Source organism: Sphingomonas yunnanensis (assembly GCF_019898765.1).
Lineage (GTDB): Bacteria > Pseudomonadota > Alphaproteobacteria > Sphingomonadales > Sphingomonadaceae > Sphingomonas > Sphingomonas yunnanensis.
The window spans coordinates 114,425-172,095 of sequence record NZ_JAIOKB010000008.1 but is presented as its reverse complement, the minus strand read 5'-3'; the positions used below and the strand labels follow the sequence as shown (position 1 = coordinate 172,095).

General features: G+C 70.6%; 41 protein-coding genes and 1 pseudogene (2 of these 42 running past the window's edge). 26 read left to right on the top strand and 16 right to left on the bottom strand.

Annotated features, from left to right (window positions below; all coding sequences use genetic code 11):
- The 3 genes from K7957_RS18170 to K7957_RS18160 all read left to right on the top strand — a co-directional run.
- Nucleotides 1–2,355 carry the 3' portion of a TonB-dependent receptor gene (locus tag K7957_RS18170; protein WP_223013951.1) on the top strand. It extends 447 nt beyond the left edge of the window, so 2,355 of the gene's 2,802 nt are visible here — the last part of the coding sequence; the start codon falls outside the window, past its left edge; its stop codon occupies nucleotides 2,353–2,355.
- A 191-nt stretch (nucleotides 2,356–2,546) separates the two neighbouring features.
- Entirely contained in the window at nucleotides 2,547–2,888 is a 342-nt protein-coding gene (locus K7957_RS20615) for an SWIB/MDM2 domain-containing protein (RefSeq protein WP_223013949.1), read from the top strand.
- A 118-nt stretch (nucleotides 2,889–3,006) separates the two neighbouring features.
- Entirely contained in the window at nucleotides 3,007–4,416 is a 1,410-nt protein-coding gene (locus K7957_RS18160; RefSeq protein ID WP_223013947.1) for a M20/M25/M40 family metallo-hydrolase, read from the top strand.
- Nucleotides 4,417–4,725: 309 nt separating this feature from the next.
- On the opposite strand, the gene K7957_RS18155 is transcribed toward K7957_RS18160, so the two are convergent.
- The gene (locus K7957_RS18155) at nucleotides 4,726–5,301 is read right to left on the bottom strand and encodes a TetR family transcriptional regulator C-terminal domain-containing protein (RefSeq protein ID WP_223013946.1); all 576 of its coding nucleotides are present in this window, start codon (nucleotides 5,299–5,301) and stop codon (nucleotides 4,726–4,728) included.
- Nucleotides 5,302–5,348: 47 nt separating this feature from the next.
- Here K7957_RS18155 and K7957_RS18150 point away from each other — a divergent pair, with 47 nt between their 5' ends.
- A complete protein-coding gene (locus K7957_RS18150; RefSeq protein ID WP_223013945.1) occupies nucleotides 5,349–6,524 on the top strand; it encodes an aromatic ring-hydroxylating oxygenase subunit alpha in 1,176 nt (391 codons plus the stop codon).
- Nucleotides 6,525–6,721: 197 nt separating this feature from the next.
- Nucleotides 6,722–8,350: a phytoene desaturase family protein gene (locus K7957_RS18145; RefSeq protein WP_223013943.1), complete on the top strand. Its 1,629-nt coding sequence runs from the start codon at nucleotides 6,722–6,724 to the stop codon at nucleotides 8,348–8,350.
- On the opposite strand, the gene K7957_RS18140 is transcribed toward K7957_RS18145, so the two are convergent.
- Nucleotides 8,322–9,632, bottom strand: a complete 1,311-nt coding sequence (locus tag K7957_RS18140) for an amino acid permease (RefSeq protein ID WP_223013941.1) — start codon at nucleotides 9,630–9,632, stop codon at nucleotides 8,322–8,324. The two genes, K7957_RS18145 and K7957_RS18140, sit on opposite strands and share 29 nt — an antisense overlap.
- Here K7957_RS18140 and K7957_RS18135 point away from each other — a divergent pair.
- Nucleotides 9,631–11,229 carry a tetratricopeptide repeat-containing sulfotransferase family protein gene (locus tag K7957_RS18135; RefSeq protein ID WP_223013939.1) on the top strand — a complete coding sequence of 533 codons (1,599 nt, stop codon included), beginning with the start codon at nucleotides 9,631–9,633 and terminating at the stop codon, nucleotides 11,227–11,229. The two genes, K7957_RS18140 and K7957_RS18135, sit on opposite strands and share 2 nt — an antisense overlap.
- A 138-nt stretch (nucleotides 11,230–11,367) precedes the next feature.
- On the opposite strand, the gene K7957_RS18130 is transcribed toward K7957_RS18135, so the two are convergent.
- Nucleotides 11,368–11,856 carry a GAF domain-containing protein gene (locus tag K7957_RS18130; RefSeq protein ID WP_223013937.1) on the bottom strand — a complete coding sequence of 163 codons (489 nt, stop codon included), beginning with the start codon at nucleotides 11,854–11,856 and terminating at the stop codon, nucleotides 11,368–11,370.
- Nucleotides 11,857–11,991: 135 nt separating this feature from the next.
- On the opposite strand from K7957_RS18130, the gene K7957_RS18125 reads away from it, so the two are divergent.
- Entirely contained in the window at nucleotides 11,992–14,481 is a 2,490-nt protein-coding gene (locus K7957_RS18125; RefSeq protein WP_223013935.1) for a hybrid sensor histidine kinase/response regulator, read from the top strand.
- A 134-nt stretch (nucleotides 14,482–14,615) separates the two neighbouring features.
- Here K7957_RS18125 and K7957_RS18120 read toward each other — a convergent pair whose 3' ends face one another.
- On the bottom strand, nucleotides 14,616–14,960 hold the full coding sequence (locus K7957_RS18120) for a hypothetical protein (protein ID WP_223013933.1): 345 nt from the start codon (nucleotides 14,958–14,960) through the stop codon (nucleotides 14,616–14,618).
- A gap of 238 nt (nucleotides 14,961–15,198) precedes the next feature.
- Here K7957_RS18120 and K7957_RS18115 point away from each other — a divergent pair, with 238 nt between their 5' ends.
- Both K7957_RS18115 and K7957_RS18110 read left to right on the top strand, forming a co-directional pair.
- Nucleotides 15,199–15,570, top strand: coding sequence for a hypothetical protein (locus K7957_RS18115; RefSeq protein WP_223013931.1), 372 nt, complete (start codon nucleotides 15,199–15,201; stop codon nucleotides 15,568–15,570).
- 89 nt (nucleotides 15,571–15,659) lie between these two features.
- Entirely contained in the window at nucleotides 15,660–16,352 is a 693-nt protein-coding gene (locus tag K7957_RS18110) for an HAD family hydrolase (protein WP_223013929.1), read from the top strand.
- Between the two features lie 167 nt (nucleotides 16,353–16,519).
- Here the strand turns inward: K7957_RS18110 and K7957_RS18105 are convergent, their stop codons facing one another.
- Nucleotides 16,520–18,844, bottom strand: coding sequence for a TonB-dependent receptor (locus tag K7957_RS18105; protein WP_223013927.1), 2,325 nt, complete (start codon nucleotides 18,842–18,844; stop codon nucleotides 16,520–16,522).
- Between the two features lie 371 nt (nucleotides 18,845–19,215).
- Here K7957_RS18105 and K7957_RS18100 point away from each other — a divergent pair, with 371 nt between their 5' ends.
- The 4 genes and pseudogenes from K7957_RS18100 (at nucleotide 19,216) to K7957_RS18085 (ending at nucleotide 24,101) form a co-directional block, all read left to right on the top strand.
- Nucleotides 19,216–19,608 carry a hypothetical protein gene (locus K7957_RS18100; RefSeq protein ID WP_223013925.1) on the top strand — a complete coding sequence of 131 codons (393 nt, stop codon included), beginning with the start codon at nucleotides 19,216–19,218 and terminating at the stop codon, nucleotides 19,606–19,608.
- Nucleotides 19,609–19,628: 20 nt separating this feature from the next.
- Nucleotides 19,629–20,948: a cystathionine gamma-synthase family protein gene (locus K7957_RS18095; RefSeq protein ID WP_223013923.1), complete on the top strand. Its 1,320-nt coding sequence runs from the start codon at nucleotides 19,629–19,631 to the stop codon at nucleotides 20,946–20,948.
- A pseudogene (locus K7957_RS18090) lies at nucleotides 20,945–21,379 on the top strand (winged helix-turn-helix domain-containing protein). Before K7957_RS18095 ends, K7957_RS18090 begins: the two are co-directional and overlap by 4 nt.
- A gap of 166 nt (nucleotides 21,380–21,545) precedes the next feature.
- On the top strand, nucleotides 21,546–24,101 hold the full coding sequence (locus K7957_RS18085; RefSeq protein WP_223013921.1) for a TonB-dependent receptor: 2,556 nt from the start codon (nucleotides 21,546–21,548) through the stop codon (nucleotides 24,099–24,101).
- A gap of 233 nt (nucleotides 24,102–24,334) precedes the next feature.
- Here K7957_RS18085 and K7957_RS18080 read toward each other — a convergent pair whose 3' ends face one another.
- From K7957_RS18080 to K7957_RS18060, 5 genes are all read right to left on the bottom strand, one after another.
- Nucleotides 24,335–25,663, bottom strand: a complete 1,329-nt coding sequence (locus tag K7957_RS18080) for a HAMP domain-containing sensor histidine kinase (RefSeq protein WP_223013919.1) — start codon at nucleotides 25,661–25,663, stop codon at nucleotides 24,335–24,337.
- Between the two features lies 1 nt (nucleotide 25,664).
- Nucleotides 25,665–26,345: a response regulator transcription factor gene (locus K7957_RS18075; protein ID WP_223013917.1), complete on the bottom strand. Its 681-nt coding sequence runs from the start codon at nucleotides 26,343–26,345 to the stop codon at nucleotides 25,665–25,667.
- Nucleotides 26,346–26,628: 283 nt separating this feature from the next.
- Nucleotides 26,629–27,798 (bottom strand): glutathionylspermidine synthase family protein, encoded by a 1,170-nt coding sequence (locus tag K7957_RS18070; protein WP_343228464.1) that lies wholly within the window; start codon nucleotides 27,796–27,798, stop codon nucleotides 26,629–26,631.
- A gap of 14 nt (nucleotides 27,799–27,812) precedes the next feature.
- Nucleotides 27,813–28,553, bottom strand: a complete 741-nt coding sequence (locus tag K7957_RS18065) for a PspA/IM30 family protein (protein ID WP_223013915.1) — start codon at nucleotides 28,551–28,553, stop codon at nucleotides 27,813–27,815.
- Between the two features lie 28 nt (nucleotides 28,554–28,581).
- On the bottom strand, nucleotides 28,582–29,010 hold the full coding sequence (locus K7957_RS18060) for a YjfI family protein (RefSeq protein ID WP_223013913.1): 429 nt from the start codon (nucleotides 29,008–29,010) through the stop codon (nucleotides 28,582–28,584).
- Between the two features lie 87 nt (nucleotides 29,011–29,097).
- Between K7957_RS18060 and K7957_RS18055 the strand changes: the two genes are divergently transcribed.
- From K7957_RS18055 to K7957_RS18030, 6 genes are all read left to right on the top strand, one after another.
- Complete coding sequence (locus K7957_RS18055; RefSeq protein ID WP_223013911.1) at nucleotides 29,098–29,739, top strand: DUF2491 family protein; 642 nt, start codon at nucleotides 29,098–29,100, stop codon at nucleotides 29,737–29,739.
- 165 nt (nucleotides 29,740–29,904) lie between these two features.
- Nucleotides 29,905–30,321, top strand: a complete 417-nt coding sequence (locus tag K7957_RS18050) for a DUF350 domain-containing protein (protein ID WP_343228463.1) — start codon at nucleotides 29,905–29,907, stop codon at nucleotides 30,319–30,321.
- 7 nt (nucleotides 30,322–30,328) lie between these two features.
- A complete protein-coding gene (locus K7957_RS18045) occupies nucleotides 30,329–30,973 on the top strand; it encodes a DUF1190 domain-containing protein (RefSeq protein WP_223013909.1) in 645 nt (214 codons plus the stop codon).
- A gap of 256 nt (nucleotides 30,974–31,229) precedes the next feature.
- The gene (pncB, locus tag K7957_RS18040) at nucleotides 31,230–32,537 is read left to right on the top strand and encodes a nicotinate phosphoribosyltransferase (protein ID WP_223013907.1); all 1,308 of its coding nucleotides are present in this window, start codon (nucleotides 31,230–31,232) and stop codon (nucleotides 32,535–32,537) included.
- A 62-nt stretch (nucleotides 32,538–32,599) separates the two neighbouring features.
- Complete coding sequence (locus K7957_RS18035; RefSeq protein ID WP_223013905.1) at nucleotides 32,600–33,379, top strand: metallophosphoesterase family protein; 780 nt, start codon at nucleotides 32,600–32,602, stop codon at nucleotides 33,377–33,379.
- 499 nt (nucleotides 33,380–33,878) lie between these two features.
- Nucleotides 33,879–37,226 carry a trifunctional glycoside hydrolase family 18/polysaccharide deacetylase/glycosyltransferase family 2 protein gene (locus K7957_RS18030; protein WP_223013902.1) on the top strand — a complete coding sequence of 1,116 codons (3,348 nt, stop codon included), beginning with the start codon at nucleotides 33,879–33,881 and terminating at the stop codon, nucleotides 37,224–37,226.
- Nucleotides 37,227–37,290: 64 nt separating this feature from the next.
- On the opposite strand, the gene K7957_RS18025 is transcribed toward K7957_RS18030, so the two are convergent.
- From K7957_RS18025 to K7957_RS18005, 5 genes are all read right to left on the bottom strand, one after another.
- Nucleotides 37,291–38,469, bottom strand: coding sequence for a Gfo/Idh/MocA family protein (locus K7957_RS18025; RefSeq protein ID WP_223013900.1), 1,179 nt, complete (start codon nucleotides 38,467–38,469; stop codon nucleotides 37,291–37,293).
- A gap of 28 nt (nucleotides 38,470–38,497) precedes the next feature.
- On the bottom strand, nucleotides 38,498–39,760 hold the full coding sequence (locus tag K7957_RS18020; RefSeq protein ID WP_223013898.1) for a Gfo/Idh/MocA family protein: 1,263 nt from the start codon (nucleotides 39,758–39,760) through the stop codon (nucleotides 38,498–38,500).
- A complete protein-coding gene (locus tag K7957_RS18015) occupies nucleotides 39,757–40,881 on the bottom strand; it encodes an FAD:protein FMN transferase (protein ID WP_246617261.1) in 1,125 nt (374 codons plus the stop codon). The genes K7957_RS18020 and K7957_RS18015 overlap by 4 nt, the downstream gene beginning before the upstream one ends.
- Before the next feature lie 10 nt (nucleotides 40,882–40,891).
- On the bottom strand, nucleotides 40,892–42,208 hold the full coding sequence (locus K7957_RS18010; protein ID WP_223013894.1) for a Gfo/Idh/MocA family protein: 1,317 nt from the start codon (nucleotides 42,206–42,208) through the stop codon (nucleotides 40,892–40,894).
- A gap of 156 nt (nucleotides 42,209–42,364) precedes the next feature.
- Complete coding sequence (locus K7957_RS18005; RefSeq protein ID WP_343228462.1) at nucleotides 42,365–43,771, bottom strand: 3-keto-disaccharide hydrolase; 1,407 nt, start codon at nucleotides 43,769–43,771, stop codon at nucleotides 42,365–42,367.
- 237 nt (nucleotides 43,772–44,008) lie between these two features.
- Between K7957_RS18005 and K7957_RS18000 the strand changes: the two genes are divergently transcribed.
- The 6 genes from K7957_RS18000 to K7957_RS17975 all read left to right on the top strand — a co-directional run bounded on the left by K7957_RS18000 (nucleotide 44,009) and on the right by K7957_RS17975 (nucleotide 53,514).
- On the top strand, nucleotides 44,009–44,743 hold the full coding sequence (locus K7957_RS18000; protein ID WP_223013892.1) for a FadR/GntR family transcriptional regulator: 735 nt from the start codon (nucleotides 44,009–44,011) through the stop codon (nucleotides 44,741–44,743).
- A 302-nt stretch (nucleotides 44,744–45,045) separates the two neighbouring features.
- Nucleotides 45,046–48,117, top strand: a complete 3,072-nt coding sequence (locus K7957_RS17995; protein ID WP_343228461.1) for a TonB-dependent receptor — start codon at nucleotides 45,046–45,048, stop codon at nucleotides 48,115–48,117.
- Nucleotides 48,118–48,187: 70 nt separating this feature from the next.
- Nucleotides 48,188–49,384 carry a mannonate dehydratase gene (gene uxuA / locus K7957_RS17990; RefSeq protein ID WP_223013890.1) on the top strand — a complete coding sequence of 399 codons (1,197 nt, stop codon included), beginning with the start codon at nucleotides 48,188–48,190 and terminating at the stop codon, nucleotides 49,382–49,384.
- Nucleotides 49,381–50,793: a glucuronate isomerase gene (gene uxaC / locus K7957_RS17985; RefSeq protein WP_223013888.1), complete on the top strand. Its 1,413-nt coding sequence runs from the start codon at nucleotides 49,381–49,383 to the stop codon at nucleotides 50,791–50,793. Before uxuA ends, uxaC begins: the two co-directional genes overlap by 4 nt.
- A complete protein-coding gene (locus K7957_RS17980) occupies nucleotides 50,790–52,184 on the top strand; it encodes a mannitol dehydrogenase family protein (protein WP_343228460.1) in 1,395 nt (464 codons plus the stop codon). Before uxaC ends, K7957_RS17980 begins: the two co-directional genes overlap by 4 nt.
- Before the next feature lie 88 nt (nucleotides 52,185–52,272).
- On the top strand, nucleotides 52,273–53,514 hold the full coding sequence (locus K7957_RS17975; protein WP_343228459.1) for an MFS transporter: 1,242 nt from the start codon (nucleotides 52,273–52,275) through the stop codon (nucleotides 53,512–53,514).
- Nucleotides 53,515–53,672: 158 nt separating this feature from the next.
- On the opposite strand, the gene K7957_RS17970 is transcribed toward K7957_RS17975, so the two are convergent.
- Nucleotides 53,673–55,883 (bottom strand): penicillin acylase family protein, encoded by a 2,211-nt coding sequence (locus K7957_RS17970; protein ID WP_425517218.1) that lies wholly within the window; start codon nucleotides 55,881–55,883, stop codon nucleotides 53,673–53,675.
- A gap of 176 nt (nucleotides 55,884–56,059) precedes the next feature.
- Between K7957_RS17970 and K7957_RS17965 the strand changes: the two genes are divergently transcribed.
- Nucleotides 56,060–57,671 carry the 5' portion of an ATP-binding protein gene (locus tag K7957_RS17965; RefSeq protein WP_223013886.1) on the top strand. Its footprint extends 341 nt past the window's final position, so 1,612 of the gene's 1,953 nt are visible here — the first part of the coding sequence; the start codon lies at nucleotides 56,060–56,062; its stop codon lies off the right edge, out of view.

Sequence of the window (57,671 nt, the reverse complement as noted above, 5' to 3'; positions counted from 1 at the left end):
CGCGAGATCTTCACCGCCGAGGGGCGCGGCTTCGCCTTCCAGGACCTGCCCGCCGAGGCGGTGGCGCGGGTCGACGTGTTCAAGTCGAACACCGCCAATCTGATCGAGGGCGGCGTCGCGGGCACGATCGACCTGCGGCTCAACAAGGCGTTCAGCTATACCGAGCCGACGATCGCGCTGAGCGGCAAGCTCAATTATCCGTCGAACGCCGAGAAGCTGGGGCCGCAGGTCAGCTTCCTCGCGACCGACCGCTGGGACACCGGGATCGGCGAGATCGGCGCGCTGATCAACGTCTCCTGGTACGACATGCCGTACAACCGGCCGAGCAACTACGTCGCCGACCGTCGCTCGGGGAACGGCGGACCCGCGGGTGCCGACGGGCTGATCCTGCCGATCTCGACCGGCGGCCTCAACGAATATGGCCGCTACCAGCGCCCCCAGGCCAATGCCTCGCTGCAATGGCAGGCGAGCCCCGCGCTCGAGGTCTATGTCGACGGTCTCTACTCGGCCTATCGCAGCAAGTTCACCACCGGCTTCTACGAATATCGGCTGAGCACCGCGCGCAGCGTCACCGGCGTCGACCGGTCGGACGATTGTTTCACCGCGGCGGTCGCGCCCAACCGCGGCAATCCGGATCCCACCACCGATGCGGCCACGATCACCCAGCAGAACCTCTGCTCGTTCAACAGCGCGACCTTCAACGATCTCGAGGCCTTCACCTCGACACAGGCGCATGACAATCGCACCGATACCTGGCTCGCCGCGGGCGGCTTCCGCTTCGACCAGGGGCCGGCCGAGGCCAATCTCGACGTCAGCTACGAGCGCTCGATCACCAACAACGCCAATTTCATCGTCGACATCGGCAAGCGCGTGCCGAGCGTCACGCTGGGGCTGACCGATCCGAGCCAGACCGCCGCGATCACCGCGCCCAACAACCCGATGGCGGACCCGGCGGGCTTCACCTTCATCAACGCGCTGTTCCAGGACTATTCGCGCGCCAGCGGCGGGCTGCTCGCCGCCAAGGCGGACGCCAGCTATGACGTCGGCACGATCCTCAAGACGATCGAGCTGGGCGGCCGCTACGCCGATCGCACCGCCAACTTCCAGCAGGTCCAGCTCGGCATGAGTCCGCCGGGCGGCTCGTTCGCCACGCCGATCACCGCGACCGAGCTGCCGCTCGAGCGCGCGCCGGGTATCCCGCAGATCAACAGCGGCGCGCCGTTCGTGCTGCCGTCCACCGACTATCTGCTGTCCGGCGCGGGACAGCAGTCGCTGCGCGCCTTCTTCGGCGCCCCCGACGGGCAGCCGCCGTTCGACCCGACGCGCCGCTTCGACGTCGCGGAGAAGAGCTACGCCGCCTACGCCCAGGCGGGCTATGAGGTGCCGTTCGGCACCGGTCCGGTGGTGCTCGACGGTCGCCTCGGCGTCCGTCTCAGCAAGACCGACCGCGAGATCAGCGGCACCGGGCTGGTCAGCGGCACGCCGGTGACGACCACGTCCAGCACCAGTGACACCGACTGGCTGCCCAACGCGAGCGCGCGGCTCCAGCTCGGCGGCGGGCTCCAGTTCCGCGCCACCTATGCCAAGACGCTGGCGCGCCCGGGGTTCGGCTCGCTCAACCCGGGGCTGAACTATATCGTCTCGACCAACCCCAACATCCTCAACAGCGGCTCGGGCGGCAACCCGCAGCTGCGCCCGCAGAAGTCGGACAGCTACGACGCGACGATCGAATATTACTGGAAGGACGGCTATATCGCGCTCGCGGGCTATTACCGCGACATCAGCGACCGCGTGATCACCGCCAGCACCGCCGAGCTGATCGACGGCATCACCTACAACATCTCGCGCCCGCGCAACGTCGGCACCGCCAAGCTGAAGGGGATCGAGGCCAGCGCGCAGACCTTCTTCTCCTTCCTGCCCGGCGCCTTGGCTGGACTGGGCGGATTCGGCAATTTCACGCTGGCGGACTCGGAGGTGGGCGGCGACGACCCGCTGTCGGGCTACCCGCTCCAGGGCGTCTCCAAGTATAATTTTAACGCCGGCCTGCTCTACGATCGCGGCGGCCTCTCGGCGCGCGTGGTCTACACCTACCGCTCGCGCTATTTCGACGAGGACCGGTCCGGCACACAGGACGTGCGTCCGGTCGGCTCGGCCGCCTGGCTCAACTATGTCCGCCCCAACGGCCGGCTCGACTTCAGCCTGGGCTATGACGTGACCAGGAACGTGACCGTCACGGTCGAGGGTAGCAACATCCTGCGCTCGCGCTATCGCAGCTATTTCAACGAGGATTATCTGTGGCGCGACACGCGCACCGACGACAGCCTCTATGCGGTGAGCGTGCGCACGCGCTTCTGAGCGACACCGCAGCGGCGCCGGCACGCCGCTGCCGCGGCGGCATACCGGCCGATTATCGCGTCGAGTCGTTCGGAAGGCGGCGGGGACGCATCGTTTCACTTGCAGCGGCGTTCGCTCCGTGGGCAGAGTGGGATGGCAGAGCATCGGACGATGCGACCTGGGGACCATTTCTGCGGAAAGAGGAGAGTGTGATGGCACGATCAGCGGAGAAGCGCGGCAAGGACGAGACCGCCGCGGCCGAGAAGAAGGTCAAGTCGACCGGCAAGGCCGCCGGCGGCGCGCGCGGTGGCATCACCGCCCCGGTCACCCCGTCGCCCGAGCTGGCCGAGATCGTCGGCAAGAGCGACCTGCCGCGCAGCGAGGTCGTCAGCAAGGTCTGGGAGTATATCAAGAAGCACAACCTTCAGGATGAGAAGGACAAGCGCCAGATCAACGCGGACGACAAGCTGGAGAAGATCTTCGGCAAGAAGTCGGCCAGCATGTTCGAGATGAACAAGCACCTCAGCGCGCACCTGAGCGCCAAGAAGGCCTGAGCTGGCTGAGCGCCGGGCCGCGCGTCGTGCACGCGATATGGCCCGGCGCCGATATCCCGCTTGCGTCCGCGGGGCCGCGCGATACGCTTTGTCCTCCAGTGACAAAGGGGCATCGTGCATGGCGATCGGGCGCAATCTCTTCCTTCTCTGCGCGGCGCTCGCGCTGACCGCGACGCCTGGTCTGGCGCAGACCCCGCCGGCCGGTCCCGTCGCGATCGGGTCCGACGCGCAGGCGCTCGATATCGCCGAGCGCGCGATCGCCTTCCGCAGCGTCGCCGGGCAGGGCAACCAGACCCGGCAGCTCGCTGCCTATCTCAAGTCGGTGCTCGTCGCCGGCGGTTTCGCCGACCCGGACGTGACGATCACCCCGGTGGACGACACCGCCTATCTGGTCGCGCGCTGGCGCGGCAGCGACCCGTCGGCCAAGCCGCTGGTGGTGTCCGGCCATATCGACGTGGTCGAGGCCAAGCCCGCCGACTGGCAGCGCGACCCCTTCACGCCCGTGGTCGAGAACGGCTATCTCTACGGTCGCGGCGCCACCGACATGAAGCTGGACGCCGCGGTGGCGATGACCGCGCTGCTGCGGATGAAGCGCGCGGGTTACACGCCGCGCCGCGACATCGTGCTCGAGTTCTCGGGCGACGAGGAGACGCGGATGAAGACCAGCGCGCTCATCGCCGAGCAGCTCAAGAACGCCGAGCTGGTGATCAACATCGACGGCGGGGGCGGACGCTTCGCCGAGGATGGCAGGCCGCAGTTCTTCACCTGGAACGGCGCCGAGAAGACCTATGCCGATTTCGAGCTGACCGTCACCAACCCGGGTGGGCACAGCTCCGCGCCGCGGCCGCAGAACGCGATCAACCAGCTCTCCGCTGCCCTGGTGCGGATCGGGCAGTATCGCTTCACGCCGCAGCTGTCCGACGTGACGCGCACCTTCTTCCGCGAGGCGGCCAAGCAGAAGACCGGTGAGCTCGCCGCCGCGATGCGCGCTTTCGCGGACAATCCGAAGGACGAGAAGGCGATCGCGGTGCTCGCCGCGGACCCCGCCTATGTCGGGCAGATCGGCACGACGTGCGTGTCGACGATGATCTCGGGCGGGCACGCGCTCAACGCGCTGCCGCAGCGCGCGACCGCCAACATCAACTGCCGCATCTTCCCCGGCGTGAAGCCCGCCGACGTGATGGCCACGCTCCAGCAGGTCGCGGCCGAGCCGGCGCTGACGATCCGCGACGTGAGCGAGGGATCGGTCGCCAACGACGCGTCGCCGATGCGCCCAGACTTCGTCGCGGCGGTGACCAAGGCGGTGGGCAAGGCGTGGCCCCGCGTGCCGGTGTTCCCGAGCATGTCGGCAGGGGCGAGCGACAGCATGTGGTTCCGCTACCACCACGTGCCCAGCTACGGCGCGAGCCCGACCTTCATCAAGGAATCGGACGATTTCAGCCACGGCCTCAACGAGCGCACCGAGGTGCGCAACATCGCGCCGGGGATTCGCTATTACGTGTCGCTGTTCGGCGATCTGGCGAGGTAAAGGGAGTGGGCGCGAGCGGACGACTTGGCGGTTAAGGATCGCGGGCGACCGCTCCCCGTGCCCCGGCGAAGGCCGGGGCCTTCTGGGGGACTGACGCGGAGTATCGCGCTTGCTTTCCCAACTGTGCCCCGACCTTCGCCGGGATACAGGGTCGGGTTGTGCGAACCGCCGACACGACCGGCGTATCGCGGGCGGTGGCGAGATGAGGATAGCGCCGTCTTCTCGCATACGCGGGAACCCCGGGGCGGAGCACGTCACCGCTGAGCCACCCTGATCTCCCGCGTTCGCGGGAGCAGGGTGGCCGCTCCCTCATACCGCCGCCACATACCCCGCCACCACCGCGCGCGCGTCGGCCGCGGTGAAGACTCCCGGTGACAGGCACAGCTCCAGCCACAGCCCGTCGACCAGCGCGGTGAGTCCGACAGCCGCCAGATGTCGCCGCTCCGCCGCCACGCCCACCTCGCCCAGCAGCACCTCCAGCCGCGCGCGATAGCCCGCGTAATGGTGCGCATGGCTCGCCTGCATCGCCGCCCCGCCCTGCGCCAGGCTCCAGAAGGCGATCCAGGTCGCGAGCAGCGCGGGGTCGGCGATCGGCGGCGCGAAGCTGGCGTCGAGATAGGCCGCCAGCCGTTCGCGCGGCGACTCACCGGCCGTCGTCACCGCGGCCTCCAGCGCCTCGCCGACCCGCGCGGCGACATGGTCGTAGGTCGCCTCGACGAGCCGCTCGACCCCGCCGAAATGGTGCGTCACCAGCCCCGGCGACACGCCCGCGGCCGCCGCGATCACGCGTACCGACGCGCCGGCCGCGCCGCGCGTCGCCAGCACGCGCGCGGTCGCCGCGATCAGCTCGGCGCGGCGCGCCTCGGGCGCGGCGCGCTTGCTCATGCCCCGCCCTTGTTATACGCTCGTGCAACAACCACGCGGGGGCCTCCATGCATCGCTCGATCGATCTGCCGTACGCCGATCCCGACGCGGATTGGAGCCTTCCCGGCTGGCTGTACACCGACCCGGAATATTTCGAGCTCGAGTGCGCGCGCGTGATCCGCCCGTCGTGGCAGATCGTCTGCCATGAGAGCGACCTGGCCGAGCCGGGCGCGTGGCGGACGCTCTCCTATCTCGGCGAGCAGCTCGTCGTCGTCCGCGGCGGTGACGGTGTGATCCGCGGCTTCCACAACGTCTGCCGCCACCGCGCGATGCGGTTGGTGGAGGGGGCGAGCGGCTGCGCCAGGAAGCTCGTCTGCCCCTATCATGCCTGGGTGTACGAGCTCGACGGGCGCCTGTCGGGCGTGCCGATGAAGAGCGACTATCCCGCGCTCCGGCTCGAGGATAACGGGCTCGCCGCGGTCGAGGTGGAGACGTGGCGCGGGTTCGTCTTCGTGCGGCTGGAGGACGACGGCGGCCCGAGCGTCGCGACGATGATGGCGCCCTATGACGCCGAGGTGGCGCCGTATCGCTTCGAGGAGATGCGCCGCCTCTCCGACGTGCGCGAGCGCGAGCGGCGCGTGAACTGGAAGAACGTCGGCGACAACTATTCCGACAACCTCCACATCCCGGTCGCGCACGACGGGCTGACGCGATTGTTCGGCAAGAGCTACGCGATCGAGGCCGCGGGCTGGGTCGACCGCATGTCGGGCGAGCTGGTCGACCGAGTGTCGAGCGACTGGTGGGAGCGCTTCTACCAGACGCATCTGCCGCGCGTGGACCATCTGCCTGAGGCCAACCAGCGGTGCTGGCTCTACTACAAGCTGTGGCCCAACATGGCATTCGACATCTACGCCGACCAGATCGACTTCATGCAGTGGCTGCCGCTGACGCCGACCACCAGCCTGCTGCGCGAGATGAGCTTCGCGCTGCCCGACGAACGCCGCGAGATGAAGCTGGTGCGCTACGCCAACTGGCGGATCAACCGCACCGTCAACGCCGAGGATACCTGGCTGATCGAGCGCGTGCAGGAGGGCATGGCGTCGTCGAGCTACACCGCCGGGCCGATCGGCGCGAGCGAGGTGTGCCTGCGCAGCTTCGCCGCCAAGATCCGCGAGCGCATCCCCGAGGCGCGCCAGCACCGCGCCCCGCCGCCGGGCTGGTCGCGGCGGGTGCGCGGGGTGTGAGGGGGTGCGGTAGGTTGAACCGAGCATCCTTCACCCCACCACTGCCGTCATCCTGAACTCGTTACAGGATCCACCGCGCCGCGAGAGCCGAAGCACCTGAGTGTGCGGGACGGTGGACCCCGAAACAAGTTCGGGGTGACGCCAGTGGGGGAAGACGGCGGCGCGAACACGTCCGAGGACATGACTAAGGGGGCACCATGACGCAGCGGTACGACGCGATCATCATCGGCGGGGGCCACAACGGCCTGGTCTGCGCTTTCTACCTCGCGCGCGCCGGGCTGAAGGTGCGCGTGCTCGAACGCCGCCACGTCGTCGGGGGCGCGGCGGTGACCGAGGAGTTCCACCCCGGCTTCCGCAACTCCACCGCCAGCTACACCGTCAGCCTGCTGCGCCCCAAGGTGATCGCGGACATGAAGCTGCACGATCGCGGCTATCGCATCATCGAGCGCACGATCAGCAACTTCTTCCCGTTCCCGGACACCTATCTCACGCTCGGTGGCGGGACGCAGCGCACCCAGGCGCAGTTCGCGCGCTTCAGCCAGCGCGACGCCGACTCCTATCCCGCCTATGACGCCGCGCTGGAGCGCGTCGCGCAGGTGCTGCGCGACCTCGCGCTCGAGATCCCGCCCAACGCGGGCGGCGGGCTGCTCGAGCTGGTCAGCGCGGCGCGCCAGGCCTGGCCGCTCGCCAAGCTCGACATCGCCGCGCAGCGCGACCTGCTCGACGTCTTCACCAAATCGGCCCGCGACTTCCTCGACGGCTGGTACGAGGACGATCACGTCAAGACCGCCTTCGCCTTCGACGCCGTGGTGGGCAATTACGCCGGCGTGTCGACGCCGGGCTCGGCCTATGTGCTGCTCCACCACGTCTTCGGCGAGGTGAACGGCAAGTACGGCGCCTGGGGTCACTCGGTCGGCGGCATGGGCGCGATCACCCAGGCTATGGCGGCGGCGTGCCTCGCCGAGGGCGTCGAGATCAGCGTTGAGGCGCCGGTCGCGCGCGTGCTGGTCGACGGCGGCCGTGCGGCGGGCGTGGTGCTGGAGAGCGGCGAAGAGATCGTCGCGCCGATCGTCGCCGCCAATGTCGGCCCGGCGATGCTATACCGCCAGATGGTCGCGGGCCACGAGCTGCCCGAGGATTTCCGCCGCCGCATGGCGGGCTTCAAGACCGGCTCGGGCACGTTCCGGATGAACGTGGCGCTGAGCGAGCTGCCCGACTTCACCGTGCTGCCCGGGCGCGACCGGGCCGAGCATCACACCGCCGGGATCATCATCGCGCCGGGGATGGACTATATGGACCGCGCCTATGACGACGCGCGCGTCCACGGCTGGTCGCGCCAGCCGATCGTCGAAATGAAGATCCCCAGCACGGTCGACGACAGCCTCGCGCCGCCGGGCCAGCACGTCGCCAGCCTGTTCTGCCAGCAGTTCGCGCCCGAGCTGCCCGACGGTCCCGACGGGAAAGCCCGCAGCTGGGACGAGGTGCGCGAGCAGGTCGCCGACCACATCATCGACACGGTCACCGCGCACGCCCCCAACTTCAAGGCCAGCGTGATCGCGCGCCAGATCCACTCGCCGCTCGACCTGGAGCGCAAGTTCGGGCTGATCGGCGGCGACATCTTCCACGGGCGGATGAGCCTCGACCAGCTCTGGTCGGCGCGTCCGGTGCTCGGCCACGGCGACTATCGCGCGCCGATCCGCGGGCTCTACATGTGCGGCTCGGGTGCGCACCCCGGTGGCGGCGTGACCGGCGCGCCGGGCCACAATGCCGCGCACGCCATCCTCGCCGACCGCAGGCTCAGCGCGCGCTGGCGCCGCCGCGCCTGACCGCGAGATACACCGGCACGCCCGCGAGCAGCAGCACCAGCGCCCAGCCGTTCGCCTCGGCGCCGAGCCCGTAGGAGAGCCAACCCACGAACACTGCCGCGATCACGCCCATGGCGCGCGCGACGGGGTCGTCGCGCAGCAGCTTCACCGCGGCGAGCGCGCTGACGAGATAGGCGAGCATGCCTGCGGCGAGCGACACCGAGGCGACGAAGGCGAACAGGTCGCCCATGCCGCGGGTGAAGTTGGCGAGCGTCACCGCGGTGACGAGCAGTCCGGCGACGACATGCGCGCGCGCCGGCGTGCCCTGCGCGGTCTCGCGCGCGAACCAGCGCGGGAACACGTTGCCCTGCGCCATCGCGCGCGGCACCTCGCCCTGCAGGAGCACGAAGCCGTTGAGCGTGCCGAGCGCGCTGATCGCGGCGAACAGCGCGACGACCTGCGCGACGCCGCTGCCGAAGCCGAGGCCGAGGAACGCCGCGATCGGCGCGGGCGAGGCCGCGACCGCCGCCCGCGGCATCAGCGCGGTGATCGCGCTCGACACGATCAGGTAGATCACCCCAACCGCGGCGGTGCCGATCAGCGTCGCGCGCGGCACGGTGCGACGCGCGTCGGCGACGCGATCGGCCGGCACCGTCGCCGATTCGACCCCGAGGAAGCCCCAGAAGGTCAGTGCCGCCGCCCCGGCGGTGCCGGTCACCGTCAGCGGCACCGCGACATCGTGCGCCACCGCGCCGCCGCCACGCGTCAGCAGTAACCAAGCGGCGAGCAGCACCACCGCGGCGAGCGGCACTAGCTTGATCAGCATCGTCGCCATCTGCAGCCTGACCGCGAGGTCGACGCCCCGGATGTTGACCAGCACCGCCAGCCACACCAGCGCCACCGCGGCGATCGCGGCGTGCGGCGCCAGCGCGGGGAAGGCGAGGCTGAGCGCGCTCACCACCGCCACCGCGACCGCGCCGTTGCCCGCCCAGACCAGCGTCCAATAGCTCCACGCGGTGGCGAAGCCGATCACCGGCCCGAAGGCGGCGTCGGCATAGGCATAGGGCCCGCCCGCGCGCGGGATCGCGGCGGCGAGCCGCGCGAACACGAACGACAGCGTCATCGCGCCCGCGATCGTCACCACCCAGCCGAGCGTGGCGTTGGTGCCCAAAGGCGCCAGCGTCGCGGGCAGCAGGTAGATGCCCGAGCCGATCAGATTGCCCATCACCAGCGCCAGCAGGCCCCAGAAGGTGAGCGCGCGACTTGATCGCGCGGCGCCGGCGTGATTGTCTCGGTCTTCCATGTCCCTCGTGTCTGTCCGCGAACCCCGGCGTCTGCCGCCCCTGCTAGTCGACGCGGCGCTGGCGCTCCACGACAATCGCCTGGAGGTCGCCGAGCCGCTGCTCCGCGGCTATCTGAAGAAGGACCCGTTCGACGCGCGCGCGATCCGCATGCTCGCCGAGCTGGCGGGGCGGCTCGGCCGCAATCGCGACGCCGAGACGCTGCTGCGCCGCGCGCTCGAGCTGGCGCCCGGCTTCACCGCGGCACGCGCCAATCTCGCGATCGTGCTCTATCGCCAGAACCGCCCGACCGAGGCGCTGGCCGAGCTCGACGCGCTGCTCGCGGTCGAGCCCGAGCATCTCGGCCACGCCAATCTCAAGGCGGCGGCGCTGGGGCGACTCGGCGGCTTCGACGAGGCGATCGCTCTGTATGAGCGGGTGCTCGCCGCCGCGCCGGCACAGCCCAAGGTGTGGATGAGCTTCGGCCATATGCTCAAGACCGTGGGGCGACTGGCCGAGGGTGTCGCCGCCTATCGTCAGGCCATCGCGCTGCGCCCGTTGCTGGGTGAGGCGTGGTGGAGCCTCGCCAACCTCAAGACGGTGCGCTTCGACGAGGCCGACGTGGCCGCGATGGCGCGCGCGCTGACCGAGGCGAGCGAGGACGAGGACCGCTTCCACCTCGACTTCGCGCTCGGCAAGGCGTGGGAGGAGCGCGGCGACGCCGACCGCGCCTTCGCGCATTATGCCGCGGGCAACGCGCTGCGGCGGCGCGCCATCGTCTACGACGCCGATGCGACCGAGGCGTTCGTCGACGCCAGCGTGGGGCTCGCCACGCCCGACTTCTTCGCCGCGCGCGGCGGCTGGGGCTGCCCGGCGCACGACCCGATCTTCGTGCTCGGCATGCCGCGCGCTGGGTCGACCCTGGTGGAGCAGATCCTCGCCTCGCACAGCCAGGTCGAGGGCACGACCGAGCTACCCGATCTGCCTGCGGTGGCGCGCCGCATCGCCGATTACCCGGGCGGCCTCGCCTCGCTCACCGCCGAGCGCGCCCGCGAGCTGGGCGAGGAATACCTCCGCCGCGCGGCGGTCCAGCGGCGTACCGACCGGCCGTTCTTCGTCGACAAGCTGCCTAACAACTGGGCGCACGTGCCGTTGATCCGGCTGATCCTGCCGAACGCCACGATCATCGACGCGCGCCGCGAGCCGCGTGCCTGCTGCTTCTCCAACTACAAGCAGCATTTCGCGCGCGGGCAGGGGTTCAGCTACGACCTGGCCGACATGGGGCGCTACTATCACGACTATGTGCGGCTGATGGCGCGCGTCGACGCGGTGCAGCCGGGGGCGGTGCACCGCGTGATCCACGAGGAGCTGGTCGACTCGCCCGAACCGGCGATCCGCGCGCTGCTGGCGGCGTGCGGGCTCGACTTCGAGGACGCATGCCTCAGCTTCCACGCGACCGAGCGCGCGGTCCGGACCGCCTCGTCCGAGCAGGTCCGTCGACCGTTGTTCCGCGGCGGTGACCGCGCCTGGCGCCCGTTCGCCGCGCATCTCGGTCCGCTGGAGGCGGTGCTGGGGGATCTGGTGACGGCCTACCCGGAGGTGCCGGCGCGAGTGGCATGATGGGCATCTGCCTGCCAGCCGAGCGGTGCTCGTGCGCACGCAGGAGCCCAGAGCCATGATCGAAAGGCTCCCGACCCTGGGATCCTGCGCGCGCAGGAACACGCGCCGCGAAGATCCGGAGCCTTGTCGCCGACGCCGCTATGCACCCAGCCGCATCGCGGCACCGCGGGCGAGCCGCTGCAACGCGCGGCACTGCGGCTCCGACGGCGCGGCCCGCGGACGCTGATCCATCGCGCACAGCATGCCGAGCGCTCTCCCGCCCGCGTCGACCAACGCCGCGCCGACGTAGAAGCGGAGTGCATCCGGTCCCTGCGCGATCGGTAGGCGAGCGAAACGCGCGTCGGCCTCAAGGTCAGGGACGCACAGCACGCGTTCGGGCTGGATCATGCCATGCGCGCAGACGCACTCGTCCCGCTCGAGCCCGTGCAGCCGCGAGTTGAAGCGGCCGGCGACCCATAACCGCTCGTCCACGATCGTGACGAGAGCGGCCGGCGTGCCGATCAGCCCGGCCGCGGCGGCGGCGATCTCGTCGAGGTCCTCGGCGAGACGCTCCCAGTCGGGCCGCCGCGCACGTGCGGCCGTGGGAGACAGCGGTTCAGGCGCAAGGAGGCTGGACCAGAGACGCATGGTAACTCGCCGGTGAGAGGCTGTCCCTCGTAGCGGTCGCGTGTGAACAAGCCGTTCCCGCGCCGCTATCGGGAAGTTAACCATCTGACCGCTACCCGGTGCCCGATGCGCCGCTCGCCTAATCTGACCTCGCTGATGGGTTCCGGACCCTCGCTCGTCGCCGGCTTCACCCTGCTGGTGAGCTGCGGCTGCAGCGCCGCGCTGCTGGCGGCGCAGAGCCGCTCCGCCTTCGCCTGGGTGCAGCACACCTTCGAGGTCGGGGACGCGCTCGATACCGTGCAGATCCAGGCGATGCGCGCCGAGATCAACCGGCGCGGCTATGTCATGACCGGCGACGTCGCGCAGCGCGCCACCTACGCTCGTTCGATCGCGCACGCGCGGCCGGCACTGACGCGGCTCGAGCGGATGGTGGCGGATAACCCCGAGCAGCGCGCCAATGTCGCGGCGCTGCGTGGGCGACTGAACGGCCGTTTCGACGAGATGGCGCTGGCGGTGCGCTGGCGAGACCGCGGGCGCACCGCCGCCGCGGTCGCGCTCACCGGCTCGGTGGCGGGCAAGGTCGAGACCGCGGCGGTGGTAGCGGCGCTGGAGCGCGTGCGCGGCGCCGAGCAGCATCTGCTGGTGCTGCGCAAGGCGCGGATCGCGCGCCTCGAGCATCTCGGGTTCGCGACCGGGCTCGTCAGCGCGACGCTTCTACTGGCGCTCGCCGCCTTCGTGCTGCGCGAGCGGCGCCGACAGTTCGCTGATCTGGCCCGCACGCACGCGCGGCTCGAGCGCGACGTGCGGCTGCGTGAGCGCGCCGAGGCCGAACTGGCGCTGCTCGCCGACAATGCCACCGACGCGGTGATACGGCTCGGGCGCGACGGACTCTGTCTCTACGCCTCACCCTCGGCGCAGGAGACGTTCGGCGTGCCGCCCGCGGCGCTGATCGGCGAGCGGCTCCTCCATTTCGTCCACCGCGACGATCGCGCCGCGGTGTCGACCAGCTTCGCCCGGCTGATCGACGGCGACGCGCTGCGCGACATCGTGACCTGCCGTCAGGCGCCGCGCGAGGGCGAGGACGAGGCGTCGCCGCGGTGGCTGGAGGCGAGCGTTCGCGCGATCGTCGACGCGCCGGGACGGCCACCCCGCGGGGTGATCACGGCGGTGCGCGACATCACCGCGCGCAAGCGGCTCGAGCTGGCGCTCGAGGCGGCGCGGGCCAGCGCCGAGGTGGCGACCCAGGCCAAGTCGAGCTTCCTCGCCAACATGAGCCACGAGATCCGCACGCCGATGAACGGCGTGCTCGGCTTCACCGACCTGCTGCTCGCCGCCTCACCGACCGGGGAGCAGCGGCGCTACCTCGAGCTGATGGCCGACTCGGGCCGCGCGATGATGCGCCTGCTCAACGACATCCTCGATCTCGCCAAGGTCGAGGCGGGCGAGATGCGGCTGAGCGAGGAGCCGCTCGACCTGCGCCACGTGCTGCGGCGCTGCGTCGGGCTGATGACCGCGGTGGCCGAGCAGAAGGGACTGACGCTGCGGCTCGAGCTGGCGCCCGAGCTGCCGCCGCGCGTGCTGGGTGACCCGCTGCGCTATCGCCAGATCGTGCTCAACCTGCTCGGCAATGCGATCAAGTTCACCGACGCGGGCGAGGTGGTGGTGCGCGCGGCGGTGGCGGGCGGACGTCTGCGCGTGAGCGTGGCCGACAGCGGGATCGGCATCGCGCCCGAGCGGCTCGACGCGATCTTCGCGGAGTTCGCGCAGGCCGATCGCACCACCGAGCGGCACTATGGCGGCACCGGGCTGGGATTGGCGGTGAGCGCGAAGCTCGCGGGACTGATGGACGGCGCGCTCAGCGTCGCGAGCGAGCCGGGACGGGGCGCCACCTTCACGCTCGACGTGCCGCTGCGCGCCGCTGCGCCGGCGGAGCCTGCGCCGCCGCGCCAGGTGACGACGGCTTCTGTAGGCGCGGTCGGCGCCACGCGCGTGCTGATCGCGGAGGACCACGATATCAACCAGGAGCTGGTGCTCGCGGTGGCGCGCCAGATCGGGCTCGACGCCACGCTGGTGAGCGACGGCGACGAGGTGCTGCCGGCGATCGATGCGGCGATCGCCGCGGGGCGACCGTATGCGCTGGTGCTGATGGACATGCAGATGCCGCGCATGGACGGGCTCGAGGCGACGCGGCGGCTGCGCGCTGCCGGGCACGATGCCGCGACGCTGCCGGTCGTCGCGCTCACCGCCAATGCCTTCGTCGACGACGTCGCGGCGTGTCGCGCGGCAGGGATGCAGGCGCATGTCGCCAAGCCGCTGCGCGCCGCCGAACTGGCCGAGGCGGTCGTCCGCCTCGGCGCGACGCGCGCGGCGCCGACGATGCTGCCGCCGGCGATCAGCCCGGCGCTGCGGGAACGCTTCGAGACGAGGACGCAGGCGACTCTCGCCGCGCTCGAGGCGCTGGCGGAAGGGGCGGGGGTTCGCGACGAGGTGCTCGACGGCCTCCACAAGCTGGCCGGCACCGCGCGGCTGTTCGGCCGCGAGCTATTGGGTGAACTCGCCGCGATGCTGGAGGAGCGACTGGCGGGCGGGGCGCTCGGGAGCGAGGACCTGTCCGCAGCGGTGACCGCGTTGCGCGAGGCAGCGTAGCGAGGGGGTCGCTTGCCCGGGAAGCGACCGCCGCGTGTTGGTCATCGGCCTCGGGCGGTGAGCGCCGGGGACACCACGAGAAGATCGCTGGCGCGCGGGCGCGTGACGATGTCGCGCGAGCGGCACGGGCGCTGCTAGCGCTCGCCGTCGCCCGCGCCGGTGACTGGCAGGCCATCGCCGCCGCTGCGATCGTCTTCGAGATCCTCGCCTGGATTTCCGCCGCCAGCGCCCGATCCGCTGCCATGGACTTCACCAGTCGCGGGGTCGAAGGACGCGCGACGACCGTTCTCGGGTGGGAGCACGGGATCTTCCTCGCCGACGCGAGATCCGCGCGGCGCGACCGAGCCCGCGGGCATCTGTTCGCCGAGCTTGCGCTCGTCCTCGCGGCTATAGCCCTGACCGAAAGTACCCTCGTCCTTGTCGAAGGCGGCCCGGCGGCGATGCTCGGGGTCGGCGGTGGGATGTCGATCGTCGGTCATGCGCGCACAACGCGTTGGCGGCGTCGCGCGATCCGTCAGCACGCCGAGATCGGGATAGCCATGTCGAACATCGTGGGCGTTGGATAGAACGCGCGGATATGATACTAACTCGCACTAGCAGAAGAGGTGATGACATGGTGGGTGCGCGGGTCTTTATAAGGCGAGATCGATCCGAGCGTCGGCGAGGGCGCCCGGTGGCCGCGGCCCTGATGATCGGGCGTCAGGCGGTGGCGGCATCATGGCGATGAGCGCCGCTCCCCCGCTCCCCGCAGCGTTGATCGCGCGGGCGGCGCGCTGCTGGCGCACCGCGCGAGACACCCGGCAGCCAGTGCAGCAGCACCTGCACGCGCTGCTGGCTCCGCTCGGCTATGAGATGATGGCGCCGGTGATCGACAGCCTGATGACGCTGGGAGAGGCCTGCCTGGACCGGCCGCTGTGCCGCGGCTGCCCCTTCGGTCCCGATGCGGACGCGGCGCTGTTGTGCGCTCTGCTGGCCGACCCAGCGAGGCTGGATCGGCTGCCGTGCCGCGGCGACGGCCGCGCGCGACACATACGGGACGTCTTCGCGGGCGCGCTGACCTCGGCGCGGGTAATGGCAGCGTTGGCGTGATCATCTACGCGCTCGCCGCGACGCGCTGACACGCGTCGCGTGCTCGCCTAAGGGCGGCGGCGGAGACTTGCCGCGATGATCCCGACACCATGACGATCGACCTCGTGTGCCTCGATGCCGACGACACCCTGTGGCACAATATGCGCTTCTTCGACGCCGCCGAGCACGCCTTCGCCGAGCTGATCGCGCCCTTCGCGGAGGCGCCCGCCGCGCGCGCGCGGATGGAGGCGATCGAGGTGCGTAACCTCGAGCGCTACGGCTATGGCGCGAAGAGCTTCACGCTCTCGATGATCGAGACCGCGCTGGAGCTCGCCGGCGACGACCTGCCCGCGGCGAGCGTGCGGCGGCTGCTCGAGATCGGGCGGACCCTGCTCGATCATCCGGTCGAGCTGCTCGACGACGTCGCGGCCACGCTGGAGCGGCTCGCCGCGTGCGCGCGGCTGGTGCTGGTGACCAAGGGCGACCTCCTCCACCAGGAGGTCAAGCTCGCCGCCTCGGGGCTGGGACAGCTGTTCACTGGCGTGGAGATCGTCAGCGACAAGCGCGCGGATACGTTCGTGCGCGTCTTCCACCGCTACGGCTGCGCGCCCGAGCGTGCCGTGATGGCGGGCGACTCGATGCGCTCCGACGTGCTGCCCGCGCTCGAGGCGGGGGCGTGGGGAGCGTACATCCCGCAACCGCTGGCGTGGAGTCACGAGGCCGCGGCGACACCGGCGGCGCACCCGCGCTTCCGCCAGCTGGCGCGGCTCGGCGAGCTGCCCGACTGGATCGCGACCTTGTGAGCGGGGGAAGACCGCCTCCCTGGCATCGCTGTTCCCCCGCGCAGGCCGGGGCCCAGTTGGGGACGTAGCGGGTCGGCCACGACAGACTTCCCAGCTGGACCCCGGCCTTCGCCGGGGAACAGCTTCGGAAGAGGAGGCGAGACCATGAGCCCCCTCCCGCGATCACCTCAGTTGAAGCGGCCCGCGAGCGAGATGCCGACCACGCGGGGCTCGTTGAACACCGCTGCGTTGTAGTTCTCGATCACGCCCTTGAGGTTCTTCTCGTCGGTGATGTTGCGCGCGAAGGCGGCGATCTCGTACTTGCCGTCCGCGGTGGTGTAGCCGACCTTCAGCCCCAGCTCGAGGTTGCCGTCGGCGTAGAACTCGCGCGTCTTGTACAGTACCAGATTGGTATAGCCCTGCACGTTGAGATCGCTCGAGACGAACAGATTGCCCTCGTTCGTCAGCGGGACGTCGTAGCGGACCGCGGCGTCGAGCTGCCAGCGCGGCGCGTTGGGCAGCGGGTTGCCGTCGATCTGCGCCAGTACCGCGGGCGCGCCGAAGATCGTGCGCGTGACCGTCGGGTCCTGCACCGTGCAGGTCACCACGCCGCCGAAGGCGCAGACCTGCGCGTAGACGCGCTTGTCCTTGATCTCGGTGTGGATCGCGCTGCCACCCAGCGAGAAGGTGATGTTGCGGATCGGCCGCCACTCCAGCTCGGCCTCCATGCCATAGGCGTTGGCATGGTCGGCGTTGAACAGCACGCCGTTGCCGTTGGCGTCGTTGCCGTTCAGCTGGATGTCGTTGACCCGGTAGGTGAAGGCGGTCGCGTTGAGGCGCAGGTTGCCCGTCGGCCGCGTTTTCAGGCCGGCCTCGTAGGACATGATCGTCTCCGAGTCGGCGGTGGTGAAGGGCGTATTGAACACCGCCGAGCGCCCCTGGATCGTCGGGCCGCGGAAGCCGCGCGCGACGCGGGCATAGACGCTGGTGGCGTCGTCCAGCTCGTACAGTGCCGAGACGTCCCAGCTCGGCTCCTTGCCGCTCAGCTTCACGCTGCGTGCCGCGCTCGCGGGGAAGGTCTCGGTGGTGCCCGCGGCGTTGCGGCCCGATCGGACCAGCTCGGTGCGCTTGTCGTCCTCGGTGTAGCGCGCGCCGGCGGTCAGCGTCAGCCGGTCGGCGAGGCGGTAGCTCGCCTGGCCGAACACCGCCCAGCTGGTGTTGACGTCGTGCAGCCGCACCCAGTTGTTGGGATTGTAGCCGGTCGCGCTCGGCAGCAGGAAATAGCCGCGCTGGTAGAAGTCGGTGACGTCGCGGCTGTCGAAGTAGAAGCCGCCGAACTGCCATTTGAACGCGCCATCGCCGTTGCTGGCGAGACGCAGCTCCTGCGTCCACTGGTCGAGGTCGCGGACACGGCCCTCGCTCTGGCCGAAGCCGACGCCCCCGAAGTTGACCGCGGCGCCGCCGTCGGTGTCGCCGCGGCTGTAGCCCGAGGTGGTCTCATAGCCGGTGATCGAGGTCAGCGTCGCCGCGCCGAAGTCCCAGGCGGCGTTCACCGAACCGCCATAGGTCTTGTACGCCTGGGGGTTGCCGTCCGCCTCGTCGAGCGCGACCTGGTCGCGCGGCTCGCGGTTGATGTTGTTCTGCCCGCGCAGCAGCGCGCCGCGGTGGAAAATCGTCGAGGTGCCCTCGTAGGAGCGGACGTGGCCAGAGACGTTGACCGACAGGTCGTCGGTCGGCGTGAACAGCAGCTGGAGCCGCGCGTCGCGCTCGTCGAAGCCGCCGAGCTGGTCGCGGCCGCCGCGGGTGCCGTCGGCGCCGGTGCCGGTGAAGCTGTTGTCGACCCAATTGTCGCGGTGCTGGTACAGGCCGGAGAGGCGGATCGCGATCTTGTCCTGCACGATCGGGCCGCCGACGCCGCCGTCGAAGGTGACGGTGTTGTAGCTGCCAAAGGAAGCGTTGAAGCGGCTGCTCCACGTCTGCCCCGGCCGGATCGTGTCAAACTTGATGATGCCCGCCGTGGTGTTGCGCCCGAACAGCGAGCCCTGCGGTCCGCGCAGCACCTCGACGTTGGCGACGTCGTAGACCGGATTGGACTTCAGCACGACGTGCTCGAGCACGATGTCGTCCTGGATGATCGAGACCGGCTGCGACGCGCCGAGATAGAAGTCGATGTTGCCCAGGCCGCGGATGTAGAAGCGCGGGAAGATGCGCCCCGTGGTGGTCTCGGCGTAGAGGCCAGGGACGCGGCCGGCGAGTGCCAGCGCGTCCTCGCCGCCGGCCTGGAAGGTGCGCAGCGAGTCGCCGTCGACCACGGCGACCGAGACGGGCACGCGCTGGATGTTCTCGCTGCGGCGCTCGGCGGTGACGACCACTTCGCCGAGCCCGTCGTCGGCGCCGGCGGTCGCGGCAGCGTCGGTCGCGGCGGCGGGCACGTTCTGCGCCAACGCGGGCTGGGCCAGCCCGGCGAGGCCGATGGCGGCGGTGGCGAGCAGGATCGACTTGGGTGAGCGCATGATGTCCTCTTGTCTGTTCGCGGCAAGAGGCATGGGGCGACGCCGCGATGCTGTCAGCGCACCGGTTCACCGTCGCACGAGGCCCCCTGGCGGCCCCTCGGTCCATGCGGTCCCCCCGCGGGACACGCGCTATGACGCGATTGTGTCGGGATCGTGAAATGTTGCGGTCTATTTCTCGGCGAGCGCGATCGCTCCTGTGCCTACGGTGAACTGCAAGCGCTCCGGCGTTCGCCGGAGCACCGTTCGGTGCGAGGGTGATCCGACATGGACGCGGCGTGAGGCGATCGACGGGCGCTGACCAGCTGTTCCCGACTCGCCACCTCATGCGTTACAAGGCCAGTGGGGGCGATCGAGACGAACGAGGCAAGGTCATGCGTTTCCTCCCCACTTTCGCCGCAGCGGCGCTGCTGAGCGCGGGCGCGATCGCCGCCGCCCCGCGCGACCGCGCGCCCGACGCCGACTATCAGAAGCTCGTCGCCGGCAAGACCGCGGGCAAGCCGCAGGACTGTATCGACACGCGCTTCACCCGACCCGATCTCTCCGCTTATGGTACCAAGCTGGTCTACCGGGTCAGCAACAAGCTGGTCTATGTCAGCGAGACCGGCGGCGGGTGCGAGCGGGTGCGCCGCGGCGACGCGCTGGTGACGCGCCAGTTCCAGACCCGGTTGTGCCGGGGCGACATCGCCCAGACGGTCGATCTGCCCGCGCGCATTCCCACCGGCAGTTGCGCGCTCGGCGCTTTCGTGCCCTACCGGGCGCCGTAAGTATCAGGAGAAACGATCGCATGGCCGACGAACCCACTGAGCAGGAGCTGACCGGGGTAGAGACCCGCGTCTCGCCCAAGCCCGAGGTCGACGCGATCGGCGGGCGCACGCTCAAGCCCGCGACGCTGATGATGGGCCACGGCTACGACCCGACGCTCTCGGAAGGCGCGCTCAAGCCGCCGGTTTTCCTCACCTCCACCTTCGTCTTCCCGAATGCGGCGGCGGGCAAGCGCCACTTCGAGGGTGTCACGGGCAAGCGACCGGGCGGCGCTGCGGGGCTGGTCTACTCGCGCTTCAACGGCCCCAACCAGGAGATCCTGGAGGACCGGCTCGGCATCTGGGAGGGCGCCGAGGACGCGCTGACCTTCTCCAGCGGCATGGCCGCGATCGCTACCCTGTTCCTGTCGCTGGTGCGTCCGGGCGACACGATCGTCCACTCGGGCCCGCTCTATGCCGCGACCGAGACGCTGATCGCGCGCGTGCTCGGCCGCTTCGGCGTCCACTGGCTCGACTTTCCCGCGGGCGCTACGCGCGAGGAGATCGACACCGTGTTGGCGAAGGCGGCGACCGGCCGCGTCGCGCTGATCTATCTCGAGAGTCCGGCCAACCCGACCAACGCGCTGGTCGACGTCGAGGCGGTCGCCGCGAGCCGCGACGCGATCTGGGGCAGTACCGCGGAGAAGCCGCCGATCGCGATCGACAACACCTTCCTCGGCCCGCTCTGGTCGCAGCCGCTCCAGCACGGCGCCGACGTGGTGGTGTACAGCCTCACCAAATATGCCGGCGGCCACTCCGACCTGGTCGCGGGCGGCGTGCTCGGGTCCAAGGCGGTGATCGACACGATCCGTGCCATGCGCAACACGATCGGCACGATCTGCGACCCCAACACCGCCTGGATGCTGCTGCGCAGTCTCGAGACGCTCGAGCTGCGCATGAGCCGCGCCGGCGAGAACGCCGCCAAGGTATGCGCCTTCCTGCGCGACCATCCCAAGGTGGAGCATGTCGGCTATCTCGGCTTCCTCGCCGACGCGGAAGGGCGCCAGGCCGATATTTACCGAAGCCACTGCACCGGCGGCGGCTCGACCTTCTCGCTCTACCTCAAGGGCGGCGAGGCGGAGGCGTTCCGCTTCCTCGACTCGCTCAAGATCGCCAAGCTGGCGGTCAGCCTCGGCGGCACGGAGACGCTGGCGAGCCATCCCGCGGCGATGACTCACCTCTCGGTGCCCGACGCGCGCAAGCAGGCACTGGGGATCACCGACAATCTGGTGCGCATCTCGATCGGCGTGGAGGATGCCGACGACCTGATCGCCGACATGGAGCAGGCGCTGGCGGCGATCTGAGCCGCCGGCGCCACGCCTCGCGCGCGCGGCACGGCCCGCTCAAGCTGAAGGCGCAGCTCTTGTGCGGCGACTCGATCGCGTTCGGGCCGGGCAAGGCCGACCTGCTCGACGCGATCGAGTCATGGCTCGATCTCGGCGGCCGGCCGCGCGCTGGGGATGAGCTATCGCCGAACCTGGCTGCTGGTCGACGAAAGAACCGCTGCTGGTACGACGGGCTGGTCGCGACGGGACGCGGCGGCGGTGGCGGGGCGTGACTGACGGAGGCGGGGCGCGAGGCGCTCGCTGCCTATCGCGCGCTGGAGGCAGCAATCGACGCGGCGGTGGAGTCCACCGCCGCGTTCGAGCGGCTGGGGCAGAGATTGCGCGGCACGCCGCTGCCTGGCAACGCTGTGGCTACAGCCACGAGTCAGCACCATGGCGCGGCGCGCTAGTATAAGCGATCACGACGAAGTCGTAGGGATGGCTGTGCTAGATCGAGAATAATGAAATTAGGATGAAATTAAGAAGTCGGAGCCTGTCATAGCTTTGTCACGATAGCGAAGCGCAACCTTCCTATCCGCCCCTCCCAAGGCCACGGGCCATAGAGGGGTTGAGTTCATGTCGTTTATCTCGCGTCGTCGCCTGCACTTGCTCGCCGGCATCGCGGCGCTCGCCGCCCCGGGTCACGCGCTGGCCGCGCCCGGCAATGCCGCTCCCACCGCCGCGGCCGACCGGACCGCCGCCCCCGACGCCGCCGCGCCCGACCCGGCGCAATCCGGCGGGCTCGACGAGGTGGTGGTCACCGCGACGCGGCGCGAGACCAACCTCCAGTCGACCCCGGTCGCGATCAACGTGCTGAGCACGCAGGCGCTGCAGGACCGCCACGTGCAGAGCCTGTATGACCTCGCCGACGGCGCGGTCCCCTCGCTGCGCGTCGCCACCTTCGAGGCGCGCCAGTCGGCCTTGACCGTGGGCATCCGCGGCATCGTCCCGCTCGACGCCAACCAGCCCGCGCGCGAGCAGGGCGTCGGCATCTATATCGACGGCGTCTATCTCGGGCGCCAGCACGGTCTCAACGCGGCATTGTTCGACGTCGAGCGGGTCGAGGTGCTCAAGGGCCCGCAGGGCACACTGTTCGGCCGCAACACCGAGGGCGGCGCGCTCAACATCGTCACGCGCGCGCCGTCGGGCGAGTTCGAGGGCCGCATGCGCGCGGGCATCGGCAATTACGGCGCCTACACCGGCGAGCTCCACCTCGACCTGCCGGAATATCACAACGTCAGCGTCAAGGTGGACGGCGTCGTCCAATACCAGGGGCCGACCACCAAGAACCCGCTCGCGGGCCAGACCGGCTTCAACTATTACGACCGCCGTGGCGGCCGCATCGCCGCGCGCTGGAAGCCGTTCGAGGGTCTGACCAACGACTTCTCCTACGATTACGGGCTCGACAAGAACTCGCCCTTCTACAGCCAGCTGCTCAACGCCAACCCGAACGGCTGCATCGCCGGGCCGGTGAGCAACGCGCCCAACTGCGTGCTGCCGGGTACCAGCTACAGCACGCTCACCGGCACGGTGAAGCCGCTGCTGCCGGGTGTGGTGGTCAACGGCACCAGCCGGATGAAGACGGCAGACATCGGCGTGCCGCAGCAGCCGAGCGTCGACCAGACGCACGGCTTTACCAACCTCCTCAAGTACAAGGCCTCGCCCGAGGTGGAGCTGCGCTCGATCACGGCGTGGCGCGGCGTCAACGCGACGCAGTGGGACAATTCGGGCGGCGCGCATCGCGTACCGGTGGTGAATCTCACCGCCGCCTGCACCGCCGCGGCGCCGTGCGGTTTCAGCCGCTACAGCCTCGCCGACCTGCATCAGAACCAGTTCAGCCAGGAATTCCAGGCGGTCGGCACGATCGACCGGTTCGACTATGTCGCAGGCCTCTATTATTTCAACGAGCACGTCACCGACGACGCGGCGACGCCCAACTCGAACGGTGCGGTCGCTGTGCTCAACGCCGCCGGCCAGGTGACCGGCGCCAATTACGTCATCCTCGATCCATGCCGCGGCTCGAGCGGCTTCGGCTCGCAGCCGGGCTGCCGCTCGATCGACCGCGCCTCGGAGGTCTGGTCGAAGAGCTACGCCGGCTACGGCCAGATCACCTGGAACCCGCTCGACGTGCTCCACCTCACCGCGGGCGGACGCTACACGCACGACACCAAGCGCGGCGTGCTGCACTATTCGCGCAACGTGAATTATGACGTGAACACCGCGGCGGCCACGGCGGCGGGCTACCAGCCGCTCGACCGCACCTGGAATCGCTTCAACCCGGCGTTCACCGTCGCGGTCGACGTCACTCAGGACGTGCACGCTTATGCCAAATACGCGACCGGCTATCGCGCCGGCGGCGCCAGCTCGCGCACGGCCAATTACCAGTCTTTCAGGCCGGAGGACATCAAGTCGTATGAGATCGGGCTCAAGTCCGACTTCTGGGACCATCGCGCCCGCTTCAACCTCGCCGGCTATATCATGGACCGCAAGAACAGCCAGGTCGACATCAGCTCGATCCAGCCGTTCAACGGAAGCAACTTCAACAACCTGGTCACGATCAACGCGCCCGGCACGACCAAGATCAGGGGCATCGAGGCGGATCTGACGCTCAACCCGATCGACGGGCTGACGCTCAACGGCTCGTACGCCTATACCTACACCAAGATCCCGCCGGTGCTGATCAACTATACCGCGGGCGGGGTGACGAGCAGCGTCGAGCAGAACTTCTACATCGTCTTCACGCCGCGCAACGCCGCCAGCGGCTCGATCGACTATCGCGTGCCGGTCGGCGAGGGCAGCACCACCTTCCGCGTCCACTTCGACGGCAATTACGCGCAGTCGACCCAGGCTTTCGACCAGTTCGCCACGCGCGCCGACGCCTCGCTGATCTTCAACGGGCGGATCGCGCTGGCCGACATCACCCTAGGCGAGGGCAAGCAGAAGCTCGAGGTCGCGCTGTGGGGCCGCAACCTGTTCAACGAGCAGTACGTCTATCGCCGCGACCCGTCGAACAGCCTGCCGGCCGCGCCGACCAGCAGCGTGAGCGCGGGCAACATCAACAACGTGCTCGGCGACTACGGCAACTTCAACGCACCGCGGACTTTCGGGCTGGAGGCGCTGCTGAACTTCTGAGCCGAGGGGAGGGCTGCTCGCTCACGGCGCGAGCGGTCCGTCGTCCCCTTACTCCCGTCATCCTGACCTTATTTCAGGATCCACCCGTCCTCGCGCTCTCCTGCCGGTGGATAAGCGGGCCCGTGGATCCTGAGACGAGCTCAGGATGACGCCGGTAGAGGGTCGTCCCTAGAGCAGGGGCGATTGCGTGTCCCTGGTGCACCGCGGCCACACGGCCAGCGGCCCCCTGGCGCTCACGCTTCCATCCGCAGCGCCATCACCACCGCCAAGCCCGGTGCCGCGTCGGCGAGCGTGAGCGTCCCGCCGTGCAGCCGCGCCACGGCCTCGACCAGCGGCAGCCCCAGTCCGTGTCCCGGCCGGTGGCGGCTCGTCTCGAGCTGACCGAAGCGGCGCAGCGCCAGTGCACGCGCCGCGGCCGGGATGCCCGGGCCATCGTCGCGCACGCCCAGCACCGTCGTCGCGCCCTCGCGCTCCAGCGTCACCGTCACGCTCGTCCCCGCCGGCGTGTGGTACAAAGCGTTCTCGATCAGGTTGAGCAGCGCCTGGCTCAGCAGCTGCGGATCGCCGCGAACCATGAATGGCGTGAATGGTCCGCCGCTCAGCCGCTGACCGCGCTCGGTCGCCGCCGCCGCGAGCGTCTCGCACGCCTGCTCGGCCAGGCCGGCGAGGTCGATCGGGCGGAAGCCGGCGCGACGCTCGCCCGCGCTCACCTCGGCGATGCGCAGGATCGCGGCGAACAGGGCGAGCAGCTCGTCGCACGCCGCCAGCACTGCCTCCAGCTCCTCGCCGGACACGGTCGGCCGCTCCGCCAGTCGCGCCAGCCGCGCGCGCAGCCGGGCCAGCGGCGTGCGCAGGTCGTGTGCCACGTCGCTGCTGACGCCGCGCAGCTGCTCGACGAGCGCGGCGATGCGGTCGAGCGCGCGGTTGAACGCCACCGCCTGGTCGGCGAAGGCGCCGCCCCGCGCCGGCACGGGGACACGGCGGGTGAGATCGCCGTCGATGATCGCGGCGGCAGTGGCGCGCACCTCGCCGATGCGGCGTCGGACGATCCATCCGAAGCTGGCGGTGCCCGCGAGCACCACCGCGAGCAGCGTGCCGAAGCCGATCAGGTAGAGCCGGACGCGCGTCGCGCGATAGCCGTCGATCGGCTCGGTCTCCGCGATCGTGATGAGCCGCAGCCCACCCCCGGCGTCGCGTGATTGCGCGCGGCCGGCGCTCAGCCCGACGATGCCGTCGCGCCGCCGCAGCGTGGTGAAGCCGAGCGGCAGGGTTCGTTCCAGCACGACGTTGCCGCCGACCCGGCGCCCGCGTGCATCCTCCAGCTCGAAGCCGATGTCACCGGTGTCGCGGCGGCGCGAGAAGGCGTCGATCCGGCGCAGGATCGTGCGCGAGTCACCGGGTGCCACCGCGCTCAGCATCGCGTCTCCGACTTCGCCGATGCGTCGGTCGACGGCGCTCACCACCGCGGCGCGCGACGCGGCATAAGTGAGATACCCCGCGAGCACCGCCGCCGCCGCGAAGGCGGCGAGGAAGAAGAGGGTCAGCGCACGGAGCGACGACATGTCAGGCGCGCAGCATGTAGCCGACGCTGCGCTTGGTCACGATCGGGTCGACCTCGCCGGGCGCGCACAACTTTCGTCGCAGCGAGCGGACCTGGACGTCGACGATGTTGGTGCTGGGCTCGAAGTCATAGCTCCAGACGCGCTCGATCAGCATCGCGCGGGTCAGATAGCTGCCGGCGTGGCGCGCCAGCTCGGCGAGCAGGCCGAACTCGAGCTTGGCGAGATCGAGCGCGCGGCCGTTGCGCCAGGCGCGGTGCTGGCCGGGGCTGACGACGATATCGCCCGCGCGCAGCGTGTCGCCGTCGCCGCCCTGCTGCTGCCAGCCCCGCGCGCGCAGCAGCGCGCGGAGGCGCGCCTCGATCTCGCTCGCGGGCGTCGGCTTGACGACATAGTCGTCCGCGCCGGCCTCCAGACCGTCGACCTTCTCGACCGAACGACCCAGCGCGGAGAGCATCAGCACCGGCAGCGTCTGGCCGCGCTCGCGCGCGTGCCGCACTACCGCGGCGCCGTCCATCTGCGGCAGCATGCGATCCAGAATCACCGCGTCGTAGCGATCGCGCTCGAGCGCGAGCAGCGCGTCACGGCCGTTCTCGGCGACGGTCACCTCATGATCGAGCGCGGCGAGGTCCTCGCGCAGCGAGTCGGCATAGTCACGGTCATCCTCGACGATCAGCAGCTTCATCGCGTCCTCGTTGCTCCGCCCCTCTTTCTTAAGCGCTGGGGCGGCGAAACTCACGCGCGATCGGCCGAGCGGGTGGTGGGGACGCTCGGCTCCGTTACTTGCAGAGGCGGCCCCATCTTCTCTCCGTTCTTCCTGAACTCGTTTCAGGATCCACGGTCCCGCAAGCGCCTTCTGCTGTGGCTGTGCGACACGGTGGATCCTGAAACGAGTTCAGTGAGACGCTGTGGGAGAGGGGGGCGACGCCGCGGCACCCGCCCTCGCATGCGCACCGCGCTCGACCGCATCAGACGATGGCGTGAGGGACGTAGCGCGCGAGGTCGCGCGTGATCGGGCCGTCGTCCTCGCGCATCGACAGCGCCACGGGCTCATCGCCGACGATCCACGAACCCACCACCGCGTGCTCGCCGCCGAACACCGGCAACGGCTGATAGGCCTGGACGATATGGCCTTCCTCGCCATAGCCGCCCGCCTGCGGCGCGGCCGTGTCGCCGTCGTCGGCGCCGACCAGGGTGATGTCCCAGCCCTCGCGAGAGAACAAGGGCTTGCGCACGTGGCGCGGTCCGATCGCGGCGACGCCCTCGGCGTCGTCGGCGAAAGCGGCGGGGAGCAGATTGGGATGGCCGCGGTGGCGCTCCCATAGCAGGGGCAGGATCCCCTTGTTCGACAGCAACGCCTTCCACGCCGGCTCGAGGAACAGCGTCCTGGCCGTCGGCAGCTGCGCGGCATAGGGCTCGCGCAGCATGTCTTCCCATGGATAGAGCTTGAACAAGGCGCCGATCAGCAGCGACTCGTCGTCGACGAAGGCACCTTCGGCGTCGACGCCGATCCGGTCGATCGCGACGAACTGCGGGTCGAGCCCGGCCTGACGCGCGACCTCCTCGAGATAGCGCACCGTCTGCCGGTCCTCGATCGAATCCGACACGCTGCTGAAATGGACCAGGCTGCGCGGCGTAAACAGCGTGGCGAACCGCTCCAGCAAGGCGTCGTGAAGGCGGTTATACTGGTCGGCGTCAGAGGGCAGCGTGCCGTCGGCGACGCGATCCTCCAGCCATTGCCATTGGAACAGCGCGGTCTCGTACAGGCTGGTCGGCGTGTCGGCGTTATATTCGAGCAGCTTGGCCGGGCCGGTGCCGTCGTAGGCGAAGTCGAACCGGCCGTAGAGCGACGGTGCCTTCGCGCGCCAGGACGCCGCCACCATGTCGCGCATCTCGGCCGGGATGGCGAGCCGCTGCATCAGCGAGTCGCTCGCCACCACCTCCTCGACCAGGGCGAGACAGAGCTGGTGCAGCTCGCCCGAGGGCGCCTCGATCCGCTCCTCGATCTCGTCGAGCGAGAAACGGTAATAAGCACGCTCGTCCCAGTAACGCTGGCCGTCGAGATGGTGGAAGGTGAAGCCCATCGCGCGCGCGGTCTCCTCCCATCCGGGACGCTCGCCGCTGACGATCCGCTCCACCCGCCGCCGCCCGCTCAGTCGCGCGACGTGTCGCGGCTGCGGTCGTCGAGCCGCAGCGGCGCGCCGCCGTCCTTCGGCGCCGCGAGCCGCGCGAGGATGTCGTCCGCGCTGCTCGAGCCCGGCAGCAGGCCGGCGGCCTGGAGCTTGGCGTCGAGGTCGGCGCCGGTGCGCATGTCCTCCAGCTCGGCCGAGGCGCGGAATTTCTCCTCGCGCACCGCCTGGCGCTCCTTGAGCCGCTTGAGGCTGTCCGCCGCCGAGCCGAGCTGCGACGAGGCGCCGCTGGTGTTGGCCGCAATCGCCGCCTGCGCCTGCTGCACACTCTCGTTGGCGCGCACCACGTCGACCTCGCGGCGGAGCGACTCGATCTTGCCGTCGCCCGACTTGATGATGCCGCGCATCCGGTCCTCGGCGGTGCGCATCTCCTCCACCTGCGGGCGCTTGCCGCCGAGTTCCTGCTCGATCGTGGCGAGCCGCTGCGCCACCTCGCGCGCCAGGTCCATGTCGCCGCGCCCCATCGCCGCGCGCGCCGACGCCTCGTATTTTTCCTGCTGCGCGGCGAGCGCCTCGATGTCCTTCTCGATCAGGCGGCGCTTGGCGGTGAGCGTGGCAAGGTCGTCGCGTGCCTTGGCCTGCGCCGCGCCGGCGTCGCGGATCTGCTGGTCGAGGATCGTCAGCGCGCGCGCGTCGACCACCGACTGCCCCGCCTCGTGCGCGCTGCCGCGTACCAGAGTGACGAACTGCTTCCACATCGACATGACGTATCGGTCCTTGAGGAAATGAGGGTCAGGCGGCGGCGAAGGCGTCGCGCAGGTCGGCCGCGGCGTCCAGCGCGTTCTGCGCCAGCACGCGCAGCTCGATCAGGATCTCGCGCTCGCTCGACTCGATCGAGAGCTCGCCGATCAGCTCGTAATATTCGCGCCCATCCAGCTCGGTGATCGCGAAGTTGGACAGCGGCACCAGCTTCTGCGCCTTGAGCAGGAAGCGGTTGAACTTCTCCGCCTCATGCTGTTCGTCGACCGGCCACAGCAGGGTGGAGACGACGATCTGCTCGCCCGCGCAGCTGACGAACACCGCGAGGTCGCCGTGATCGTGCATCGTCACGCGCAGCACCGGTTCGGCCGACTCGATCCGCTCGACGCTCAGCTCCTCGCGGTGCGCCGCCAGCGCGTCCGCCAGCCGACCGATCGTCCATACCCGCGCCGTGTCGCTCACCGATCGCTGCTCCTGCCGTTGTCGCCTGTTGACACCCCTCGCATTAGCCCGCACCCGTGAGCAAGGAAAGGCGCGACGGGTGACGGCATGATCTTCGGCAGCCTGTTCGGCGGCGCGCGCGACGACGCGGCGCGACCCAGCGTGGCGGTGGTGCGCGACATCACGATCGGGCGGATGGTGCGGCTCGATCCGCTGGCGTGGCGGCGGCTGACGGGCGGCGTGTTCACGCTCGACCGCGACACGCTGGAGATCACCGCGCAGGGGCTGATCAAGCTTGACGACGGCGGCTATGTCCACCGCTTCTACACCGACGACGAGCTGATGCTGCAGGCGGTGAGCCAGCAGGCGGACGGCAGCGACGCCGACGATTTCACGCTGTTCCGCCCGTGGTCCTCCACCTACGCGAGCGGCGGCTGGGACGACGCCGCCTTCCGCGAGCGCATGACCAGGCCCGAGTGGGTCGAGGGCGGGCTGCCGCCGTTCCGCCGCTATTGGTACGAGGGCGACGACCGCGTCCAGCCGCCGGTGCAATTGTGGGAGGCGCTCTATTACGAGCGCGACGGCGCGCCGGTGAAGCACATCCGACAGCAATGCATGCTCTACGCGCGCGACCTCGCGCCCGAGGGGCAGGAGCTGCTGCTCGCGGTGGCGACCAGCCCCGAGGGCGGTGACACGACGCACGACCTGATGGTCGGGCTGCCGCTGTCGCCGGCGGAGTTCAGCGCGTGAGCGAGGTCGCGCTTAACCCTTTCCCGTCCGTCATGCCCGCTTCCCTTCCGTCATTCCCGCTTTCGCAGGGGTGACGTGGTTGGGACAGTGCGGGGCTAGTCGCCGGCACTTACTCAAGTCATTCCCTCAACCATCCGCCCCGCCACCGACCCGGGAGACGCCATCGTGACGCTCGACCTTCCCGCCTATATCGCCGGCGCGGGCCATTTCCTGCTCGCCTTCGGGCTGGCCTGCGTGCTGCTCGCGCTGTTCAAGGCGATCTACCAGAGATCGACGCCGTATGACGAGCGTGCGCTGGTGGCGCAGGGCAATGTCGCCGCCGCGCTCGCCTTCGGCGGCGCGATCATCGGCTTCGCGCTGCCGCTCGCCTCTGCGCTGAGCGAGACCAACGATCCGGTCGAGTTCGTCGCCTGGGCGGTGCTCGCGGGCGCGATCCAGGTGCTCGCCAGCCTGGTGGTGCGCCGCGTCGTGGTGCGCGACATGGCGCGGCGGCTCGAGGAGGGCAATGTCGCCAGCGGCGTCTATGCCGCGGCGACTTCGATCTCGGTCGGGCTGCTCAACGCCGCCAGCATGACCTATTGAGGTCGCCATGACCGACTCGACCGTTCCGCGCCGCCGCCTGCGCTCCGCCGCCGCGGGTCTCTCCGCCGCGAGCGCGCTGGCGATGCTCTCCGCCTGCGATCCGCAGCCGAGCGACGAGCAGGTCTCGCGCGAGCGCTACGGCGCGCCCACCGAGGTGGCCGCGTTCAACAATGTCGACGAGTGCAAGGCCAGCGGCGCCTTCGCGCAGGTGACGTGCGAGGAGGCCGCCCGCAACGCCGCCGCGGAGGACGGCAAGACCGCGCCGCGCTTCGCCGACCGCGACGTGTGCGAGGACCAGTTCGGCTCGGGCAACTGCCTCGTCCGCAACGAGGGCGGGCAGAGCTTCTTCGTGCCGCTGCTGACCGGCTTCATGATCGGGCGGCTGCTCAACGGGCCGGGCTATCATTATTCGGGCCTGTATCGCAGCGGACGCGACCAGCGTTACTACACGCCCTCCGGCGCGTGGCTGTCTGCCGGCGGCTATGGCGGGCGAGGCTACGGCTATCAGGTCGGATCGCGCGCGATCACCGCGCCGGTGACGACGCAGCGGATCCAGACGCGCAGCTCGGTGGTGTCGCGCGGCGGCTTCGGCGGGCGCGTCTCGGCGCGGTCGACCGGCGGCTGGGGTGGGGGACGCTCGTTCGGGGGCTGAGCGTAGCGGCGAGATGGTCCGCCGGCCGACGATCCGCACCACTCTTTCCTCACCGTCATCCCGCACTTGTCCCGGGATCCCGCCCTCCACAGACGCCGACGCCGCTGCTCTCGCGGAGAAGTGGATCCCGGATCAAGTCCGGGATGATGGTGAGTGGAGGACGCGTGGCATCGTCACACCGCCGACGCGGGTAACGGGCGGCTCCCATCCTCGCGGCCCCCTTCATCCCCGCGCGCACACCGCTTATGCCCCCGGCATGACCACCGTCACCGACATCGCCTCACGGACCTATAACCACAGCTTCCGGCTCGACCCGATCGTCCGCAGCCTGCTCGACACCGACTTCTACAAGCTGCTGATGCTGCAGATGATCCGCCGCCTCCACCCGGAGACGCGCGCGACCTTCGCGCTGATCAACCGCACCAAGACGGTGCGCCTCGCCGAGGTGATCGATGAGGCTGAGCTGCGCGCCCAGCTCGACCACGCGCGCACGGTGCGTTTCGCCAAGAAGGAGCTGATCTGGCTCACGGGCAACAGCTTCTACGGCGAGGCACGGATGTTCGCGCCCGACTTCCTCGCCTGGCTCGCCGACTTCCGCTTGCCCGAGTACGAGCTGCGCCGGGTCGACGGCCAGTATGAGCTGACCTTCGCGGGCAAGTGGTGCGAGACGACGATGTGGGAGATCCCCGCGCTCGCGATCATCAACGAGCTGCGCTCGCGCGCGGCGACGCGCGACCACGACCGGTTCGCGCTCGACGTGCTCTACGCGCGCGGCAAGGCCAAGCTGTGGGACAAGGTCGAGCGGCTGCGCGAGCTGCCCGACCTCGTCATCTCGGACTTCGGCACGCGCCGCCGCCACGGCTTCCTGTGGCAGCGCTGGTGTGTCGAGGCGCTCAAGGAGGGGCTGGGCGAGCGCTTCATCGGCACCTCCAACGTGCTGCTGGCGATGGACGCCGACCTCGAGGCGATCGGCACCAACGCGCACGAGCTGCCGATGGTGGAGGCGGCACTGTCGCGCGACGACGCCGACCTGGCGGGCGCACCCTATCGCGTGCTCGAGCAGTGGCGCCAGCATTATGGCGGCAACCTCCTGATCGCGTTGCCAGACGCGTTCGGCACCGCGGCGTTCCTGCGCGCCGCGCCCGACTGGGTGGCGGACTGGACCGGCTTTCGCCCCGACAGCGCGCCGCCGATTGAGGCCGGCGAGCAGATCATCCGCTGGTGGCAGCAGCACGACTTCGACCCACGCACCAAGCTGCTGATCTTCTCGGACGGGATGGACGTCGACTCGATCGAGCGCGTGTACCGCCACTTCCACGGCCGGGTGCGGCTGAGTTTCGGCTGGGGCACCAACCTCACCAACGACTTCCGCGGCTGTGATCCCGACGGCGCGGGCGGGCTCGAGCCGATCTCCTTGGTGTGCAAGGTGACCGAGGCGGACGGGCATCCAGCGGTGAAGCTGAGCGACAATCCCGCCAAGGCGACCGGCGCGCCGGCCGAGATCGAGCGCTACCTGCGCGTGTTCGGCGCGGACGGACGCATCGCGCAGCCGGTGCAGGTGTGAGGGTGACGCGGAACCGCGCGCGCGCGCTCGCGTCCTATGCCTCTGACGAACAAAGGCGACGCATGACCAAGCTGTTTCACGTGAGCGACGTCCATTTCGGCGCGGAGGACCCGGAGGCGGTGACCTGGTTCCGCGACCTCGTCGCCGCGGAGAAGCCCGACGCGGTGATCATGACCGGGGACCTGACGATGCGCGCCACGCCGAAGGAGTTCGAGGCCGGCGGCGCGTGGCTTCGCAGCCTCGGCGTGCCGGTGACGCTCGAGGTCGGCAACCATGATATCCCTTATTACTGGGATCCGATCCGCCGGCTGTTCTCACCCTACTCGCGCTATGCCGCGGTAGAGCGGATGATCGAGAAGCCGCTCGACGTGGCGGGGGTCACCGTCGTCCCGCTCAAGACCACCGCGCGCGCGCAGTGGCGCTGGAACTGGTCCAAGGGCCGGGTGAGCCGCGGCTCGCTGCGTCGCGCGCTGACGTTGGTGCGGGAGGCGCCCAAGGATCATCTCATCTTCGTCGCCGGCCACCATCCGCTGATCGAGGGCGGCACCAAGGGGACCGCGAGAACCAGGAACGGCGACGCCGCGCTGGAGGCGCTCGCCGACGCGGGGGTGCACGCGGTGCTGTCGGGGCACGTCCACGATCCGTTCGACGTGCCGTATGAGCGCGGCGGCTGGACGCTGCGGCTGATCGGTGCGGGCACGCTGTCCAAGCGCACGCGCGCGACGCCGCCGGCGTTCAACGAGATCCGCGTGTCAGAAGAGGGATTCGAGACGATCGTCCGCACGCTCTCGCCCCAGCCGAAGCGATCGATCAGCAGCACCGTCGCGGCGGGGCGGGGATAGCGGAAGCTGGTCTTCGCTGGGGTCGACCGCCTTCTGCCGTCCTCCCGGACGTGTTCCGGCGTCAACGGGTCTGAAGCCGCAAGGTTCTGTCGCGAAAGCGGCTAGCCCCATCCGTCATCCCGGGCTCGACCCGGGATCCGTCGCGCCGCGAGCGCCCCCGGCGTTGCTTTCGCGGCACCATGGATCCCGGCGCGACGCGGGATGACAATGGTGAGAGAGCAAGCCGCCTCTTGGATACGCACCGACAGATCCACGAGCGCGACGACCATGGTGCGGGCAAGCCGCTTCCGCGACCACAAACAGACGCGGTTCGTACCCGTGCGTCTCGGACCGCCTCCAGGATGACGGGCGATAGATCGCGATCGACGCCGAGCCCGATGCCGTGGCGCTGCCTCAAGCGTCGGCTCACCCATGACGGCCGATGCGCCTCCACGTTGCAACCCGTTGTTTACCCTGATTCGCTAGGCGCCGCCCCGACCTACCGGGAGCCACAGCGAGCGTGTCCATCTTCTACGATGCCAGCGGGCGACGCGGGCGCCGCGTCCGCGCGACCCTGGCGCTCGCGGCGCTGGTGCCGCTCGCCGCGCTCGCGCTGCTCGTCGCGCTGCTGGTGCAGCCGCTCGACCGCGTGGCGCCGCGCTTCGCCGACGCCGGCACGACGCCGCGCGCGCTGACCCTCGCTCCCGTCGCCGCCGCCACCGGCGCGTGGCTGCCCGCCGCGACCGGCGCGGTGCTGAAGCGCGAGACGATGGGCTTCTACATGCCGTGGGACGCGCCCTCGCGCGCCTCGCTCTCGGCGCATCTCGGCGCGCTCGACTGGCTCGTCCCCGGCGTCGCCACCGTCACCGGTGCGGACCACCGTCTCACCGTGGAGGCCGACGTTACGCTCGCGCCGTTGCTCGCACGGGCGAAGCGCCGGCCGCGCCTGTTGCCGATGGTCCAGAACGCGCGCGCCGACGGCCAGTGGGACGGCGCCGCCACCGCCGCACTGCTCGCCGACGCCCGCGCCCGCCGCGCCTTCGCCGCTCAACTGGAGGCGCTGGTCGCACAGCAGCGCGGCGCCGGCGTCATGCTCGATCTCGAGAGCCTGCCCGCCACGGCGCACCCCGACTATCTCCGCTTCCTCGCACAACTGCGCGCGCGCTTCGCGCCGCGCGGGTGGGCGGTGATGCTCGCCGCGCCGGTCGCCGACCCCGATTGGGACTTGGCCGCCTACGCGCGCGCCGCCGACCGCGTGGTGCTGATGGCCTATGACGAGCATTGGATGGGCGGCGCGGCGGGGCCGATCGCGTCGCAGCCGTGGTTCGCGCGCGTGGTCGCGCAGGCGGTGGCGCGCGCGGGCGCGGACAAGGCGATCGTCGCGATCGGCAGCTATGCCTATGACTGGAACGGTCGCAGCACCGAGCCGCGCTCGGTCGCCGACGCCTGGGCGATCGCGCGCCGCGCCGGCACCGCGCCGGTCTTCGATCCCGCGAGCGGCAACAGCCATTTCTCCTACCAGCTCGGCGCGGCCCAACACGACGTGTGGCTGCTCGACGCCGCCAGTGCGGCGAACCAGCTCGCCGCGGTGCGCCGCACCGGCGCCGCGGGCGTGGCGCTATGGCGGCTCGGCAGCGAGGATCCGGGCGTATGGCCGCTGCTCGCCGGCCGCGCGCTGCCCGCGCGGCAGACGCTGCCGGCGGAAGACACGGTTGCGGTCGAGGGCAAGGGCGAGCTGCTCCGCCTCGCCGCCGCGGCATCTCCGGGCGTGCGCGGCTTCGTCGCTCGCGACGGGCTGGTCCGCGACGAGCGCTGGGGGCGGCTGCCCGGACCCGACGTGGTCGAGCGCACCGGCGCGCGCCGCCGGCTGGTCGCGCTGACCTTCGACGACGGTCCTGACCCGCGCTGGACCCCGCGCCTGCTCGACGTGCTCCGCCGCGAGCGCGCGTCCGCGACCTTCTTCGTCACCGGGGCCAACGCGTTGGGGCAGGGGTCGCTGCTGCGCCGCATCGTCGCCGAGGGGAGCGAGCTGGGCAACCACTCCACCACGCACGCCGATCTCGGCCGCCGCTCGGAGGCCGACATCGCGCTCGAGCTTCGCGCCACCGAGCGGCTGGTCGAGGCCTATACCGGACGCGCGATGACGCTGTTCCGCCCGCCGTTCCTCGGCGACGCGGACCCGGACCGGCGCGACGAGCTCCACGCCAGCCGGGTCGCGGCGCGGCTCGGCTATCTCACCGTCGGCCTCAACGTCGATCCGCTCGACTGGGAGAAGCCCGACGCCGCCACGATCGCGCGCCGCGTCATCGCCGGCGTCGCGGCGGGGACCGCCGATCGGCCGGCGCAGATCGTGCTGCTGCACGACTCGGGTGGCGATCGCACCCAGACGCTCGCGGCGCTGCCCGCGATCATCCGCGGGCTGCGCGCGCGCGGCTATGAGCTGGTGCCCGTCTCGACGCTCGCCGGCCTGTCGCGCGAGGCGGTGATGCCGCGGCTCGCCAGCGACACGGGCGCGCGCGCCGCGGGCGCGCGCACGCTGTTCGACGGCGCGGCCTGGCTGCGCGACTCGCTCGGCTGGCTGTTCGCCGTCGCGATCGCTTTGGGCATCGCGCGCTCGCTATCGCTCACTGCGCTGGCGCTGCGGCGCCGTCGCGACGACGCGCCGATCGCGGCGCCGCATCGCGTGCCCGGCTTCGTCTCGGTGCTCATCCCCGCCTTCAACGAGGCGCGCGTGATCGAGTCGTCGGTGCGCCGCATCCTCGCCAGCGAGGGCGTGCGCGTCGAGGTGATCGTGATCGACGACGGCTCGAGCGACGGCACCTCCGACGTGGTCCGCGCCGCCTTCGCGATCGACCCGCGCGTGCGGCTGCTGACGCTGACCAACGGCGGCAAGGCGCGCGCGCTCAACACCGCGCTGGCGCAGGCGCGCGGCGACGTGGTGATCGCGCTCGACGCCGACACGCAGTTCGAACCCGACACGATCGCGAAGCTGACGCGCTGGTTCGCCGATCCGGCGATCGGCGCGGTGGCGGGTTGCGCCAAGGTCGGCAATCGCGTCAACCTGATCACGCGCTGGCAGGCGCTGGAATATGTCACCGCGCAGCAGCTCGAGCGCCGCGCGCTCGCCGTGCTGGGCGCGGTGACGGTGGTGCCGGGCGCGGTCGGGGCGTGGCGCCGAGTCGCGCTCGACGAGGTCGGCGGCTATCCCGAGGACACGCTGGCGGAGGACCAGGATCTCACCATCGCCGTGCAGCGCGCCGGCTGGCGCGTCGCCTGCGACAATGACGCGGTGGCCTGGACCGAGGCGCCCGAGACGGTGCGCGCTCTGTTCAAGCAGCGCTTCCGCTGGGCGTTCGGGACGCTCCAGTGCCTGTGGAAGCATCGCGCGCTGATCGGGCGCGGACGGCCGCGCGGGCTCGCGTGGATCGGCCTGCCGCAGGCGCTGCTGTTCCAGTTCGGCTTCACGCTGGTGGCGCCGCTGATCGACCTCGGGCTGATCGCCGGCGTCGGCGGCACGGTCTGGCGCGTCTATGACCGCGGCTGGGACGCGGCTGGTGGCGACGCCGCTACCGTCGCGGCCTTCTGGCTCGCCTTCACCGCGATCGATCTCGCCTGCGGCTGGATCGCGTTCCGGCTCGACCGCCGCGAGGCGCGCTTCCCCGCGCTGCGGCTGCTGCTGCAACGCTTCGGCTATCGCCAGATCCTCTACGCGGTGGTGCTGCGCGCCGCTTATGCCGCGCTGACCGGACCGAAGGTGGGCTGGGGCAAGCTGGAACGCACCGGCAGCGTCGACGCGGGTGTGGCGCCGGTGGAGACGCCGGTGGGTGTGGCGCCGGCGGAGGCTGCGGTGCTGCCGAAGGCGGCGTGAGGAGGAGAGACTAGATCCTCCCGGGCACGGAGGGGAATAGGTTCACGACCGCTAGCGCCCCCGCTCAGCCGCCCTGCACCGGCGGGCGCGTGCCCGAGAGCGTGCGCGCCTTGTCCTGCGCGCTCAGCACCAGCTCGGCGGCGAGCAGCGCCTGCGCCTGGTTCTGCGCCACCTCGGTGCGCTCGACCACGTCGGTGACGAACTGCGGCCCGAACGGCAGCGGCACCTTGCTGCAGTCCATGTAGCGGGTGCCCTTCTTGTCCGCGAGGAACAGGTGGTTGCCGCCGGGCCGTCCCTCGATGTCGACATATTTGCGCAGCTCGATATAGCCCTCGGTGCCGAGGATGAAGACGCGCCCGTCGCCCCAGGTCGGCAGCCCGTCCGGCGTGTACCAGTCGACCCGCACGTAGCCCGCGCCGCCGTTGCCCGTCAGCATCATGTCGCCGAAGTCCTGGAACTTCGGATGCTGCGGCGTGGCGAAATTGCCGACCTGCGACGCCACCACCGAGGCCTCGGTCGAGCCGGTGTAGAACACGAACTGATCGGCCTGATGGCTGCCGATATCGGTGAGGATCCCGCCGTAATACTTCACGTCCCAGAACCAATCGGGGCGAGTCGGCGCGCTGACGCGGTGCGGCGCGATGTTGATCGTCTGCACCACCCGCCCGATCGCGCCGGCATGGACCAGCTCGCCCGCCTTGACCGCGGCGCGTACCTCGAGCCGCTCCGAATACATGATCGCGAACTTGCGCTTGGTCTGCGCGATCGTGCGGCGCACCTCGGCGAGCTGATCCAGGCTGGTGATGCCGGGCTTGTCCGACAGGAAGTCCTTGCCCGCGCGCATCACGCGGACGCCGAGCGGCGCGCGCAGATCGGGGATGGAGGCACTGGCGACGACCTGGATCGTTTTGTCGGCGAGGATCTCCTCCTCGGTGCGCGCCACCTTCACGTCGCCGTAGCGCTTGCGGAAGGGGATGAGCTGCTTGGGGTCGCCCGCGTGCACCGCCACCAGCGTGCCGCCGCCGCGGATCAGCGCGTCGGTGATGGCGAAGATGTGCGAGTGGTCGAGCCCGATCACCGCGAAGCGCAGGCGGTTCTTGGCGCTGGGGTCGGGGCCGGTCGGCGCGCCCTCGGCGGAGACGCCGTTGCCCGCCGCGGTTGACTGCGCGCCCGACGCACTGGCGATCCCCGCGCCGACGAGTCCGGCACCGGCGAGCAGGAGACGGCGATCGATCATGTCCATGGCAGCAGGTCCTTGGGAGAAGTAGGGGTCAGACAGTGACGAGGTCGGTCGGCCAGTCGAGCGCGCGGCCGGTGTCGATCGCCTGCTCGCCGAGCAGCGAGGCGACGCTGGCATAATAGGCCTGGGCGAGCAGGCCGGGCACTTCCTTGCCGCTGCGCACTGCCTCGCCGAAGCCCTCGAACTGGAGCATCGTCTCGTCATACTCGCCCCAGCCGAGTGAGTCGCCCGGCGTGGTGACGGGCAGCTCGGGGAACCAGGTGGCGCCGCCGATCGGCACGGTGTTCTTGCGCCCGGCCTGGACGTCCTTGCGCATCTTGGCGAGCGCGGGGACGGCGGCGGGCTGGACTTCCTGATAGATACGGCCGAGCTCGGGCTCGATCGTGCCCTTGCTGCCCTGGATCTGCTCCTCGCAGCCGTAGCGCGCGTTGTTGAGCATCGAGGTGTAGATCACCTTCCGCCCCTCGGAATAATCAAAGATCAGCGCGACCTGATCATAGACCTCGCGCCCGTCCTTCCAGAAGCAGATGCTGCCCGAGCCCATCACGCGCGTCGGCAGCCCGTCCATGAACCAATTGGCGACCTGGAGCTGGTGCGTCGCCAGCTCGGTCATCAGCCCGGCCGAGCGCGCGCGGTACAACCGCCAGTTGATCTCGCGCTCCTGCCCGCCCGCCGGCACGTCGCGGCGCCAGCTGCGATTGCGGTGCCAGCTCGCGCGGATCTGCGTGATCGTGCCGATCTCGCCCGACTTGGCGCGCTTCAGCGCGTTGAGATAGGTCGGGTTGAACAGGCGCTGGTGGCCGATCTGGAGCACCTTGCCGCGCTGGCGTGCGCGCGTGACCATCGCCCCGCAATCGGCGATCGTGCGCGCCATCGCCTTCTCGCAGAACACCGGATAGCCCGCGTCGAGCGCCTCCATCGTGAGCCGCGCGTGGAGGTCGAGCGGCGTGGCGATCACCACCGCGTCGATCCCCTTGGCGTCGAGCAGCGCGCGGTGATCGGTGAAGACGGGCGTGCTCGCGGGCACCAGCGCGCGCGCCTTGGCCATGTGCGGCGCGAACGGGTCGCACAGAGCGGCGACGGTGCAGTTGCGCGTCTTGTTGATGTTCTGGATCAGCGCGCGGCCGCGGTCGCCGGTGCCGATCACGCCGAGCCGCACGCGCGGGCCGCTCGCCGGCTCGGCCGCGGCGAGCGCGGTCCAGGGGGCGGCGACGCTCATCCCCACGCCCGCCGAGGCGACCAGCACGCGATCGAGGAAGGAGCGGCGCGAGAGCGCGAAATCGTCGTCGGTCATGCGGTGAGTTCCATCGGTCGGTCGGCGCGCGTCGGCGCGTCATGGGGGAAGAGGAAGCGACGATCCGGCGCCGCGGCGCGGAGGCGGTCGGCGGCGGATGCATCGGCGACGAGGAGCGCGGTGCTGAGCGCCTCGGCCTCGGCGCCGGTTGCCGCGACGGCGACGGCGGTCGCGCGGCGGGTGACGATCGCGCCGTCGATGGGGCGGATCATCGCGGCGCGGCCTGGCTTCGCCGCGCCGGCGCCGACGGTGGACGAGACCGAGAGCGAGGCGTCGGTGAGCTCGAGCTCGCTCAGCCACATGCCATCGATCTCGGGATGCGGGATCGCGAGCGGCCATGCGCCGCCAAGCGGGTGCTCGCCGATCACCGCGATCGAGCTCTCGCCGGCGGAGAGGAAGGCCGAGATGACGCCTGCGCTGCGGAGGGCGGCGACGGCGCGGTCGAGCGCGTAGCCCTTGCCGAAGCCGCCGAAGTCGAGCGCGAGCGGGTGCGCGGCGGCGACGCGGCGGGTGGCCCGGTCGATCGCGAGCGCGGACCAGCGGGAGAGGGGGGAGACGTCGTTGGCCTCGAGCGCGCTTGTGCCCCGGCGAAGGCCGGGGCCCAGTCGGGAAGGCGGTAGTGATGACGACGCGACGACGGCCACGCCGCCACGGGAGACACACTGGAGGGAGATCGTCTCTTCCCCCTCCCGTTCCGCCCCGGCGGACGCCGGGGTCCGGGTGGGGGACGTCTCGCAAGAGCCACCGAGGCTTTCCCAACTGGGCCCCGGCGTTCGCCGGGGAACAGCGTCGGGCGAGAGGGTGTGCTCGTCCCACGACCCGCGAAGCAGCTCCGGCCCGCCCCCCACACACGGATCGAACAGCCCGTCCGTCGCGGCCCGCATCGCGTCCACCGCCAGCAGCGCCTCCCACAGCAGCGAGTCCGCGACCACCGCCTCGCCCCCGCGCGCCAGCACCCGGTTGAGCGCCACCGCGGGCGACTCGCGCCGCACGGTTAGTGCATCCTCCACCGCTTCCACCGCGGCGCGCGCGGCGGCGAGCGCGTCGGGGGCGGCGCGGCCGAACAGGTGCAGCTCGACCCGCGTGCCCATCGCGGCGAACCGCGCGACGCTCGCCTCCATCTCGCTCACCTCAGGCGCGCACCTCCCAGCCGGGCTCATAGTCGACCGACCAGAGCTTCTGCGCCGCCGCCTCGTTGGGCCTGCCGGTCGCCGGGTCGACGGTGATCGCCCCGCCGGTGCGATAGGCCATGTTGCCGAGGTGGCACAATGTCGTGCTGATATGCCCCTCCTGGATCGGCGAGTGCAGCGCCTGCTCCTGCCCACGCACCACGGCGAGGAAGTTGGCGGCGTGGAGCACGTCGAGCGCGCCCTCGCCGACCGTGCCGGTGGTCTCGGACGAGGCCGCCGCCTTCACTTCGCGCACCTGCTTGCCGGCGAGGTCGTACAGCTCGAAGCCGTTGCGATCGACCACCGCCGAGCCCTTGGTGCCGAGCAGCAACGTCCCGCGACCGCGACCGTAGCGCAGCATGCCGTTGCAGCTCTCGCCGTCCCAGCGGATCACGCGGCCGTCGTCATAGCCGAGCGTCAGCGCGAGCGTGTCGTACATCTCCCAGTCGTCGCCGCGGAAGAAGCGCCGGTCGCCGCGCGCGCTCACCGTCTTGGGGTAGGTGACGCCCATCAGCCAGCGCGCGATGTCCAGCTCGTGCAGCGCGTTGTTGCAGATCTCGCCGGTGCCGTACTTCCAGAACCAATGCCAGTTATAGTGGACCAGGTTGGAGCGATACGGCCCGCGTGGGCGCGGCCCCTGCCACATGTTCCAGTCGAGGTTGGGCGGCGGCGCGATCTCCTCGCCCTTGCCGATCGACTTGCGGTTGTTGGCGTACCAGGTCTGCGCCTCGTAGACGTCACCCAGCTCGCCGGCGCGGATCAGGTCGAGCAGCTGGCGCGTCTCGATGCTGGAGCGCTGCTGGTTGCCGACCTGGAGCACGCGCCCGGTGCGCTGCTGGGTGGCGATCAGCGCCTCGCCCTCGGCGGGCGCGATGCCGACCGGCTTCTCGATATAGACGTTGCGCCCCGCGTCCATGCCGTCGATCGCCACCTTGGCGTGCCAATGGTCGGGCGTGGCGACGGTGACGACGTCGACGGTCTTGCGGTCGAGCAGCCTGCGATAGTCGCCGACCGTCTTCACCTTGGTGCCGGACCGTTCGGCGAACTCGGCGGCACGCTTGGCCAGCACGGTCGAGTCGACGTCGGCGAAATGCGTCACCTGGACGTTGGGCTGCTTCGAGAAGGCGCTCATATGCGCCTGGCCGCGCCCGTTGACGCCGACGATGCCGACGCGGATGCGGTCGTTGGCGCCCTTGATCTGCGCGTAGCTCTTGGCGGTGAACGCCATTGCGCCGATCGTCGCGGCGCCGCCCTTGATCATCGTTCGACGGTCGAACATCGTGGTGCCTCCCCTGGGGTCGTTACTATCTATGCTTTTCTCGTGCCCCGGCGAAGGCCGGGGCCCAGGCGGGAAAGCTGGCGTTCGATACACCGTCGTTCCCCAACTGGGCCCCGGCCTCCGCAGGGGCACCGGCTGGCAGACGCCCAGCGACCATCAGAACTTGCGCAGCTTGATCGAGCGGAAGTCGACCGTGTCGCCGTGGTCCTGCAGCAGGATGGCGCCGTCGGCGGTCTCGCCGAAGCCCGCGACCTGCGCGAACTTGCTCTGCGCGATCAGCGCCTTCAGCTCGGCCGAGCCGCGCTCATACTCGACTACCTTGAAGCCGTTGAGCCAATGCTCGACGTGATTGCCGCGCACCAGCACCGTGGCGCGGTTCCACTCGCCCGGCGGGTTGGCGCGCTTGCCCGGGCTGTCCGGGTCCGAGAGGTTGCGCGCCGGGATCAGGTCGTACAGCGAGGCCAGCGTGCGGTTGCCGTCGCGGCCCATCTTGGCGTCGGGGTGGCGCGCGTCGTCGAGCAGCTGATACTCGAAGCCGACGTTCGACACGCCGCCGTTCGGCCCCGGCGGCAGCAGATATTTGATCCCGCTGTTCGCGCCCTCGGAGAGGCGGAAATCGACCGACAGCTCGAAATCCTTGTAGGTCGCCGCGGTGGCGATGTCGCCGCCGCGCGCCGCCTCGGTCGCGCTCTTCTCGACCGACAGCACGCCGTTCGCGATCGTCCAGCCATGCGAGGGAAAGCCGCCGCTCTTGGCCGCGCGCCAGCCCTTGCCGGTGCGACCGTCCCACAGCAGCGTCCAGCCGGCGCGGCGCTCGGCCGCGGTGAGCGCGTTCGACTGCCACCCCTGCTGCTCGAGCCGGTTCTCGGGCATGGCGTAGCGCTTCGGGTCCTGCGTGATGATGCGCAGGCCCTTGAAGCGGACCTCCGGACCCTTGGCGGCGACCGCGTCGGGCAGCGCGTGGACCTGGAAGGCGAGGAAGCCGCGCGCGTCGGTGTCGTCGACGATGTCGGCGGCGGGCACGCCGTTGATGAAGGTACGCAGCCGGTTGCCGATCGCCTCGACGCGATAGTGGTTCCAGTCGCCCGAGCGGAAGGATTTGCGCGCCGCCTCGTTGCGCCCCAGCGTGTACAGCCACTGACGGCGCTGCTCGTCGTACAGGCCCGCGCTCCACGCGCGCGACGACGGGTCGATCTCCGCCTGATAGCCGAAGACCACGCCGTTGCGGTAGTCGGGCCGGCTCTGGCCGCGAATCATCATCCCCGAGTTGAGCGTCGGGTCGGTCTTGGCGTCGAACTCGACGATGAAGTCGCCGTAGCGTTGGTCCGAGACGAGCCAGCTGTTGCCCTTGCCGATCACCGCGCGGCCGACCAGCTCGTCGCCGATCACCTCATAGGTGGCGTTGCCGCCGGTGCGGTGCCAGCCGGCGAGACCGGGCTTGGGCATCAGGTCGCGCCATGGCGCGGCGCTCTCGCGGGCGGCACTCGATTGTGCCGCCGCGGCGACAGGGAGGGCGCTCGATGGCAAGACCGCCAGCGCCAGCAACGCGAGTGTGCGAACCACCGTCTCTCCCCTCACACGTATAGCGGGTGCTCGATCCGTGCCCGTCACAGGCGATCGTCGAGACACTCTCACGACCGTGGCGTAGATCTTGGTCGGGCCACATGCAAGTACATTGTCAGGCATTTTCACGCGGAGATGCGCTGACAAGGCTTGACGGGGGCGAGCGGGCGGACGAGGAACAAGGCTGAGCCGGACGGCGACGAACGGACGCGTCGCGATGCTGAGGAGCTGACGCGCGTGGCCGAGCATGGCGGCAAATTGTACCGCAAGATCGTGCAGTCGATCGTCACCGACATCGTCGCGGGCGTCTACCCCGTCGGCGCGCGGCTGCCGGCCGAGCGCGACCTGACCGAGCGGTTCGGGGTGAGCCGGCCGACGATCCGCGAGGCGATGATCGCGTTGGAGATGCAGGGGCTGGTCGAGGCGCGCAAGGGCTCGGGCGTGTTCGTGCTCGCCGCCGCGACGCCCCACGTCGAGCAGGAGCTCGATATCGGCGCGTTCGAGATCACCGAGGCGCGGCGGCTGCTCGAGGGCGAGGTGGCGGCCGTGGCGGCGACCGAGATCGACGCCGAGCAGCTCGCCGAGCTACGCGCGCTGCTAGGCGACATGGCGCGCGACGAGGTCGCCGAGGACGCCGACCGCCGCTTTCATATCGCCATCGCCGAGGCGACCGGTAACGCGGTGATCATCTCGGCCGTGACCGACTTCTGGGACATGCGCTTCCGCTCGCCGCTGGCGCGCGAGGTGCTGCTCAAGGCCGGGAGTCTCGGCACCGAGAGCCGCCTCGCCGAGCACGGCCGCATCCTCGCCGCGTTGGAGGCGCGCTCGCCGGCGGACGCGCGCAACGCGATGCGCGACCATCTCAGCCGCGTGATCGACTATCTGCTCGACGTCACCGAGACCGAAGCGGTGGAGCGCGCGCGCAAGGAGACCGACCAGCGTCGCCGCGCGCTGGCGCGGCGAACGGTGTAAGGCGACCAGGCTCCTCCCCGGCACGCGAAGGGAGACCGCCGCGCGATAGCGCGGTGGTGGAGGGGGCTCTCCACCGCACGCAGCGCCCGCGGAAGCCCCCCTCCACCAGCCTTCGGCTGGTCCCTCTCCCTGCCTTACGGGGAGGATCAAACAGTTGTTTTCCTACAATCTGGTCAGGCCAGTTGCCAGGCAGGTTCGCAGCTGATAGCTCTCCATCATTGACCGCATGCCGCACAGACGGCAGCGGCGCCACCGGCGCACAGCGAGCCTGAGACGAGCGTGCGCATATTGGGAGAGGGGATGTGGGCATCTACCGTCGCCAGAAGTGCGCCTTGTTCGTGTCGTCGAGCGCGCTGGCCGCGCTGATCGCGGGGTCCGCCGCCGCGCAGACCGCGCCGCAGGACCTGCCGCCTCCCTCCGCCACCGGCGACGTCGTCTCCGCCGGCGCGCCCGCCGCGCCACCCGCGACCGACGCGCACGGCACGCAATCGCCCGTGCAGGAAGGCGGCGAGGCGCAGATCAACGACATCGTCGTCACGGGCTTCCGCGCCTCGCTCAACAGCGCGCTCAACCAGAAACGTGCCGAGACCGCCGCGGTCGACAGCATCGTCGCCGAGGACATCGGCAAGTTCCCCGATTCCAACCTCGCCGAGTCGATGCAGCGCATCCCCGGCGTGGCGCTGTCGCGCGGCGACGGCGGCGAGGGGCGCAACATCTCGGTGCGCGGCCTCGGCGCGCAGTTCACGCGCGTCCGCATCAACGGCATGGAGGGCGTGTCGCAGGTCAGCGGCAGCGATATCCGCGGCGGCGTCGCCACCGGCCGCTCGTTCGACTTCGTCACCTTCCCGACCGAGATCTTCTCGGCGCTGTCGGTGCGCAAGACCACGTCCGCCGACGTCGAGGAGGGCTCGCTCGGCGCCACCGTCGACCTGCGCGCGCCCAAGCCGTTCGACCAGAAGAAGTCGTTCGTCGTCTCCGGCACCGCGCGCGGGATCTACAACGACATCAAGAAGGACATCGACCCGCGCCTGTCCGCGCTGGTCTCCAAGCAGTTCGGCGACACGTTCGGCGTGCTCGCCAGCGTCGCCTATTCGAAGCGCCGGATCGACGAATATGCCTATTCGGCGGTCGATGTCGTGCCGACCACGGTCTACGGCCTCGCTCAGCCGAACGGCAGCGCCAACGCGGGCGTGATCTTCCCCTTCTGCACGCCCGTCGGCTACACCTACAAGGGCGGCGCGGTGACCAGCCCGGGCGTGGGCTATACCCAGCCGAGCGGGGCCTCGATCGGCTCGGACGCCAACAATTGCAGCACCAACAACCCGCGCACCGGCACCCAGGCGGCCTATGACTATATCATGAGCCGCACCGGCGTGAACGGGCGACCGGGCGGCGGCGTCTATCTACCGCGCCTGCCGCGCCCGGTGCGCAGCAGCCAGGATCAGCAGCGCATCGCGGGATCGCTGACCTTCCAGTGGAAGCCGAGCGACAACACCGACATCTCGCTCGACGGGCTCTACTCGCGCTTCAAGGTCGACCGGCTCGACACCTATTTCGACGCGCGTTCGTTCGGCCGCGCGATCTCGAACAACGGCCAGCCGCTCACCTCGGTGCGCGAGATCGAGGTCGACGACAACGGCTCGCTGGTCCACGGCCTGTTCGACGGCGTCGACCTGCGCTCCGAGATGCAGAGCGAGCGCTTCACGTCCGAGTATAAGCAGGCCAACTTCAATTTCGACCATCGCTTCTCGGACAGCTTCCGGGTGTTCGGCCTGGCCGGCATCAATGAGTCGCGGCTCGACGTGAATCGCTTGCAGGTGGCGATCGATTCGAACGACTCGCGCAACTGGTCGATCGACTTCCGCGACAATCCCGACATCCCCAAGATCGGCTACGGCATCGACACGACCGATCCGACCTTGTTCCGATACGGTCCGCCACTCGCCAACGGCGACCAGCGCGGCCAGCTCTCCAACTTCATCCGCCGCAACACGATCGTCAGCAAGACCTTCGAGCTTAACGGCGACTGGAAGCCGGCGCAGGGCTTCACCATCCAGTTCGGCGGCCAGTACCGCACCAACAAATACACCGCGCGCGAGCGCCAGCTCGCCACCAACAATCCGTTGGCCTTGCCCGCCGGCGTCTCGCTGGCGGACATCACCTTCACGACCACGGGGATCGGCAAGAACCTCGACGGCCAGCTGCAGGACTTCGTCTCGGTCGATCCGGACAAGTTCCGCGACGCGGTCGGGCTCGACAGCTACGTCTATTGCAGCATCGAGTGCGCCAAGGGCACCTACGGCGGCGTCGACGAGAAGTACAAGTCCGGCTACGCCATGGTGAAGTTCGACACGCAGGACATTCTGCCGGTGACGCTGCGCGGCGACGCGGGCGTGCGCTACGTCCACACCAGCCTCGACACCTATGGCCCGATCACCACCGCCGCGCCGGCGGGGTCGACCTACCCGTCGCGCTACGTGATCTCCGAGGTGAGCCGCTCCTACGAGGACTGGCTGCCCTCGATGAACCTGGCACTGGACGTCACGCCCGACCTGATCGCGCGCCTGTCGGCGGCGCGCGTGATGTCGCGCCCCGCCTACGGCCAGCTGATCCCCTCGGGCTCGGCCAATCTGGTGATCCAGACCGCCTCGTTCAGCAACCCGTTCCTCGAACCGATCCGCGCCAACACGTTCGACGCCGCGCTGGAATGGTATTTCCGCCCCGGCTCGCTGCTGTCGGTGGCGTATTTCTACAAGAACATCGAGACCTACATCCAGACGACGAGCGCCAGTGTCGCCTTCCAGGACATCGGCCTGCCGCTCTCGCTGCTCAACGGCACGCAGCTGCGCCCGGGCGACCAGTTCACCGTCCAGCGCAGCAACAACACGCCGGGCGGCCCGCTGCGCGGCTTCGAGGCGAACGTGCAGCTGCCCTTCACCTTCCTGCCGGGCTTCCTCAAGAACTTCGGCGCGCTGGGCAATTTCACGCGGGTGCGGTCGAACATCAACTACATCATCTCGCCCACGCTCTCGCGCACCGCGCCGCTGGTCGGCCTGTCGCCCGAGACCGCGAGCGGCACACTCTATTATGAGGACAGCCGCTTCAGCATCCGCTCGACGGTGAACTATCGCGCCTCGTTCCTCACCGCGGTGCCGAGCGGCTCGGTCGACGCGGACTCGACCTCGAACGCCAGCTCGATCTTCGTCGATGCCTCGGCCTCGTACAACCTGACCGAGAACGTGAAGCTGATCGCGGAGGTGCAGAATATCACCAACGAGACCAATCGCCTCACCGTCGACACGGTGCGCAAGGACCCGCTCTACACCGCCTATTTCGGCCGTACCTTTGCGCTGGCGGTGAATTTCGTGTTCTGAGCCGCGGATGATGTTTCGGGGCGACAGCGGGGGCGGGCGGATGGCGCGACAGGACGGGCGGATGCGGTGGATGACGCAGACGATGCGCTGGTTCGGCCCGTCCGACCCGGTCGCGCTGCGCGACATCCGGCAGACCGGCGCCACCGAGGTGGTCACCGCGCTCCACGAGGTGCCCAACGGCGCCGTCTGGAGCGCGGCGGCGATCGCCGAGCGGCGCGCGACCATCGCCGCCGCCGGTCTCGGCTGGACCGTGGTGGAGAGCCTGCCGATCCACGAGGAGATCAAGACTCGGGGACCGCGCTGGGACGAGCTGGTCGACGCCTACCGCGAGAGCCTGTGCCATCTCGCCGCCGCCGGGATCCGCGTCGTCACCTATAACTTCATGCCGGTGCTTGACTGGACCCGCACCGATCTCGGCTGGGAACTGCCCGACGGCGCGCGCGCGCTGCGCTACGAGCATGAGGCGGCCGCCGCCTTCGACCTCTTCCTGCTCCGCCGCGACGGCGCCGAACGCGACTATGCTCCCGACGTGATCGAGCGCGCCGAGCGCCGCCTCGCCGGCATGGGTGAGGTCGAACGCTACCAGCTCGAGCGCAACATCATCGCCGGTCTGCCGGGCAGCGAGGAGAGCTTCTCGATCGAGGACTTTCGCGCGGCGCTCGCGACCTATGATGGGGTCGATGCCGCCGCGCTCCACGCCAACCACGTCGCCTTCCTCGAGGCGGTCTGCCCGGTGGCGGAGGAGCGCGGGCTGCGTCTCGTGGTCCACCCTGACGACCCGCCCTTCACGCTCTTCGGCCTGCCACGCGTGGTGAGCACCGAGGCCGACGTCGCCGACCTGTTCCAGCGCGTGCCGAGCCGCGCCAACGGCCTGTGCTTCTGCGCTGGCTCCTTCGGGGCGCGGCCCGACAACGACCTGCCGGGGATGGTCGACCGGCTCGGCGAGCGGATCGGCTTCCTCCACCTGCGCTCGGTCCAGCGCGAGAGCGGCGACGCGCGCGGGGGAACGTTCCACGAGGCGGCGCACCTCGAGGGCGACGCCGGCATGACCGCGGTGATCGCCGCGGTCCACCGTCTCCAGCAGCGCGAGGATCGCTCGATCCCGATGCGCCCCGACCACGGACACCAGATGCTCGACGACCTCTCGCGCGTGACCAATCCCGGCTACTCGCTGCTCGGCCGGATGCGCGGGCTCGCCGAGCTGCGCGGCGCCGAGCGCGGCATCGCCCACGCGCTCGCCGGTGCGCGCGCGGAGGCGCTGGCATGACCCGCGCGCTGCGCCTCCATCCCGACCGGCTGTTCCCGAGCGATCGGACCCAGCGCGACATCGCGCGCGCGCTCTACGCCGACATCGGCGCGCTCCCGATCGTCAGCCCGCACGGCCACACTGATCCGCGCTGGTTCGCCGAGGACTCGCGCTGGCAGAACGCGACCGAGCTGCTGCTCGCGCCCGATCACTACGTCTTCCGCATGCTCTACTCGCAGGGCGTCGCGCTCGACGATCTCGCCATCCCGTCGCGCGCCGGCACGCCGGCGACCGACCCGCGCGCGGCGTGGCGCCTCTTCGCGGACCATTACCACCTGTTCCGCGGCACCCCGTCGCGGCTGTGGCTCGACCATGTCTTCGCCGAGGTGTTCGGCTTCGACGTCGCGCTCGAGGCCGGCACTGCCGATCTCTACTATGACCGGATCAACGAGCAGCTCGCCACGCCCGCCTTTCGCGCGCGCGCGCTGTTCGACCGGTTCGGTATCGAGTTCCTCGCCACCACCGAGGGCGCCGACGACCCGCTCGACTCGCACCGTCGAATCCGTGAGTCGGGCTGGGGCGGGCGCGTCGCCACGACCTACCGTCCCGACGGCGTGATCGACGTCGAGCATGAGCAGTTCCAGCCCGCGATGGCGCGTTTCGCCGAGCTGACCGGCGAGGATGTGTGGAGTTGGCAGGGCTATCTCGCCGCGCACCGCAAGCGTCGCGCCGACTTCCGCGCGGCGGGTGCCACCGCGACCGACCACGGCCACCCCAGCGCGCGCACCGCCAACCTCTCTGCCGGCGAGGCCGAGGCGCTGTTCGGCCGCATCGGGAGCGGCCGCTGGGACGCGGCGGACGCCGAGCTGTTCCGCGCGCAGATGCTGACTGAGATGGCGAAGATGAGCGTCGAGGACGGGATGGTGATGCAGCTTCATCCCGGCTCGTACCGCAACCACAACCGTGAGCTGTTCGAGAGCCACGGCCGCGACAAGGGCGCCGACATCCCGCTGCGGATCGAGTATGTGGAAGCAATGAAGCCGCTGCTCGACGCGGTCGGTAATGATCCGCGCTTCACGCTGATCCTCTTCACGCTCGACGAGACCACCTACACGCGCGAGCTGGCGCCGCTCGCGGGCCACTACCCCTGCCTGCGGCTGGGGCCGGCCTGGTGGTTCCACGACTCGCCGGAAGGCATGCTCCGCTATCGGGAGATGACCACCGAGACCGCGGGCTTCTACAACACCGCGGGGTTCAACGACGACACGCGCGCCTTCCTCTCGATCCCGGCGCGCCACGACGTCGCGCGGCGGATCGACTGCCACTATCTCGCGCGGCTCGTCGCCGAGCACCGGCTGGAGGACTGGGAGGCGGCCGAGCTGGCGCGCGACCTCACCGTCGGCCTCGTGCGCCGGGCGTACAAGCTGTGAGCGGCGTCGAGCGGCTGTCGCCCGCCACCGTCGACCGGCTCCCGGACAGTGTGGTTCGCCCCGGCTACGATCGCGCGGCGCAGCGCACCGGGATCGTCCATCTCGGGCTCGGCGCCTTCCACCGCGCGCATCAGGCGGTCTACACCGACGCGGCGATGACGGCGGGCGACCGCGACTTCGCGATCACCGGTGTGTCGCTGCGCTCGCCGGCGGTCGCCGAGGCGCTGCTGCCGCAGGAAGGGCTCTACACGGTGACGCAGCGCTCCGCCGCGGGCGAGCGGGTCTCGCTGGTCGGCGCGCTGCGCGAGATGCTGGTGGCGCCGCGCGACGGCGAGCGGCTGCGCGCGGTGCTCGCCGCGCCGACGACGTCGCTGGTCACGCTGACCGTGACCGAGAAGGGCTATCACCGCGGCCCAGACGGCGCGCTCGACGTCGCCTCGGTCGAGGCCGCGGGGGGCACGATCTACCACCATCTCGCGCTCGCGCTGGCCGATCGGCGCCAGTCCGGCGCCGGCGGCCTGACGCTGGTGAGCTGCGACAATCTCGCGCACAACGGCGCCGCGCTCGCCGCCTCGCTCGGTGCCTGGCTCGATCGCACCGATCCGGGCCTGCGCGCGTGGTTCGAGGCGGAGTGCGCCTGCCCGTCGACGATGGTCGACCGCATCGTCCCCGCCGCGCGCGACGCCGACCTGGAGCGCACCGCCGCCGCGATCGGCCTGTACGACGCCGCCGCGGTGACCACCGAGCCCTTCATGCAATGGGTGATCGAGGACAAGTTCGCGACGCGCCGCCCGCGCTGGGAGCTCGCCGGCGCGCAGCTGGTCGCCGACGTGGCGCCCTATGAGTTCGCCAAGCTGCGCATGCTCAACGGCGCGCACTCGGCGCTCGCCTATCTCGGTCTGGAGCGCGGGCACCAGTTCGTCCACCAGGCGGTGGCCGATCCCACGATCCGCGCCATCGTCGAGCCGCTGATGCGCGACGAGGCCGCGGGCAGTCTCACCCCGGCGCCGGAACAGGATGTGGGCGCCTACGCCGACGCATTGTTCGCGCGCTTCGCCAACCCCGCGCTGCCGCACTCGCTCATCCAGATCGCGATGGACGGCTCGCAGAAGATCCCGCAGCGCTGGCTCGCGACCTTGCGTGCCAGTGCCGCGGCGGGCCGACGCTGTCCCGCGACGCTGACCGCGCTGGCGGCGTGGTTGCGCCACGTCCGCGGCGACGGTGCGCCGGTCAACGATCCGATGGCGGAGCGGCTCGCGGCGCTGTGGCGCGAGGTGGGCGAGGGCGGGATCGTCGCCGCGCTGTTCGGCGAGCGCGGGCTGTTCGCCGATCACTGGCAGGCCGACGCGGAAGACCGCGCGGCGCTCGACGCGCGTTTGCGCGAAGGTTGAAACGGGAGGGCGGCCCACGCCGCCGCGGGAGGGTCGAGTGAGGGCAGCAGCTGAGGTGAGTCCGCCGGCGGTCAGGCCTCGCGGGCGCGTGCGCTGGACGATCTGCGCGTTGCTCTTCTTCGCCACCACGATCAACTATATCGACCGGCAGATCATCGGCATCCTCAAGCCGACGCTGCAGACCGAGCTCGGCTGGAGCGAGGTCGATTACGGCATGATCGTCTTCTGGTTCCAGGCGGCCTATGCGATCGGGCTGCTCGCCTGCGGCGCGGTGATCGACCGGATCGGGTCGAAGATCGGCTATGCCGCCGCGATCACGGTCTGGAGCCTCGCCGCGCTGTTCCACGCGCTGGTGCGCAGCCCCAGCGGCTTCGCGCTGGCGCGCTTCGCTCTGGGGCTGGGCGAGTCCGCCAACTTCCCCGCCGCGATCAAGTCGGTCGCCGAGTGGTTCCCGAAGAAGGAGCGCGCGCTCGCCGCGGGCATCCTCAACGCCGGCGCGAACGTCGGCGCGATCGCGACCCCGATCGTGGTGCCGGTGATCGCGCTCAGCTACGGCTGGCAGGCCGCCTTCATCATCACGGGACTGCTCGGCTTCGCCTGGCTGGCGGCGTGGCTGGCCTTCTATCGCGCGCCCGCGCAGCACCCGCGCGTCTCGCCCGAGGAGCTGGCCTATATCACCTCGGACCAGCACGCCGACGAGCTCAATGCCGCGGCGCCGCGCCCGTCCTGGGCGTCGCTGTTCCGCCATCGCGGCACCTGGGCCTTCGTCGTCGCCAAGTTCATGACCGACCCGGTGTGGTACCTGTTCCTGTTCTGGCTGCCCGACTTCTTCGCCAAGCGCCACGGGCTCGACCTCAAGACCTTCGGCCCGCCGCTGATCGCGGTCTATCTGCTCGCCGACGTCGGCAGCATCGGCGGCGGCTGGCTCTCGTCCTGGCTGATCAAGCGCGGCTATAGCGTCAACGCCGGGCGCAAGCTGGCGCTGCTGGCGAGCGCGATCCTGGTGCTGCCGATCTTCTTCGCCACCACGGTCTCCAGCCTGTGGGCGGCGGTGGCGATCATCGGCGTGGCGGCGGCGGCGCACCAGGGCTGGTCGAGCAACCTCTACACGATGGTGTCGGACACCTTCCCGTCGCGCTCGGTCGCGTCGGTGATGGGGATCGGCGGCGCGGCGGGCGCGGTGGGCGGGATGATCATGGCGCGCTACGTCGGCGAGGTGCTGGAGCGGGTGGGGAGCTACCTGCCGGTGTTCGTCTGGGCGGGCAGCGCCTATCTGCTGGCGCTGCTGCTGGTCCACCTGCTGGTGCCGCGGCTGGAGGTGAGGGGCTAGTTCGGGCTTGCGACCGGCTCGAAGCGTCGCCCACTCGGCGTCATCCTGAACTTGTTTCAGGATCTACGCTGCCGCACAGCCGGCGCGTGATGCGCTCGCGGTGAGGTGGATCCTGAAACAAGTTCAGGATGACGGCAGGTAAGGCGAAGCGCGGTCTCTCACTCCCCCGGACGGTAGCGCCGCTCGACATGGCCGGTGAGCTCGTCGGGGTAGAAGTAGATCGGCCGCAGCGCCCCGCTGGCATAGCGCTCCACCTGGTCGGCGAAGTGGCGCGAGGCCGGGTCGCCGCTCTGCCCGCCCGCCATCACCGCCGCCGCGCGCACGCGCGGCCCGAACTCGACCACCGCGACGAAGCTGTTGCCGCTCGTCCCGTAATAGCGCCGCGTGCCCGGCCAGCGCTTGGCGCCGAAGGAGGCGAGGCTGCCCCATTGCGCCGAGGTGAAGGGTACCGGGACGGAGGCGCGCCCGTCGTCGAAGTGCGGCGCGATGGCATCGTCGAGCCGCTGGAAGCGGTTGATCTGTCCCCAGGGCGTGCGCCAAGTGCCGAAGTCGCGCGTGAGCCGCGCCACCGCCGCCTCGAGCGCGGCGAGCTTGGCCGGCGCGGCGACGCGCGTCGCGATATAGTCGGGCACGTTGACTCGCTCGGCCTGCGCGACGTCGCCGACCTCGCGCCACAGCTGGTCGCCCCAGGACACCGCGAGGCTGGTCGCGACCGACTCCGCTGCCCAGCGATAATCCCAGTGCTCCAGCTCGGCGATGGGGGCGGCCAGCGCCGCGCGCCGCGGATCGGACGCCGGCAGCGCGCGCCATGCGGCCACCAGCGGCGGCAGCAGCCGCGCGAAGGCGGGCAGATAGGAGTCGTACGCCGCGGCGCGCAGCGTCTCGGCGGTCCAGCCGCTCTTGACCTGGAGCAGCAGGTCGGCGTGCGCGCCGCGCGCGTTGCCGCCGGTCTGGTCCATGTAGCGCGGATAGTCGGCAGCGCGCGGGCTGTCGGCGCCCGCCGCGCTCCACGGCCAGTCGTTGGTGTTGTGGACCCAGCCGGTGCGCGGGCTGAGCACGCTCGGCAGCGTGGCGAGCGAATGCAGCCCTTGCCAGTCGGTGCGCGGGTCGCTGCCGTCGACCGGGCGGGTGTAGTCGAAGCGGTCGGCGCGGCGCGGCATGAACTGCGGCATGAGGAAGGCGATCTCCCCTCTGTCGTCGGCGAAGATCGTGTCGTTGGAGGAATTGGCCTTTCGCCCGGCGATCCGGAGGTAGGCGGCGAGGTCGGTGGCGCGGGTGCGCAGCCAACTCTGCTCGAGCGCGGGACGGGGCCGCCACATCAGCGCGGTCGCGATCCAGCGCCCGTCGCGCTCGGCGGTGATCGGGCCGTGATGCGTCCGCCACGTGGTGAAGCGCCGCTCCGCCATCGTGCCGTCCGTGCGGCGGTAGCGCAGCGACACCGCGCGCGCCGCGACCGGTCGCCGCGCCGTGCCGTAGCGGTAGGTCCAGCCGGCCCCGCGACGCTCGACCCGCTCGGCGAACTCGTCCACGTTGTCGACGGTCGACGAGGTGTGCATCCAGCCGGCGTGCGCGTTGAACCCCTGATAGACGAAGAACTGGCCCCAGGTGCTCGCACCATAGACGTTCAGCCCGGTGTCGCTGCTCAGCTGCGCCTCGGAGCGGAAGTAGAAGCTGGTGTGCGGGTTGATCAGCAGCAGCGCGTGGCCGTCGCGGGTGAGCCGCGGGGCGATCGCGATGCCGTTCGAGCCCGACGGCTCGCGCGGCACCACCCCGAGCTCCTCCGGCGTGGGTGGGGTCGGGCGATCGTAGAAGCTGCGCAGCGCGCTCAGCGGGATGCGCTCGACGTCACCGCCGATGCTGCCCTCGGTGAAGCTCAGCACCATCCACGGCTCGTAGCGGGTGAGCACGCGCGGTCGCACCGCGGGATGGGTGGTGAGATAGAAGTTGAGCCCGTCCGCCCAGGCCTGGGCCAGCGCGCGCAGCCAGGGCGAGCAAGCGGCATAGTCGGCGCGCAGCTCGGCCTCGTCGACGAAGAGGCGCTGGCGCAGGTCGGCCCAGAGCGCGGCCTCGCCCTCCGCCTCGGCGGTGCGACCGAGCGCGGTGAGGTAGTTGGCCTCCACGCGGGCGAGATCGTCCTCCGCCTGGGCGTAGCTCAGCGCGAACACCGCGTCGGCGTCGCTGCGGCCGTGGACGTGCGGGATGCCCCAGTCGTCGCGCGTGATCGTCGCCGCGGCGGCGTGGCGACGCCAGCGCGCGGCGTCGGGTTGGGCAGCGTCGCCCGGCGCGGCGAGCGCGATCGCGATCGCGAGCAGCGTGGCGACCGCGGCGATGCCACGATAAGGGGAGCGAAGGTGGGGAGGACGGTCGATCACGGCCCGAGGATAGCTGCGCCACCGGCGGAGGCAACGCCGCGCGCGTGGTGCCCTCGCCCGCCATCATCGCTGGTTCTTCTTGAGATAAGTCAGTAGCCTGGAAGCGAGCGGCCGCGGGAACGGCGATGTCGCGCGAGACGAGGGAGCCGAGCGCGGGTGAGGGAGGTCGACGCATGAGGCGCTCGCTCGCTCTGCTCGTGCTCGCGGGGGTGATCCCGATCGTGGCGCTGGGCGGGACGTTCGGCGCGCTCACGCTGCGCAGCGAGCGCGAGGCCGTCGCCGCGCGCGGCCGCACCGACGCCAATCTCGCCGCCGCCCTGGTCTCGCAGACGCTGCGCAGCAACGTCGCCGCGGTCCAGATGGTGGCGCAGTCGCCCGCGCTGGACGGCGCCGCGCCGGACCTCCCGCGCTTCGCGACCCTGGCGCACCGCATCCTCGTGAACCAGCGCGATTGGCACGCCATCGCGCTGGCGGACGCCGAGGGGCACGTCCTGTTCAGTACGGTTTCGGCGGGGGCGGCGGTGACGCTCGCCGGCCTCGACTCGGCCGCGCTGCGCCGGCTGCGCGACAAAGGTGAGCCGCAGATCGGTACCTTCTCCCACGCGGGCGACGGCCAGCGCGTCTTCCCCGTCGCCGCCCCGGTCGGGCGGGCGGGGCAGGTGCGCTATGTCGTGGCGGCGTTGGTGCCCGCCGCGCGGCTCGAGCGCCTGCTCCGCGTCGAGCCGCTCGCGCCGGGCTGGACCGCCTCTATCATCACTGCCGCCGGCCCGGACCTGCTGGTGCCGCGCGAAGCCGCGCCGCTGATCCACACCGACCCGCGCCCGGTCGAGCTGTGGATGCCGGTGAGCGCCGCGCGCTGGTCGATCCGCATCACCGCGCCGGCGCAGGCGTTCCTCGTTCCGGTCCGGCGCGCCGTGCTGCTGCTGCTCGCCGCGGCGGCGCTGTGCATCCTGCTGCTGGGGCTGCTCGCGCGACTGCTCGCGGTCGAGCTGCGCCAGGTGCGTAGCCGCGATGCCTCCGAGCTGCAGCGCCAGCGGATGGAGACGCTCGGCCGGCTGACCGGCGGCGTCGCGCACGACTTCAACAACCTGTTGACGCCCATCATGATCAGCCTGGAGCAGCTGCGGCGCCACGCCGCCGACGCGGCCGCCACGCGCCACGTCGACGTCGCGATGGCCGGGGCCGAGCGCGCGCGGCTGCTGGTCAGCCGGCTGCTCGCTTTCTCGCGCCAGCAGCAGCTCTCGCCCGAGCCGGTCGAGCTCGCCGCGTTGCTCGACGGGCTCATGGACCTGATCGAGAAGTCGCTGACCCCCGCGATCACGATGACGGTCGCGGTCGCGCCCGAGCGCTGCGCCGCCGAGGCCGATCGCGGGCAGCTCGAACTCGCCATCCTCAACCTCGTCATCAACGCGCGCGACGCCATGCCCGACGGCGGCGAGCTGCGGCTCTCCGTCGCGCGCGCGGATCCGCGCCACACCGAGGGTCTGCCCGCGGGAGCCTATGTCGCGATCACCGTCTCCGATACCGGCAGCGGCATGGACGCGGCGACGATGGCGCGCGCGGTCGATCCCTTCTTCACCACCAAGCCGATCGGCAAGGGGACCGGCCTGGGGCTGTCGATGGTCGACGGCTTCGCCTCGCAGTCGGGTGGCGCCTTCGTGCTCGAGAGCGAAGCAGGCCGTGGGACGAGTGCGCGGATCGTGCTGCCGTGCAGCGCGCGGCAGGCGGTCGCGACGCCGCTCGCCGCGGCGGCGGCGGGCACGAGCGCGCTGACGATCCTGCTCG

What these genes read in the sequence shown, in the direction of transcription:
- K7957_RS20615 (WP_223013949.1), top strand. Translation starts at nt 2,547, where the DNA reads ATGGCACGATCAGCGGAGAAGCGCGGCAAGGACGAGACCGCCGCGGCC.
- K7957_RS18160 (WP_223013947.1), top strand. Translation starts at nt 3,007, where the DNA reads ATGGCGATCGGGCGCAATCTCTTCCTTCTCTGCGCGGCGCTCGCGCTG.
- K7957_RS18155 (WP_223013946.1), bottom strand. Translation starts at nt 5,301, where the DNA reads ATGAGCAAGCGCGCCGCGCCCGAGGCGCGCCGCGCCGAGCTGATCGCG.
- K7957_RS18150 (WP_223013945.1), top strand. Translation starts at nt 5,349, where the DNA reads ATGCATCGCTCGATCGATCTGCCGTACGCCGATCCCGACGCGGATTGG.
- K7957_RS18145 (WP_223013943.1), top strand. Translation starts at nt 6,722, where the DNA reads ATGACGCAGCGGTACGACGCGATCATCATCGGCGGGGGCCACAACGGC.
- K7957_RS18135 (WP_223013939.1), top strand. Translation starts at nt 9,631, where the DNA reads ATGTCCCTCGTGTCTGTCCGCGAACCCCGGCGTCTGCCGCCCCTGCTA.
- K7957_RS18140 (WP_223013941.1), bottom strand. Translation starts at nt 9,632, where the DNA reads ATGGAAGACCGAGACAATCACGCCGGCGCCGCGCGATCAAGTCGCGCG.
- K7957_RS18130 (WP_223013937.1), bottom strand. Translation starts at nt 11,856, where the DNA reads ATGCGTCTCTGGTCCAGCCTCCTTGCGCCTGAACCGCTGTCTCCCACG.
- K7957_RS18125 (WP_223013935.1), top strand. Translation starts at nt 11,992, where the DNA reads ATGGGTTCCGGACCCTCGCTCGTCGCCGGCTTCACCCTGCTGGTGAGC.
- K7957_RS18120 (WP_223013933.1), bottom strand. Translation starts at nt 14,960, where the DNA reads ATGACCGACGATCGACATCCCACCGCCGACCCCGAGCATCGCCGCCGG.
- K7957_RS18115 (WP_223013931.1), top strand. Translation starts at nt 15,199, where the DNA reads ATGGCGATGAGCGCCGCTCCCCCGCTCCCCGCAGCGTTGATCGCGCGG.
- K7957_RS18110 (WP_223013929.1), top strand. Translation starts at nt 15,660, where the DNA reads ATGACGATCGACCTCGTGTGCCTCGATGCCGACGACACCCTGTGGCAC.
- K7957_RS18105 (WP_223013927.1), bottom strand. Translation starts at nt 18,844, where the DNA reads ATGCGCTCACCCAAGTCGATCCTGCTCGCCACCGCCGCCATCGGCCTC.
- K7957_RS18100 (WP_223013925.1), top strand. Translation starts at nt 19,216, where the DNA reads ATGCGTTTCCTCCCCACTTTCGCCGCAGCGGCGCTGCTGAGCGCGGGC.
- K7957_RS18095 (WP_223013923.1), top strand. Translation starts at nt 19,629, where the DNA reads ATGGCCGACGAACCCACTGAGCAGGAGCTGACCGGGGTAGAGACCCGC.
- K7957_RS18085 (WP_223013921.1), top strand. Translation starts at nt 21,546, where the DNA reads ATGTCGTTTATCTCGCGTCGTCGCCTGCACTTGCTCGCCGGCATCGCG.
- K7957_RS18080 (WP_223013919.1), bottom strand. Translation starts at nt 25,663, where the DNA reads ATGTCGTCGCTCCGTGCGCTGACCCTCTTCTTCCTCGCCGCCTTCGCG.
- K7957_RS18075 (WP_223013917.1), bottom strand. Translation starts at nt 26,345, where the DNA reads ATGAAGCTGCTGATCGTCGAGGATGACCGTGACTATGCCGACTCGCTG.
- K7957_RS18065 (WP_223013915.1), bottom strand. Translation starts at nt 28,553, where the DNA reads ATGTCGATGTGGAAGCAGTTCGTCACTCTGGTACGCGGCAGCGCGCAC.
- K7957_RS18055 (WP_223013911.1), top strand. Translation starts at nt 29,098, where the DNA reads ATGATCTTCGGCAGCCTGTTCGGCGGCGCGCGCGACGACGCGGCGCGA.
- K7957_RS18045 (WP_223013909.1), top strand. Translation starts at nt 30,329, where the DNA reads ATGACCGACTCGACCGTTCCGCGCCGCCGCCTGCGCTCCGCCGCCGCG.
- pncB (WP_223013907.1), top strand. Translation starts at nt 31,230, where the DNA reads ATGACCACCGTCACCGACATCGCCTCACGGACCTATAACCACAGCTTC.
- K7957_RS18035 (WP_223013905.1), top strand. Translation starts at nt 32,600, where the DNA reads ATGACCAAGCTGTTTCACGTGAGCGACGTCCATTTCGGCGCGGAGGAC.
- K7957_RS18025 (WP_223013900.1), bottom strand. Translation starts at nt 38,469, where the DNA reads ATGGACATGATCGATCGCCGTCTCCTGCTCGCCGGTGCCGGACTCGTC.
- K7957_RS18020 (WP_223013898.1), bottom strand. Translation starts at nt 39,760, where the DNA reads ATGACCGACGACGATTTCGCGCTCTCGCGCCGCTCCTTCCTCGATCGC.
- K7957_RS18015 (WP_246617261.1), bottom strand. Translation starts at nt 40,881, where the DNA reads ATGGAGGCGAGCGTCGCGCGGTTCGCCGCGATGGGCACGCGGGTCGAG.
- K7957_RS18010 (WP_223013894.1), bottom strand. Translation starts at nt 42,208, where the DNA reads ATGTTCGACCGTCGAACGATGATCAAGGGCGGCGCCGCGACGATCGGC.
- uxuA (WP_223013890.1), top strand. Translation starts at nt 48,188, where the DNA reads ATGACGCAGACGATGCGCTGGTTCGGCCCGTCCGACCCGGTCGCGCTG.
- uxaC (WP_223013888.1), top strand. Translation starts at nt 49,381, where the DNA reads ATGACCCGCGCGCTGCGCCTCCATCCCGACCGGCTGTTCCCGAGCGAT.